The following is a 55064-nucleotide window of genomic DNA, read 5'->3' as shown; positions in this document are numbered from 1 at the left end:
CCCTGCAAGGCGCCGCTGGCTGATCGGTGCAGCCGGCATCCTCGCGCTTGGCGCGGAGTTCGCCCTCCCGCGCCAGGCCGCAGCGGCCACGCCCATCGCCTTGCCCGCTTTGCCCTATCCCGAGTCGGCGCTCGCACCCGTGATTTCCGCGCAGACCATCGGCTTTCATTACGGCAAGCACCACAAGGGCTATGTCGACAATCTGAACAAACTGATTGCGGGCACGCCCATGGCCGATCTATCACTCGAGGCGATCGTCAAGGCCAGTGCGGGCCAGCCCGACAAGGCCGCAGTGTTCAACAACGCCGCGCAGGTCTGGAACCACAGCTTTTACTGGAACAGTCTTCGGCCCGGCGGCGGGGGCGAACCACCTGCGGCCCTCCGCGAGCGCATGATCGCCTCCTTCGGCAGCGTAGAAACCTGCAAGAAGGAACTGGCCGCGGCCGCGATGGGCCAATTCGGCAGCGGCTGGGCTTGGCTGGTTGCGGATGGTGATCGGCTCAAGGTCACCCGCACTCCGAACGCGGAAACCCCACTGACCGACAGCCTCAAGCCGCTGCTGACCATCGACGTGTGGGAGCACGCCTACTACCTCGACTACCAGAACCGCCGCGCTGACTATGTCGGCGCGCTGCTCGACAAACTCGTGAACTGGGAATTTGCGCTGGCGAATCTGGGGTAGCGCGCGGGGGGGGCAGCCCTGCCTCACCGGTCGCTGGCGTGGCCACGATCGTGGCGTTGGCGCTGACGGTCCAGATACCAAGCCAGGAAGGGCAGCAGCAGCATCGAGCCCGGAATGAACCAGATGAGCACGTAAGGCCCAAGGGCGGACGCCGAGCGGAGGATGCCACGCAGCTGCCGCTTGTCCTCCGGCGTCCATTTGCCACCGCGGCGCTGCTTCATCAGCAGCGGCCAAGCACCTTTGATGTTGCGCAACTCGTCGCTCAGGCGCTGCTTTTCGCGCCGTCCGCTGTCTTTCACCGAATCCCAGCCGCGCGCCAGGGCCGATGGCGATTGCGCCCCAGCCGCACCCCGAAGCTTGCGCGCAGGCCAAGGCCGCCAACGATGCCATGCCGGCTTCGCTGGGCGCGCCGCGGAAGCGCTGGGGTCGGGTTTGGGTTCCATGAAGGGGATTGTGACCCAAACCGCGGCTTTCACCGCATTCATTCGCGGCCATTTGCTACAAAGTTTGAGGGAATTCAAGCTCCTGACCGCTAGGGCCCTAGCTCACAGCCGGGCGAGGCGCTTGAGCGCCGCATGCAGTGTTTCGTCTCGTTTCGCGTAGCAAAAGCGAATGACCCGCTGGTCGAAGCCGTTGCCGTAAAACGCCGACAGCGGAATCGCCGCCACCCCGACTTCGCGCGTGAGCCACAGGCAGAACTGATCCTCGGGTAAATCACGCTCGGGCACCGCAAGACCGGAAATATCCACGCATTGGAAATAGCTGCCTTCACTCGGCAGCAAACGAAAGCGGGTCTGTTCGAGCCCGGCACGGAGGAGGTCGCGCTTGGCCGCGTAGAACGCCGGCAGTTGCAAATACGGCTGTGGATCGGCCATGTAGCGCGCCAGGCCGTGTTGCATCGGTGTGTTCACGGTGAACACGTTGAACTGGTGGACTTTACGGAACTCGGTCATCAAGGGCGCAGGGGCGCAGACCGTGCCGACCTTCCAGCCGGTGACATGGTAGGTCTTGCCAAAGCTCGAGACGATGAAGGCCCGCGCCGCCAAACCGTCGAACGTGGCGGCGCTGCTGTGGCGGTTGGGCGCGTAGACCATGTGCTCGTACACCTCGTCGCTGATGAGCAGCACATCGGTCGGAGCCAGGATTTCCTGCAGCCGCAGCCAGTCGTCGGCCTGCCAGATCGTCGCGCTCGGGTTGTGCGGCGTGTTGACCAGGATGGCCCGCGTGCGCGGGGTGATCGCCGCGGCGATGCGGTCGAAGTCGGGTCGGAAGCTGCCGGGCATCAGCGGCACGGGCACGGCCACGCCGCCAGCGAGCTCGATGTTCGGCACGTAGCTGTCGTAGCAAGGCTCGAGCACGATGACCTCGTCGCCGGCGCGCACCACGGCCAGGATCGCGGTCAGAATTGCCTGCGTGGCGCCCGCCGTGATGGTGATTTCACCTGCCGGATCGTAGCGTCGGCCATAGAGCACCTGCACCTTGTCGGCGACCGCCTGCCGAAGCTCGGGCACGCCGGGCATCGGTGGATATTGGTTGTGGCCCGCGCGCATGGCCTCGGTCACCGCATCGACCAGCCGGGGGTCGCAATCGAAGTCGGGAAAGCCCTGGCCCAGATTGACCGCACCGGTCTCGGCCGCCAGCGCCGACATGACGGAAAAAATCGTGGTGCCGACTTTCGGAAGCTTGGTCTGCAGCGCGGGCGTGCGCGTTGGAGGGCTTGGGTTCATGGGGCTAGATTTCGTAATCGGCCACGTGGCCGGTCATGGCCCGCTCGATCAGCTTGCGGTCGAGACGCTCGGACAGGAACTCTGCAAATTTGTACACGAAGTGACGCAAATAGGCGCCCTTGCGGAAGGCGACACGGGCTACGTTGCGCCCAAACAAGTGGCCTGCCGGACGCGCCACGAGTTCACCGCCCGACAGCGTCGGAAGATCCCGCACAGCCATCTCGGCCACGATCCCAACGCCCAGTCCCAAACGCACATAGGTCGTGATGACGTCCGAGTCGATCGCCTCGAGCGCGATCCGGGGCACGAGGCGACGTGCTGCGAACGCCTGATCGATGCGGGTGCGGCCCGTGAACGAGGGGTGGTAGGTGATCAGCGGCTCATGCACGAGATCCTCCAGGCTCAGCCGCTCGACCGCCGCCAAGCGATGCGCCGCCGGCAGAACGATCATGTGCTCCCACTCGTAGCACGGCAAGGTGACGAGTTCGTCGAACTGCGCCAGGGACTCGGTCGCGATGCCCACCTCGGCGACATCGTCGAGCAGCATGCGCGCGACCTGCTCGGGCGTGCCCTGATGCAGCGCAATGTTCACCTTCGGGTAAGCAATGCGCAGCTTGGCCACCGGCTGCGGCAGGACATAACGGGCTTGGGTGTGGGTGGTCGCGATCGAGAGCGTGCCGCTGTCCTGCGCGCTGAATTGTTCGCCGATGCGCTTGAGATTGGCCACCTCGCGCATGATGATTTCAATGCTGCGCACCACATGTTCGCCAGGCTCCGTCACGCGCTTGAGCCGCTTGCCGTGGCGCGCAAAGATTTCGATGCCCAGTTCTTCCTCGAGCTCGATGATCGCTTTCGAAACACCGGGTTGGGAGGTATGCAGCGCGCGTGCCGCTTCGGTCAGGTTGAGCTTGTGCCGCAAGGCTTCCTGAACGAAGCGGAATTGGTGCAGATTCATGTCAGCGACTCCGGGGAGGGCTCTCGTTCTTCGGCTTCACCCAAACACCTGCGCACCGAAGCTTCAGCGCGCACCCAAGGCTTCGAGACCCAAGCGGGCGAGCAAATCGAGCACGGCGGGGTCTTCACCGGCAGAGGCGCGCAGATCGATCTCCAAGGAAGGATGCCGCGCGCGCAAGGCCGCAACCACAGCCGGCACATCTTCCCGCACATGCCGCCCCGAGCCCAAGAACAGTGGAACGATGACGACGCGGCACACCCCCTGGGCGGTGAGCGCATCGACCTCGTCCAGCAAACTGGGCGCCATGGACTCGAGGAAAGCCTTGCGGATGCAGGCTTCGGAATTCTGAGCCAAGGCTCGTTCGATGACCGCATCGAGAAACCCCGACCAAAGCGGGTCACGAGAACCGTGGGCGAGAAAGACCAGGGCCGCCCTCGGGGCTGGCTGAGCCCCGTGTTCGACCGCCGCGCGCGCGCAGGGCGGCTCTTTGGGTATGGCGTTTCGGGGTGGATTCATCGGCGTAAGACCAGCCATCCAAAGGCGCCGAGCGACAGCATCGAGTAGACCAGGCTGGGCGCAGCCGCTGCCAACCAGGGCGACCAGCTTTGCACGGTCCCGAGATAGCCAAACAGGTTGTTGAGCAGAAAGAAGCTGATGCCGGCCATGACGCCGCCGAAGACATAGCTGGTGATGCTGCCGGAGCGGAAGTGCAAGTAAGCGAAGGGCAGGGCGAGCACGACCATCACGAGGCAGCTCAAGGGGTAGAACACCTTGCGCCAAAAGGCGATTTCATATTTCAAGGCGCTTTGCCCATTGGCCCGCAGATGCTGCTGGTAGACGAACAGATCCCACGCCTTCATCCGCTCGGGATTGAGGAGCGCTGCCGAAACCATCTCGGCCGTCAAGCCCGTCTGCCAAGTCCATCTGGGGTCGGTCGCGCGCGCCACCCGCGGGCCACGGTCGTCGCGCGTAAAGTAGGTGCGCGTGACGTCTTCCATCACCCACCCCTCGGGCGCGAAACGGGCCCGCGGCGCCTGGATCTGCAACTGCAACCGGCCCGTCGCGTCGAAGGCGAACACCCGTATCCCCTGCATCGAACCGTCACCGTCCAGGGCCCGCACATTCACGGAGTAGGACAGGCCGTCCTGATGTTCCTTGAGCCAGGCCCCGGTTTGGCCCACGGTGATCAGGCCCAGGTAGCTCGCCTTGAGCAGCTGCGCAGCCCGATTCGCCTGCGGAACGACATAGTCACCAATCAAAAAGGTCGAGGCGGTCAGCAGCATACCGACCTGGAGCAGCGTCCAGAGCGCCCGCGCCGGGCTGAGCCCGCTGGTGCGCAGGATGGTGAACTCCGAACTCTGGGCGAGCCGCGCCATGACGAACACCGTCCCGATCAGGGTCGCAATCGGCAACACCTCGTACAGATGCGAGGGCACGAGCAGCAGCACATAGCCCAAGGCTTGCGCGATCCGGTAGCCCGAGCCGCTGCGGCCGACCTGCGGCAATTCGTCGACGAGGTCGAAAAACAGGAAGAGGGCCAGGAATCCAAGGGCAACGAAGCCCACGGCCTGCAACACCTCGGCGTGGATCAGTCGGCGGATCGTTTTCATGCCGCCCTCGATTCACGGTTTGCCCGCGGGATCCATCGACGCCAATGCCAGCCGCTGTGCCGGACGGCCAGCCATCCCGCACCCAAAACAAAGGCTGTCCCATGCAGGCCCAACAGCAGGCTCGCCAAACCCATCCGCCCCTGCGCGATCCAGGCCTGGCCGAGGTTGATGAGGTTGTAATACACCACGAAGGTCAGCAAGGCCAGCAGCAGGTTGCCGCTGCGGCTCGCTCTCGGGTGCACGTTCGTGACGACCAGCCCCAGCAGCACCAGATTCGCCGCTGCCAAAACGAGCCCGAAGCGCCAGGCCAGCTCGCCCCGGTTCGTCGGGGTCGGACTCTGCAGCAAGTTCCAGGTCGGGATCGCTTTCGCCGGCCGCGCCGGATCGAGGTTCACCGAGCGGTCTTTGATCCGTACGCCATAGCGATCGAACTCGCTGACCTCGATGGCCAGCGAGCCATCGGCGGGGGTCTCGATCCGTTGGCCATCCAACAGCACCAAAAAACGTTGCCCATCGATCGTTTCCAAGCGCCCCATCCGCGCCGAGATCACTGCGAGGCGTCCGTTTTCCGTCGAAGAAATGAAGACGTTCGTCCCTTGACGGCTGTCGGGGCTGTCACGATCGATGAAAAACACCCGACTGCCGTCGGCCGATTCCTGAAACTGCCCAGGCGTCACCCGCTCGATATCGCCTCGCTGCTCGTAGCGGCCCCGCAGCTCGTCGATTTGCCGATTGGCCCAAGGCCAGGCAAACACGGCGAGCAGTCCGACCGCCACCAGGATCGGCCAGGCAAACCGCAACAAGGGCCGCGTGAACGCGGCCAGCCCCACGCCACTCGAAAACCAGATCACCATCTCACTGTCCGCATACATCCGTGAGAAGGTCGCGACGATGGCGATGAAGAGGCTCAGCGCGAGGAGCGTCGGCAGGTGACCCAGGACCGTGAATCCCATGACCAGCAACACATCGGACGGGCTCACCGATCCCCGCGCGGCCAGCCCCAAAGTGCGTATGAGCATGATCGACATGACGATCGTCGCCAGCACGACCAGGCTGGCGGCGAAGTTTCGCCCGAGCTCACTGCGGATGGAGGAATGGAATAACATCGACCGATCGTTCTCAAACCGCCAATTATGGACTTCGAAATTCTTCCCCTCGACCTCGCCTCGGCCGCGCAAACGCCGTGCGATGGCCTCCTCGTCTTGGTGCCACATGCCTACAAAGGCGGCCGATCCGGCTTGCCCAAACTGGTCGCTGAAGCGCTCGAGTCGGGCGATCTGGAAACTGCAGCCGGCAAGACCCTGCAGCTTTGGCAGCCTGCGGGCGTGGCGGCACGGCGCGTCGTGCTGGCGGGTTGCGCCGATGCAACGCCGCAGGCGCTGCGCCAAGCGGTGTCGGCAGGCGTCAGCCTCTTGCGCACCCTATCGGTTCGCCATCTCGTCGTGGCCTTTGCCGGCGCGGTCGACGCGCGCGGTCTGCGCGCCGCGGTTCTTGCGGCTTCCGAATCCAGCTATGTCTATACCGCCACGAAGAGCAAGCCCGAGCCACGCAAGCTCGAGCGCGTGAGCTTGGGACTTGCCCAGCCCGACGCCGAACTCGGCGCGGCTTTGGCCGAGGCCCAAGCCATCGCCGAAGGCGTCGAGTTCGCCCGCGAATGGGCGAACCGCCCGGCCAACCATGCCACGCCCGACCGCCTGGCCAAAGCCGCGCAGGAAATCGCCAAAGGCAGCAAGCTCATCGATTGCGAAGTGCTGGGGCCCAAGGAAGTCGAAAAACTCGGCATGGGCGCGTTCCTGGCGGTCGCCCAGGGCAGCCATGAGCCGCTGCGCTTCATCATCCTGAACTACCGCGGCGGCGCGCGGCGCGAGGCCCCGGTTGCGTTGGTGGGGAAGGGCATCACCTTCGACAGCGGCGGTATCTCGATCAAGCCGGCTGCCGAGATGGATGAAATGAAGTTCGACATGAGTGGCGCGGCGAGCGTCCTCGGCGTTTTCCGGGCCTTGGCGCGCCTGCAGCCCAAGATCAATGTCGTCGGCTTGATCCCCGCTTGCGAAAACCTGCCCGATGGCAAGGCGGTCAAACCCGGCGATGTCGTCACCAGCATGAGCGGTCAGACGATCGAGATCCTCAATACCGATGCAGAGGGCCGCCTGGTGCTGTGTGACGCAATCACCTACGCCAAACGGTTCGAACCGCGCGCCGTCATCGACATCGCGACCCTGACCGGGGCCTGCATGATCGCTCTCGGTTCCGTTCGCAGCGGGCTCTTCTCCAACAGCGATGCGCTGGCCGCCGCCCTCGAGCGAGCGGGCGAGTCGGCCCAAGACCTGTGCTGGCGGATGCCACTCGACGATGAGTACGCCGAGGGCCTCAAAACCAACTTTGCCGACGTCGCCAACGTGGCGGGCCGCGCTGCGGGCGCGGTCACGGCCGCAAAGTTCTTGCAGCGCTTCGTGGAAGGGCTGGAATGGGCGCATCTGGACATTGCCGGTACCGCCTGGAAAGGTGGGCAGGCCAAGGGGGCGACCGGTCGTCCGGTGGGCTTGCTCCTCAGCTATTTGCTCTCGGTCGCCCATCACCTCACGGAAGCAGCACCGGCCGCTGCGGCCTCCCCTCAAGCAGATTCGCCACAGGCACGGGGCCGTCGCCCACGGCCTGCGAAGGGTTGATGAAGCCGGAGGTTTTTTTCTTGTTGAACGCGCACGACCCGACGGCCCAGGTCTGTCGGGTCGTGCGCCGGATGCTCACCCGTGGCTCCACGGTGGCCATCTGCGCGAACTCGGAGCGCTTGAGCCTGATCGACCGCGCCCTGTGGTCGGCAGATGCGCAGTCGTTCGTGCCGCACTGCCGCAGCAGCGTCCCCGAGCCGCTGCGGCGGTACACACCGGTCTTGCTGTACGAGGAGCGCGAGGCCGCGCCCCCGGCAGAGACGCTGATCCACCTTGGGGCCACTCTGGCTCCCGGATGGTCTGGCTTTGAAAGAGTGGTCGAAATCGTCGGCGACAATCCGTCCTCGGTGGCCGAGGCGCGCCAACTTTGGCGCGGCTACACCGCGCACGGCTGCAAGCCGCAGCACCATGATTTAAGCCTCAGGGCAGGGGGCGCCGATGCCTGAGCGACTGCAAGCGCCACCCGCTGCCGCCTTGCCCATCCTGACCGAAGTGCTGCGACCGATCGGTGACGGCCTTGCTTGCAGGGAGTCCGCGCCACACGTTCCCACCGAAGCATTTTCAGGCCCGTCGGCCGAGGCGGAGCCAAGCGCAGTCTCAGAGAAGTTCGACGAAGCGGAACGACTGGCGGAACTTGCGCCCGCAGTCGAACCCGATGCGCTCGATCCGGTGCATCTCCCGGAATCTTGCGACCCGGGGGCGGTTTTTGCGGCGCTCGAAGCCCGGATGGTCGAAGTGCTCGATCTCGAATTGGAACGTGTCCGCCGGCGTTTGCTGGATGAACTGCAGCGGATGCGGGCGCACGGCCTTGACCCTGCTCGGGACGCTCTGAGAGAGGCAGAGATCCCCCCTCAAGCTCCGGCCCGTCCGGATGCTTCCAAAGGCTAGCCGCTTGCTCGTCGATGCCCACACCCGGGAACACGCTAATGGATTCAAGGGCTTTTTTGCGCTATCGTTTCAACGTTGAATTCAATCAACGTTGACCTTCCTACTTTGGAGATTGTGAACATGCAAATGAAACTGAAACTGACGGTGTTGGCTTCGCTAGCGGCTGTTTCCGGCCTGGTCGTGGCGCAGGACGTGCAGGTCGTGAAAATCGGACACGTGGCTCCGATGTCCGGCCCGCAGGCGCACTATGGCAAGGACAATGAAAACGGCGTGCGCATGGCCATCGAAGACCTCAACGCGCAAAACATCGTGATCGGGGGCAAGAAGGTCAAGTTTGAGATCGTCCCCGAAGACGATGCGGCCGATCCGAAGCAGGGCACCGCCGTCGCTCAAAAGCTCTGCGATGCCAAGGTCAACGGCGTGGTGGGCCACCTGAACTCGGGCACGACGATCCCCGCTTCGAAGGTCTACCATGATTGCGGTATTCCGCACATCACGGGCGCGGCGACCAACCCCGATCTGACCAAGCCGGGCTACAAGACCACGTACCGCATCATTGCCAACGACAACTCGCTGGGTGCGGCGCTCGCGTACTACGCCGCCGATGCGCTCAAACTCAAGACCGTGGCCGTCATCGATGACCGCACGGCTTATGGTCAGGGCGTTGCCGAAGTGTTCAAGAAGACCGCCGAGTCCAAAGGCCTCAAGGTGGTCGACCAGCAATTCACCAACGACAAGGCCACCGACTTCATGGCCATTCTGACCGCGATCAAGGCCAAGAAGCCCGACGCCGTGTTCTACGGCGGTATGGACGCCCAAGCGGGCGCCATGCTCCGTCAAATGGACCAACTGGGCCTGACCAACGTCAAGTTCTTCGGTGGCGATGGCATCTGCACGAACGAAATCGTGAAGATCGCCGCGGGCGCCAAGAGCTTGAGCAACGTGGTTTGTGCCGAAGGCGGCTCTTCGATCGCCAAGATGCCGGGCGGTGTCGAGTGGAAGAAGCGTTACGACGCGAAGTTCCCGGGCCAGTTCCAGATCTACAGCCCGTATACCTACGACGCGACCTTCGTGCTGGTCGACGCGATGAAGCGTGCCAACTCGACCGACCCGAAGGTCTACACGCCCGAAATCATCAAGACGAACTACAAAGGTGTGACGGCCAACATCCAGTTCGAGCCGAACGGCGAGCTGAAGAACCCGGCCGTGACCTTGTCCGTCTACAAAGACGGCAAGAAGGTTGCGCTGAACTGATCTTCGGCCGATACACGAAGAAAAAGCCACCTTCGGGTGGCTTTTTTGTGGTGAGGTCGGAGCAGTGGCGGGAACACAGGCTTTGCATGGACGCCTGTGCAGACGTCATTTATGACTTTACATAATATACATCGTATAACCCAGCAAGGCGATCGCCGGGATCGCATCGGTCAGCCATCCCCGCCAGGACCGAATGGCCAATGCGGCTCACCATTCGCCCTTGGGCCGCCGGGCACGGATGAATGCGGCGATCAGTTCTGCGGACTCTGCGTTTTTTGCCATCTGCGCAAAGTCGATCGCGGTCAGCCCCAAATCGTTTTTCAAGCTCGGATCTGCGCCTTCTTCGAGCAACAACTTGACGGCCGCCGGCGTGCCGTACCGGGCGGCCATCATCAAGGGCGTCGTTCCATTGGGGGACGCGGCGTCGATGTACGCATGCTCATCGAGCAGGAGCTGCATGATTTCGACATGGCCTCGGCTGGCCGCATAGTGCAGCGGCGTCCAACCCGGCTTGTTGACGTCCGCGTCGCGGGCGATCAATCGCTGTACCCAAGCGCGTTCGCCTTTGATCGCGGCGAGCATCAATGGACTCTCGTCATGGTGGTTGCGCCGCTCGACGTCCACGGCCGGAACGTCCAATAGCAACTCGACCACTTGCCGCGAGCCTTCGCGAATCGCCATCAACAGCGCGGTTTCGCCTTCGGGGTTCGGCGTGTTCGGATCGAACCCGCGCTGCAACAGCCGCCGAACGGAATCGGCGTCGTCGCGCAACACGGCCGTGAAGAAATCCTCATAGGAGCCGGCTTCCGCGAGCCCGAAAACCGTCGCCGCCAGCGCGCCGAGCCACAGCGTGCGGCGGCGCGGCTGCCAATGCCGAAAGCGCTCAGCCATGTTCACGCACCCGCGAAAACAGCCGATCGAAATTGGCGCTGGTCAGCGCGCCGATCGCCTCGGGATCGCTGCCGCGCAGTTCCGCCAGCTTCGCCGCCACCAGTGGCACATAGGCCGGCGTGTTGAGCTTGCCTCGATGCGGCGTGGGTGCCAGATAAGGACTGTCGGTTTCGATCAGCAAGCGGTCATCTGGGACGAAGCGCGCCACTTCTTGCAGGGCGATCGCGTTTTTGAAGGTCACGATGCCTGAAAACGAAATGAAGTAGCCGAGATCGAGCACCTGGCGCGCGACCTCCATCGACTCGGTGAAGCAGTGAAACACGCCGCCGGCGCCACTGCCCTGCCCCTCCCCCTCTTCCCGAAGAATGCTCAAGGTGTCTTCGGCTGCCGAGCGGCTATGGATCACCAGCGGTACGCCGGCTCGTTGTGCGGCCCGGATATGTGTGCGAAAGCGATCGCGCTGCCATTCGAGGGCCTCGATACCACGACCGCCTTTGCGGCCTTCGAGGTCGTAGTAGTCGAGGCCGGTCTCGCCGATCGCGACCACCCGCGGCTTGGCCGCACGCTCCACGAGGTCGGCTATGGAAGGTTCGGTCACCCCCTCGTTGTCGGGATGGACGCCCACCGAGGCCCAGATACCCTCGTCGCGAAGCGCGAGCGCGTGGACGTCGTCAAATTCTTCGATGGTGGTGCAGATGCACAGGGCGCGCGTGACTCGGGCCTCGCGCATTTGCGCGCGTATGGACGCGAAATTCTCCGCGAGCTGAGGAAAAGTCAGATGACAGTGTGAGTCGGTAAACATGAAGGGCTGCAAAGGGGTTCGACCTAAATCCGGCGGTTGGGCGCGCCCGGGCGGGCTGACGCATGCGCTTCACCGCCAGCGCCCAGGACCGGCTGACGCGGGCCCCGTTCAGAGGGTTTGGGTTGGGCGCTCGGATGCCAAGTGCGCGCCCAGCATCTGCTCGATTTTGATTTTGAGTTGCCGCGACTTTTCGTCGCTGGGCAAACGGACCCCGACCCCCTGGGTGCGGGTGCCCGAAGCTCGAGGCGTGATCCAGGCCACGGTGCCGGCCACCGGGTAACGCTGCGGATCGTCGGGCAGCGTCAGCAGCATGTAGATGGTGTCGCCAAGCTGGTACTCCTTGGCGGTTGGAACGAAGATGCCCCCGTCCTTGAACAAGGGGATGTAGGCGGCATACAAAGCCGCCTTCTCCTTGATGGCGAGTTGGATGACGTTCGAGCGCGAAGCGGCTGAGGAAGCGGCGGGCGGCGTGGACATGTGCGAAGTTTAGGCCATGCGCAGGACTTTGTGGGCCTGTGCAGCGAGGGCTTCCAGAGCCAGAGCCGGCTGAAACGGGTGGTCTGCTGTTTCCGCAGCGCGCAAGAGCGCCTTGGCCCAGGCGCTCAAGGCAGCGAGCGCCGCAGCCGAGTCCACCTCCGCTCGGGCCACAGGGAGATCCTGGGGCTCAAAAAACCGCGGTGGGCCACCCAGACGACGAGTCATCAGGTCGACCGACAGTTTTTGCAGGAACGAGATCGATTGGGCGAGCGTCAAGCCGCTCAAGGCGGATGCGTCGCCACGGGCCAAAGCCGCGGGCATCGCCGCCCACTGCGCGGCGCTGCGATCTCCTTGCGCGAGGCGCAGCGCCTCGAAGGGCAGGCCACCGGCCAAGCGCAGAAAGGCGCGCGCGTCCTCGGCCGCGACGCCCTGCCGCTCCAGCCACGGAAGCACCTCTGCGCTGCTGGGCCAAGCGAGACTGACGCTTTGGCAACGGCTGCGGATCGTCGCGGGCAAGCGGTGCGCAGCCTGCGTGGCCAGCACGAAGCGCGTTTCTCCCGCGGGTTCCTCGAGCGTCTTGAGCAGAGCGTTGGCAGCGATTTCGTTCATCCGGTCGGCGGGGTCGATCAGCACCACTTTGCCTCGACCGCGGGCGCTGGTGCGTTGGGAAAACTCGATGGCGTCGCGCAGAACCTCGACGCGGATTTCGGCGCTGGGCTTGCGGCGCTTCTCATCGATGTCCGCCTGCGCCTTCTCGGGCAAGGGCCAGCCGAGTGCCAGCAGATCAGTCTCGGGCATCAGCACGGCCAGGTCCGCATGCGCGCGGACTTCGATTGCATGGCAGCTGGCACAGGCACCGCAAGCCCCGTCGGCCGTCGGTGCATCACACAGCCAGGCCTGAGCCAGCGCCAGGGCCAGCTCCCGCTGGCCGAGTCCACTCGGTCCGAGAATCAAAAACGCGTGACCGCGGCGCTCCAGAAGCTGCGCCAGAGCGGGCATCAACCAAGGCGGCAGGGTCGGCATGGGCAAGCAACATCCAGGAGAGGGTGGCCAAGTGTGTTCACTTGCAGCGGCCAGAGGGCAGCGGCCAGCGGCTGGCGACGGCTTCGGTGACCTGATGCCAGACGAGCTCCGGTGGCTGCGCGGCATCGACGCGCACGATCCGACCGGCCGCCGCTTGCGCGCGCCGGGCGTAGCCAAGCCGCACGCGCTCGAAAAATCCGAGGGTTTCGGCCTCGAAGCGGTCAGGTGTGCGGGCGCGGGCGAGCCGCTCGGCGGCCTGTTCTGGCGTGATGTCGAACCAAAGCGTCAGATCCGGCTCGATCCAGCGCTGAGCTTCCGACGCAGCCTTGGGTTCCGAGGCTGCGCCACCGGTTGCTCGGGCGGGGTCGCCGGGCGTATCCGGAACGCTCTGCACCCAATGCTCGAGCTGGGTGAGCATGTCGTCCGACAAGCCCCGGCCCGCGCCCTGGTAGGCGAAGCTGGCATCGGTGAACCGGTCGCACAAGACCACCGCGCCACGATCGAGCGCCGGAACGATGACCCGCAGCAGATGGTCGCGCCGCGCGGCAAAGACCAGCAGCGCCTCGGTCAAGGTGTCCATCGCGTCGTGAAGGACCATGGAACGAAGCGCCTCCGCAAGCGGCGTGCCGCCCGGCTCCCGGGTCACCACGACTGTCTGCCCGCGTTCGCGCAGCCATTGCGCCAAGGGCTCGATATGCGTCGACTTACCTGCGCCGTCGATGCCTTCAAAGCTGATGAAGCAGCCGCGCGGCGTCTCGATCATGGGGGTACGGATCGTCATGGGGGCTATTGTCCGCGCTGATACCGGTTGACCGCTCGGTTGTGTTCTTCGAGCGTGGCGCTGAAGTGACTGCTGCCATCGCCGCGCGCGACGAAGTAAATCGCGTCGGTGGTTGCGGGCTGCACGGCGGCAAGCAGCGAAGCGCGCCCAGGCATGGCGATCGGCGTGGGCGGCAGGCCGCTGCGGGTGTAGGTGTTCCAGGGCGTGTCGGTCTGCAGGTCGCGCTTGCGCAGGTTTCCGTCGAAGCGCTCGCCGAGCCCGTAGATCACCGTTGGATCGGTCTGCAGCGGCATACCGCGGCGCAACCGGTTGATGAACACGCCGGCAATCAAGCGGCGGTCTTGCTCGCGGGCGGTTTCTTTCTCGATGATGCTCGCGAGGATGAGCGCCTCTTCAGCGCTGGCGAGCGGCAGGTCGCTGGCACGCAGCGCCCAGGCCGCGGCGAGTTGGTGGTCCATGGCCCGCATCGCCCGCGCCAGGATGCTGAGGTCGCTGGCGCCTTTGGCATAGGTGTAGGTGTCGGGGAAGAAGCGGCCCTCGGGTGCCACGCCCGGCCGACCCAGCGCCTGCATGAGGGTGGCGTCGTCCAGTGCCCGGCTGTCGGCCCGCAGGTCGGAGGCTTGCGCCAGCGCGGCGCGCACCTGTCGCCAGTTCCAGCCTTCGACGATGGTGAGAGTGCGCAAGCTCTCCTCGCCGCGCACGAGCTTGCGCAGGAGCGAGCGCGGCGTGGTGCCCGGTTCGAGCGCGTAATTGCCCGCCCGGATCTGCCGTGCCTGGCCTGAGAGCCGAAACCAGGCATACAGCGCGAGCGGTGACACCGGCACGCCCGCATCGGCTACGGCTTGCGCGACCGCACGCGGGGGCGTGCCGGGCTCGATCGAGAGATCGACCGCCTCGCCCGAAATCGGCAGCGGCTGGTGGATCCACCACAGGCCCGCGCCGCCCAGCAGCAGCACCGTGACCCACAGTGCTTTCAAGACCCGACGCACGACGCTGCTACCTTCATGGGAAACTGGCTCGAAGACAATCGATCATCATAATTCAGGGCATGATGCAAGCGTCGATGAATGAACGGACTCCCCCCCTCTCCCTCCATGGCGTGGCTGCGTTGCCGCAACTGGGCGTGATTCGTGCCGAAGGCGAAGACGCCGCGCGCTTTCTGCACGGCCAGCTGACGCAGGATTTCCTGCTGCTCGGGCCCGATGAGGCGCGCTTGGCGGCGTTTTGCTCGCCCAAGGGCCGCATGCTGGCGAGCTTCATCGGCATCAAGCCCACGCCGCAAGAAATCCTGCTGGTCTGTCAGGCCGACGTGCTGCAGACCACGCTCAAGCGACTGTCGATGTTCGTGCTGCGCGCCAAGGTGCGCCTGAGCGATGCCAGCCCCGCCTACGAACTGCGCGGCCTGCTTGGGAATGCTCTTTCTTCGATAGCAGAAGAAGACCGAAAGACGCTGGCGTGCAAGGATTTTGGCTCGGGAAAACTGGTTTTTCTGCATCCAGCGCCCAGCCTATCCCGCGCGCTCTGGATCGCCCCGCGCGGCACGCCCGCGCCCGCCGGGGCGGAACTCGACCCCGTCCTCTGGCAATGGGCCGAGGTCCAAAGCGGTGTGGCCTGGGTCAGCGCAGCGATTTCCGACCAGTTCGTGCCGCAGATGCTCAATTACGAGTCGGTTGGCGGCGTGAACTTCAAGAAGGGCTGCTATCCGGGCCAAGAGGTGGTTGCGCGCAGCCAGTTCCGGGGCGTGCTCAAACGCCGGGGCTATCTCGTGCACGGGGAAGTCGAGCTTCGCGCGGGCCAGGAGGTGTTCCGCGCGGCCGACCCCGAGCAGCCCTGCGGGCTGGTGGCGCAAGCAGCCCCCTCGCCTTTCGGCGGCTTTGATGCCATCGCCTCGTTGCAGATCAGCGCGGCCGAGGCCGCCGACCTGCACCTGGGCGCCGCGGATGGACCGGCATTGTCGCTGCGTCCCCTGCCCTACGCGCTCTTGGCCGACGTCTGATCGCCACTGAGCCTAAATCCGGCAGTTGACCGCTTCTCGCGAAAATCAAGGTGTTGATTTTTCAACAATTTTCGGTGCGCAGGCCCTTCACCGCTTGGGTGAGCGCTGCGCGCCCGTTCGAGCCGCCTTCGGGCCCGGGGGCAGCGTTGCAAATCCTCGCCATGGCGCCCGCCATGGCTGTGGTTTGCGCCTTGCCCGCGCGCCCGATGACGGCCCGCACGGGCGCGCCCAACTGCCGGATTTAGGCTGAGCCGACGCGCGGAGGCGGCGCCGCGCTCACAGCCGGCTGCGATACGGCTCCGGAATGCGGTCGCGCACCGCGCCTTTTTGCTCAGGAAGCGCCGCCGCCAGCGCAGCACGGTACGCGGCCAGTGCCTTGGCCTCGTCATGCACGCTGTTGTCGGCGGCCCAGATGTCGCCGCTCTTGAGGAAGCCGTCGATCGCATATTGGGGCCAGCGCTGGGTGCGCAGTTCGAGCGCGCGCAGCGCCAGCGGCCAGTCCTTCGCGCGGCCGCCGAGCACATAGGCGCCGTTGAGCAAATCGAAGTCGTACCGGCCCTGCTCCACCAGGCGTTTGGCAAGGGAGTAGGCCTCGACTTCGCGGCCGCTGCGGCTGAGCAGAATCACTTCGAGTGAGTCGAGCGAGGGCGCCTCCGGCTGAATATCGCGCGCGCGCATGAGCAACACCACGGCCTTGTCGATCTGCCCCATCTGCGCATAGCCACGCGCCACGTTGGCCAGCAGCGCCACCACATAGGGCCGCGAGGCCAGAACCGACTCCCACACCCAGGTGGCGTTGGCCCAGTCGCCCCAGCGCGCCATTTCGTCGGCGGCCATGGGAGTGATTTTGCGGTAGTGCGGGTTGATGGCGATGCCTTCGCGCAGGCTTTGCAGCATTTCGCGCTTGAGGCCATCCCAGCGGGGGTCGTTGTACGCGCCGGATTGGCTGATGGTGAGCGCGATCTTGACCGCGTACACGATCTTGCGCTCGGCTTCGGCCGCCTGCTGGCTGATGTAGGCCGCCAGCGCCAACGCGAGCCCCAGCGCCGCGAGCGCCAAACGCGAGCGCACCGGACTCCACGGCAGCGCGCGGGCCCCGAGGCGCGCCAGCGAGCCCCCATCGCCCGCAGCGAACCCGCGTGCGTCCGTCGCCGCCAGCAGGCCCAGCGCCAGCGCGAACCAGGCGCCGGTGCTTGCCAGCCGCCACGGAAAGCCGGCGTTGCTGACGATCAGGAACATCCCGAGCCCGAGCAGCGTGAACGCACGCAAGACGCCGTCCCCCGTCGCGTCCTGCCCATGCGGGGCGTCGCTGGCCGCACGGTCCGGCAGCGCCCGGCTCCAGGTCCTCCATGCGGCCGTCGCGAGCCAGCCCAGCAGAGCGAGCAGGAACAACAGGCCGACCAGCCCATATTCCGCGAGCAGTTGCAGCAGCTCATTGTGGGCGTAGTAGTCGGTTTCGAGTTGTGAGCCGCGCGGCAGGTAGCGCGGAATCTCCACCTCCCAGGCACCCGCGCCCACGCCGGTGAGCGGGTGCGCGAGCGCCATGCGCGTCGTGGCCTTCCACATGCCCCAGCGCATCGAGAACGAGCGCTGCGTGTATTCCTCGGCCTCGGTCATCGAGCGCGAGCGTGCCAGCGCCCGCTCGATGGCGGTGACACCCCGATGCTCGACGCGGTTCTCCTCCAAGAGTTTGGGGTTGCCCGTAGGAATGAAGCCCAGCACCAGAACCACCCCGAGCACCACGCCCGCCGCTTGCCCCAGCTCGCGCCCACGCCAGCCCGAAGCCGCGAGCGCCGCCTGATACCGCCACAGCGCGAGCGGCAGCGCCACAGCAGCGAACACGAGTGCCAGCAAGGCCGAGCGTGTGCCGGTCATCAGCACGGCCACCAGCGTCAAGCCCGTACTCGCAGCCCACAGCCAGCGCCGTGCGCCCGCGGGTGTGCGCAGCATCAGCAGCGCCGAGAACGGCAGCGTGCAGACCGCAAACTCGGCGAAGAAATTTCGGTTCACGAAGGTGGACGCGGGGTTCGGCCCCTGCGGGAACCCACTGAAGTCGACCCAGAACTGCAGCGCCGCCCAGACCGAGGCCACCACCGCGCCCGCGTGCACGCCGAGCAGCAAGCGGTCCACCCGCGGCCCATCGGCCAGTTGCAGCGTCAGCCACAGGAGCAGTGCGAGGATGGCCCAACGGATCGCCTCGACCCCCGCCAAATACGTGTGCGACCAGGCCATGCTGCCCAGCGCCCAGCCCATCAGGGCGAGCGGCAGCCACACCGCGCCGTGCCAGCGCAGCGGCTCCGTGCGCGAGCGCTGCGCCCAAAAAAACAGGGTCGCGGCGATCAGCGTGCCCCAGGCCACGATCATGGATTTGAGCGTGTCTTGCAGCATTTCCTCGCTGGGCACCCCCAGCGCCGGCGCGAGCACCAGCGTGAGGGCCATCACCACGGTGGCGCCGCCGTCGTCGGGCAGCGGCGATCCGTGACGCGCTGCGCGAGCCGGGGCTGCGCTGGCACCAAGCGGCGCGGCCTGATTCGGCAGATCGACAGCGGCGGCGCTCGCGCGCTTCGGTGCAAGAGTCGCGTTGCTCGTTGGGGCCCCGTGGGCTTGCTTTCGGGCCATCGGTACGCTCGGGGAAGCCGCTCAGGCCTGGGCGGGGGGACGGGGCATGGCCATTTCGATGTGCTCGATGCCGACCTCTTCGAAGGCCGCACCGCGCGGCACGAAGCCCAACCGGCGGTAGAAAGCCTCAGCGCTGCGCTGCGCGTGCAGGATCACCTCCTGGTCGCCGCGGGCCCAGGCCGCGTCGAGCAGTGCGCGCAGCACGCGCGCGCCCAATCCGCTGCCCCGCATGGCGCGGATCACCGCCATGCGGCCGATGCGCCCGACCCCAGTGGCGTGCTGCAGCAAGCGGCCCGTGGCCAGCGGCTGCTCGAGCCGGTTGAACACCACCGCATGCACCGCGGTGGCGTCGTCCACATCCCACTCGTCTTCGGCGCGGATGCCTTGCTCCGCCACGAACACCTCGGTGCGCACCGCCGACGCTGCGGCGCCCAGCGTGCTCCACGCACCGGTGGCCACGCGCACGACGGGCTTGCCGGCTTCAAAGTCGGCCAGCAGGTTGCGCAAGGCATCGGGCACGCGCCGCGCGGTCTGCGTGGCAGGGTCGGCGAAGACATAGATCAGTTCGCCACCGACGAGGAACTGCTCGCCGCGGAACACCCCGCCCGTGAACACCAAAGACGAATGGCCGACGCGCGCGCAACGCAGTCCGATCTCGAGGGTGTCGTCGGCACGGGCGCTGGCGTGGTATTCGACGCTGGCCTTACGCACATACAGGTCACCGCCCAGGGCCTGCATCGCCGCCTCATACGGCAGGCCGAGCGCGCGCCAGTAGTCGGCGATGGCCGTGTCGAAATACATCAGGTAGTGCGCATTGAAGACGATTTTCTGCATGTCCACCTCGGCCCAGCGCACGCGCAGCCGGGTCAGGCAGCGAAAGTCGGAGCGCTTCATCGACGACCTCCCGCCCAAAGACGTGCGGACACCGGCGTTACACAGGTGACGCCCGTGACGCCTTGAACATGGCAGCATGGACGCATCAGAGCGAACCCCACAGGAGACACAGACATGGCCCTCATCCATTACGTGACGCAGATCCAATTCGAGGATGGCGCATTGGCCCTGCTGCCGCAGGAGTGCGCGCGCGTTGGCATCCGCCGCCCGCTGATTGTGACCGACGCCGGGGTGCGCGCCGCGGGCCTGCTCGATCGCGCGCTCGCCGCTCTGCCCGGCGTGGCGCATGCGGTCTATGACGGCACACCATCCAACCCCACCGAGGCAGCAGTGCGCCAGGCGGTGGCCGTCTATCGTGAGGCTGCTTGCGACGGCTTGATCGCGCTCGGCGGCGGCTCGGCCATCGACTGCGCCAAGGGGGTGGCGATTGCGGCGACGCATCCGGGGCCGCTCAAAACCTACGCCACCATCGAGGGCGGCTCGCCCAAGATCACCGAGCGGGTCGCGCCCGTGATCGCGGTGCCCACCACCGCCGGCACCGGCAGCGAAGTGGCGCGCGGCGCCATCGTCATCGTGGACGACGGGCGCAAGCTCGGGTTTCATTCCTGGCATCTGGTGCCCAAGGCCGCCATTCTCGACCCCGAGCTCACGCTGGGCCTGCCGCCGCGCCTGACCGCCGCGACCGGGATGGACGCCATTGCGCACTGCATGGAAACCTTCATGGCGCCTGCGTTCAATCCGCCGGCCGACGGCATCGCGCTCGATGGCTTGGCGCGCGGCTGGGCCCACATCGAGCGCGCCACGCGTGACGGCCAAGACCGCGAGGCCCGGCTGCAGATGATGAGCGCGTCCATGCAGGGGGCGCTCGCGTTTCAAAAGGGGCTCGGTTGCGTGCATAGCTTGAGCCACAGCCTCGGTGGCCTCGACCCACGGCTGCACCATGGCACGCTCAACGCAGTGTTCCTGCCCGCGGTGATCCGCTTCAACGCCGAGGCGGAATCGATCCGTCGCGAGCGCCGGCTCGAGCGGATGGCGCAGGCGATGGGCCTGCCCGCCCGCGCCGACCTGGCCGACGCGGTGCGGGCGCTCAACCAAGGCCTGGGCTTGCCCAGCGGCCTGGCCGAACTGGGGGTGCGCGAATCGCACTTCGACGCCATCATCGCCGGGGCCCTCGCCGACCACTGCCACAAAACCAACCCGCGCCTGGCGAGCGCCGAGGACTATCGACGGATGTTGCTGGAGAGTTTGTGAGTGCTGCGGGCGACGCCGCGCGCTGGGTTTGCTTGAACCTCAAAGCGCCTCGACCCGCCGCAGGTCCGGCCGCTCCAGCCAGGCGGCCCATTCGTCGGCGAGTTGGCGGGCAGCCGCAGAGGCGGCGCTCCAGGCCTGCACGCGGGCGGCCAGGTCGGGCCCGTAGCGGGTGAAGTCGGTACGGTCGGGTAGTTTCCCGTTGGGCAGACGGCGGACCCATTCGGGGTCGGGCGCGAGCACGACGGTGGTGTCGAGGAACGAACTCGATCCGTGCCGCCATTTCAGCGCTTTGTCGAGCCAGCCCGGCACGACCTGCTTTTGAAAATGCGGGTAGAGCACCAGGCCCGCGCCGGGCCCAGGCTGCGGGCACGAGGCGTAATCCAGGTGCAGGTGGTAGTCGGTGATGCCGCCGTCCCAATACGCCCCAGGCGGTGCGCCGGGGATGTCGTGCACCGCCTGCAACACGAAGGGAATCGAGCAACTGGCCTGCAGCGCGGGCATGAAATTCTGTTCGGTGAGCGGCAAGGCCCGGGTGCGGAAGTCCCGCGTGGCAAACGGCAGGGCGTGGGGCGTGGTGGAAAACACCACCCGTTCGAGCCAGGCCCCCAGCGCACGCCGCTGCGCCACGTTGCTCGCAAAAGCGCCCAGGTAACCCAGCGGCGTGAACAGCCCGTGCTCGCGCCGCAGCACATGGCGCCCGCGCGAGGTGAGGATGTGCAGCCGGTATCGCGGGTGACCGAGCACTTCGCCGACCCGGCCGCCATAAAACAGTTCGAGGTTACGGGCAAAGGTCTCGCTGACCTGCCGGGCGCTTGGGCGCTTCTGCCCCGGCGGCAGCTCGTAGTGCTGACGGATGTAGTCATGCTCGAGCCGTTCGAACGCGGCGACCGCGTCGTCCAGACAGGCGGTGGCCATGCGCCACGCGCCGATGGAGGCGCCCACGAGATGCACCGGCTGCGTGCTGCGCGTCAGCCACTCGCCAAACAAAAAGCGATCGAGCGGCCCAAGGATCAGCCCCTTGGGTCCGCCCGCAGCCGCCGGAATGACGCCCACGTCCTGCGGCGCGAGGCCGTTTTGCTCGAGATGCCGCCGGGCAACGGGTCCGGCATAAATGCGCAGTGCGGAGGTGGCCATGAGGGCAGTTTTGGACGATTTTGGCAGATTGCCGGCGTCTTTCGGTCGATTGGCGCTACGGTTTTTGGAGTGTCAGCGGTGGGCGCCGGTCTGGCGCAATCGCGCGAACGCACTGGCCATCGCGGTGCTCGTCGAGACCGGCTCGCCGCGTGCGGCGCGTGCACCGGCGCGGCCGGCAGGCTCGTAGCGGTTTTCGCGCGCGGCGTCGCGCCGGGCCGGTGCCGTGTCAAGCTTCATCGTCAGGCTGATGCGCCCCCGGGCAGTGTCGACCTCGAGTACCTTGACCTTGACGATGTCGCCGGTCTTGACCACCTCGCGCGCGTCGCTGACGAACCTGTGACTGAGCTGGCTCACATGCACCAACCCGTCCTGATGCACGCCCAGATCCACGAACGCACCGAAGGCCGCGACGTTGCTGACCGTCCCCTCCAGGATCATGCCGGGCTGGAGGTCTTGCAGCGCTTCAACCCCCTCGTTGAAGCGCGCCACCTTGAAGTCGGGGCGAGGGTCGCGGCCGGGCTTTTCGAGTTCACCCAGGATGTCACGGACCGTGATCGGGCCAAAGCGTTCGTCCGCAAAACGCTCGGGCTTGAGGCTTTTGAGGAGTTCGGCTCGCCCCATGAGCGCATCGACGGGCTGCCCGGTCGCGGCAATGATTTTTTCGACGACCGGGTAGGTTTCGGGGTGCACGCCGGTCATGTCGAGCGGGTTGTCGCCGCCTCGGATGCGCAAGAAGCCGGCGCTTTGCTCGAAGGTCTTGGGGCCGAGGCCGCTGACCTCGAGCAACTGCCGCCGGTTGCGAAACGCGCCATGCGCTTCGCGCCAGCGCACCACGGCGCGCGCCACGCCCGGCGTGAGGCCCGAGACCCGCGCCAGCAGCGGCACGCTGGCGGTGTTGAGGTCCACCCCGACATGATTCACGCAGTCTTCCACCACGGCGTCGAGCGTGCGGGCCAGCGCGCTTTGGTTCACGTCATGCTGGTATTGGCCCACGCCGATGCTCTTGGGGTCGATCTTCACCAGCTCGGCCAGCGGGTCCTGCAGCCGCCGCGCGATGCTCACCGCGCCACGCAGGCTCACATCGACGTCGGGCAACTCCTGGCTGGCGTATTCGCTGGCCGAATAGACCGACGCGCCTGCCTCGCTGACGACTATCTTTTTCAGAGCAGAAGGTGACCATTCTGCGCCGGCATCGGCGGTTTTTTGCAAGAATTTGAGCACGTCGGCGGCCAGCCGGTCGGTCTCGCGGCTGGCGGTGCCGTTGCCGATGGCGATCAGAGCCACCCGATGCTTTTCGCACAAACGGGCGAGCGTGTGGAGGGCGCCGTCCCAGTCCTTGCGAGGCTCGTGCGGATAGACCGTAGCGGTGTCGACGAGCTTGCCGGTGGCATCGACCACCGCCACTTTCACGCCCGTGCGGATGCCCGGATCGAGCCCCATGACCGGCTTCGGGCCGGCGGGCGCGGCCAGCAACAGATCCCGCAGGTTGTCGGCAAACACCTTGATCGCGACTTTCTCCGCCTCCTCGCGCAGGCGGGTGAGCAGGTCGCGCTCGATCGAAAGGCTGAGCTTGACCCGCCAGGTCCAGGCGATGCATTTGCGAATCAACGCGTCGCCGGGTCGCCCCTGGTGGCTCCAGCCCAAATGCTGGGCGATACGGCCCTCGGCGACGCTCGGCTGGCCGGGCTCGGGCTCTACGGGCAACGCGAGTTTGACCTGCAACACCTCCTGGCTGCGCCCGCGGAGCACCGCGAGCGCCCGGTGCGAAGGCACCCGGCCGATCGGCTCCGCGTAGTCGAAATAGTCGCGGAACTTCGCGACTTCGGGCGCGTGCTCGTCCTTGCCTTCGACGCGCTGGCTGCGCAGCACACCCTCGGCCCACAGCCACTCGCGCAGGTTTTGCACCAGGCGGGCGTCCTCGGCCCAGCTTTCGGAGAGCAAATCCCGCACGCCATCGAGCACGGCCGCGACCGTCGAAAAGTCGGCACCTTCGACGCTGCCGGCCGGGCGCAGATAGGCCTGAGCCTCCGTCGTTGGGTCGAGGCTTGGGTCCGCGAACAGTCGCTGCGCCAGCGGCTCGAGGCCCGCTTCACGGGCGATCATGCCCTTGGTGCGGCGCTTCGGTTTGTAGGGCAAATAGAGGTCTTCGAGCTCCTGCTTGGTCGGCGCGGCTTCGATCGCAGCGCGCAGCGCCGGTGTGAGCCTGCCCTGCTCGTCGATGCTCTTGAGCACCGCGGCGCGGCGCTCCTCCAACTCGCGCAAATAGCCCAGACGCGCCTCGAGCTCGCGCAGCTGCACATCGTCGAGCCCTCCAGTGGCCTCCTTGCGGTAACGGGCGATGAACGGCACGGTCGCGCCGCCGTCGAGCAGGTCCACCGCCGCTTGTACCTGGCGAGCGGCCACGCGCAATTCCTCCGCAATCTGCGCGGTGATGCGTTGTTCGGTCTGCGCGGGCAAGCCACGCGCGCCGCTGGCCGCGGTCGCGGCCCCGGCGTTCGAAAATTCAGTCGTCATACAAACACGAGGAAATTCAGGTTCGAGAAAGGCCACGCCGGCCGAGCGTCGCCCGGCCGGGAAGGCGGCTTCCGCGCGGCCTCAGCCGCCGATACGCACCACGATGCGGCCGCGCACTTGCCCTGCCATGAGTGCATGCGCGCGCTCAATGGCAGCGGACAGCGGCACTTCCTCCGTCATGGCTTCGAGCAAAGCCGGGTCGAGGTCGCGGGCCAGCCGCGCCCAGGCGCGTTCGCGGCGCGCGAGCGGCGCCATCACCGAATCGATGCCCACCAGCGTCACACCACGCAAGATGAACGGCAACACCGTCGTCGGCAGGTCATTGCCCTGGGCCAGCCCACACGCCGCCACGACACCGCCATAGCGGGTCTGCGCCAGCGCATTGGCCAGCGTGTGCGAGCCCACCGCATCGACCACACCGGCCCACCGCTCCTTCTGAAACGGCTTGCCCGGCGCGGCGAGTTCAGCCCGGTCGATGACCGTAGCCGCGCCGAGCCGGTGCAGGTACGCGGCTTGCTGCATCTTGCCGGTGGCGGCGACCACGCGGTACCCCAGCCGACCGAGCAACGCGACGGCCACACTGCCCACACCGCCCGTAGCCCCAGTGACGAGCACCTCGCCGTCGCCTGGCTGAACGCCATGATCTTCGAGTGCCAGCACGCACAGCATCGCCGTGTAGCCCGCCGTGCCGATGGCCATGGCCTGCCGCGCGCTCAAGCCCTGCGGCAGACGCACCAACCACCCACCAGGCAAGCGCGCCTTTTCGGCCAGACACCCCCAATGCGTCTCGCCGACGCCCCAGCCGTTGTGAATGAAAGCGTCACCCGTCTTCCAATCGGGATGAGACGACTCCACCACCTCCCCGGCGCCATCGATGCCTGCCACCATCGGCCACTGCCGCACGACCGGCGCCCGGTTCGTGATGGCCAAGCCATCCTTGTAATTGAGCGTCGACCAATCGACACGCACGAGCACATCGTCAGGAGGAAGCAGCGCTTCGTCGAGGCTACGGATGCCGGCGCGAAAGCCGGCCTCGTCTTTTTCTAGGAGCAGGGCTTGGAACATGGTCTACAAAGCTGGGGGGTCAATCGCTCTGAGGCGGCGCGCTGTAAGGCGGCCACTGCGGGAATACGGGATTGTGCCGCGAAGCTTTCGGCGTGTCGAAAATTCCGTTCATCGGGGAGTTCATGAAGTCCGAAATTTTGAAAAACAAGGCCTTATAGCTCGATCTTCATTTGACTTCTGATGAAGCAAGCCGTAAGCTCGACCCGATGCGAATTTTGATCCTCAGCCTGCTGCTTTGTGGCAGCGCGGTGGTGGCAGAGCCTGTGCCCACGCCTAGCGCCACCCCAGACGCGCCCAGTGCGTCCACTTCCGCGCCTGCGCCGGGCCTTGTCGGCCGGGTCGGTGAACGACTGGTCAGCAGCCTGACGCAAGTCCGAACCAGCCTGGGCGACACCGCCTCGGGCCTGGTTGAAAACGCCATGGGCTTTCTGGGTGTCCCCTACCGGCGCGGCGGGAACTCGGCCGAGACCGGCTTCGACTGCAGTGGATTCGTCCGCAAAGTCTACGAACAAACCGTGGGCTTAGTGTTGCCCCATCGCGCGAGCGAACAGGCGCAGGTGACGCAAGTCATCGACCGCGAAGAACTCCAACCCGGCGATCTGGTTTTCTTCAACACCATGCGCCGTGCTTTCAGTCACGTCGGGATCTACTTGGGTGAAGGCAAATTCATCCACGCCCCACGCTCCGGCGCCAAGGTGCGGGTCGAGGATATGCGTGAGGCGTATTGGCGCACGCGATTCAACGGCGCGCGACGCGTCATCAGCACCCTCCGAGACGGCGAGAGCAGCCAGTAAGCCCGTCCAACACCGACTGGTTCTTGGGCCCCCGGTGCCTGGCTGCGAGCGGGCGTCGCATCCGCGCGAAGACGGGACCGATGCAAGCAAAGAAAAAGCCCGCATGAGCGGGCTTTCTTGTCGGGAAAACAGAATGGGTTGGTGGGTGATGCAGGGTTCGAACCTGCGACCCCTGCCGTGTGAAGGCAGTGCTCTACCACTGAGCTAATCACCCCTGCCCTGCCCGACGGATCAGGCAGCGCTGCGAAGCGTTGGATTATGCCACAGGATTTTCAGCGCACCCAAAGAGTGCGGCCACCGCTGGCCTTGTCCAGTTCGGCCAGCACCGCCTGGTGCGCCAGCCGTTCGGCCTCGTTGGGCTCGATCACCGGCAATTCGAATTGCCGCAGGTCGATGCTCACACGGGCCCCATCGGCGGCAAGCTCCTCTTCACCCTCGATCGGCAAGGCATCCTGGCCGCGGGTCAAACCGATGTAGACCTCGGCCAACAGTTCGGCATCGAGCAAGGCGCCGTGTAGCGTGCGGTGCGAGTTGTCTACGCCCAGACGGTCACAAAGCGCATCGAGGCTGTTGCGTTTACCTGGAAACTGCTGCTTGGCCAGCCGCAAGGTGTCGATCACACCAGCAATGTGCTGCTCCAGGGGCTCGCGGCCGAGCAACTCGAGCTCCTTGTTCAGGAAGCCCAGGTCGAAGTCGGCGTTGTGGATGATCAGCTCTGCCCCCCGCAGATAGTCGAGCACCGTGTCGACCACCTCGGCAAAGCGCGGTTTGTCGCGCAGAAATTCGTTGCTGATTCCATGCACCTTGAGCGCATCTTCGTGGCTGTCGCGCTCCGGGTTCAGGTACAGGTGCAGGTTGTTGCCTGTGAGTTTGCGGTTGACCAACTCGACGCAGCCGATTTCGATGATGCGGTCTCCGGCCGCGGCCGACAGGCCAGTGGTCTCGGTGTCGAGCACGATCTGGCGACTCATGTCGGCGCACCCTCTTTGGCGTGGTTGATCGAATACCGCGGAATCTCGATCACCAGGTCTTGCTGCGCCAGGATGGCCTGACAGGACAAGCGCGACTGGGGCTCCAGCCCCCAAGCGCGGTCGAGCATGTCGTCCTCGCACTCCTCGGTGGGATTGAGGCTGTCGTACCCCTTGCGCACGATGACATGGCAGGTGGTACAGGCGCAGCTCATCTCACAGGCGTGTTCGATCGGAATGCCGTTGTCGAGCAGCGCCTCGCAGATCGACGTGCCCGCAGGGGCCGAGACGGTCGCCCCCTGGGGACAATATTCCGGGTGGGGAAGGATTTGGATCACAGGCATGGGTGCCCTTTCAAAGCGTGTCGAGACGCTGGCCAGCCAGCGCCCTCTGGATCCCGGCGTTCATGCGCCGGGCGGCGAAAGCCTCCGTCTCGGTCGCCAGCGCCTGGCTCGCGGCCTCGATCGATGGCGCATCGTTGGCCGCCTCGACGGTCCTTTGCAGCGCCTCCATGCGCTCCTCGATGCGCTCGCGCTCGCCTGGCAACAACAGCGCGCCGTCTTGCTCGATGGCGCTGCGCGTGGCCAGCAGCAGACGGTCGGCGTCGACCCGTGCCTCGACGAGCGCGCGCGCCTTCATATCGGCCTGCGCGGTCGAAAAGCTTTCCTGCAGCATCCGGGCGATCTGTTCGTCGGACAGGCCATAAGACGGTTTGACATCGATCGCGGCCTCGACACCGCTCGTCAGCTCTTGGGCATGCACATGCAGCAAGCCGTCGGCATCGACGGTGAAGGTCACGCGAATCCGCGCCGCACCCGCTGCCATAGCGGGAATGCCGCGCAGCTCGAAGCGCGCAAGGCTACGGCAGTCGGCAACCAGGTCGCGCTCGCCTTGCACCACATGCAGCGCCAGCGCGGTCTGACCATCCTTGTACGTGGTGAAGTCCTGCGCCATGGCCGTGGGGATGGGTGTGTTGCGCGGAATGATGCGCTCGACCAAGCCCCCCATGGTCTCGATGCCGAGCGAAAGCGGAATGACATCGAGCAACAACAAATCGCCACTCGGGTCGTTGCCTGCGAGCTGGTTGGCCTGAATCGCCGCGCCGAGCGCCACCACCTCGTCCGGGTTGAGGTTGTTGAGCGGCTCCCGCCCGAAGAAATCGGCCACCCCCCGCTGAACTTGCGGCATGCGGGTCGAGCCACCCACCATCACCACGCCCTGAATGTCGGCTGGCGCGAGCTGCGCATCACGCAAGGTGCGGCGCACCACGGCCATGCAGCGCTCGGTGAGCGGCTGGGTTGCCGCCTCGAACTCGGCGCGTGTCACGCTGAGGTCGCGCCCAGCCTCGGGCCAGACTTCGCGCAAAGCGACCGTATCGGCCGAACTCAAACGCTCTTTGACCCGGCGAGCCGCCAGCCGCAGGTGCGCCTGGCTTTCGGGGTCTGCGCTGCCCAGTTCGGGCGCACGCTCCAGCAGCCAGGCGGCCAAGGCGCGGTCGTAGTCGTCGCCGCCGAGCGCCGAATCACCACCGGTGGCGAGCACCTCGAAAACGCCTGAGCTCATGCGCAGGATCGAGACGTCGAAGGTTCCCCCTCCGAGGTCAAAGACCGCGTAGATGCCCTCACTCGCGTTGTCCAGCCCATAGGCCACGGCTGCTGCCGTCGGCTCATTGATGAGCCGCAGCACCTTCAAGCCCGCAAGCAGCGCCGCATCCTTCGTCGCCTGCCGTTGGGCATCGTCGAAATAAGCGGGTACGGTGATGACGGCGCCGTACAAATCCGAGTCGAAGCTGTCCTCGGCACGCTGCCGCAGCGTCGCGAGGATCTCCGCGCTCACCTCGACCGGCGTTTTCACGCCTTGGACCGTCTCGATGGCGACCATTTCGGGGCGGTCGACGAAGCGGTAGGGCAAACGCTCCCGTTCGGCAATGTCGGCCTGCCGCCTTCCCATGAAACGCTTGACCGAAACGATGGTGTTCTGCGGGTCGGTCGCCGCCGCGGCCAGCGCTTCGTCGCCCACCACGCGTCGCCCGTCGGGCAGATAACGCACCACGGACGGGAGCAAAACCCGTCCTTGGGCGTCCGGCAGGCACTCGGGCGTGCCGTGGCGGACGGCCGCGACGAGGGAGTGCGTCGTCCCCAGGTCGATGCCCACTGCGATGCGGCGGGCGTGGGGATCGGGTGTTTGCCCGGGTTCGGAAATTTGGAGGAGTGCCATGAATGAATGATGGAGTCGCCGCGGCTACGGTCGCGCAGAGCCGTTTGGATGGTCCTGCTGGCGCGTCAGCGGCGCCGCTCGCGGGCCTCCGCCAACTCATGCTGCTTTTGCAGCAGCGCCTGCCGTATCCGGTCGATGAACATGAGTTGTCGAACCGCCTCGGCCGCAGCCTTGGGGTCGTGATGGGTGTCGAGTGCCTGCTCAACCGCGGCGAGCGTTCGCGCGCGCGCCGCTTCGATCTCCGCACGCAAGGCTTCCAAGGCCTGCGCATCCTGCGCATCCTCGAGCGCTTCGCGCCAGGCCATTTGCTGCATCAGGAAGGCCGGCGGCATCGCCGTGTTGTCTTCGGCTCGAACCGGAAAGCCGTCGAGGCTACACAGATAGGCCGCCCGCCGCACCGGATCGAGCAAGCGCTGCCGCGCCTCGTTGATTCGAACCGCCCACTGCATCGCGAGTCGTTGCGCGGCTTCGCCCTGACTCGCAAAGCGGTCCGGATGGGCCTGCCGCTGCAAAGCCTTCCACCGGGCATCGATTTCCGCCGGGTCCTGGGCGAAGCGCCGCGGCAGTCCGAACAGCGCGAAGTCGTCCGAATGGAGCGTGGTTTCCGTCGCCTGCACCTGCGTCAAACCCTGAAGCTCTCGCCACACCCGCAGCGGTCACGCTCGTTCGGGTTGTTGAACCGGAAGCCTTCGTTGAGGCCCTCGCGCACGAAGTCGAGCTCGGTGCCGTCGATGTAGGCCAAGCTCTTGGGATCGATGATGACCTTGACGCCGTGTTGCTCGAACACCAAGTCCTCCGGCGCGATTTCGTCGACGTACTCGAGCTTGTAGGCCAGGCCGGAGCACCCGGTGGTCTTGACACCGAGACGAACCCCAACCCCTTTGCCGCGACGACTGAGGTATTTCTTGATGTGCGCCGCAGCGGCTTCGGTCAACGTGATGGCCATCGGGCCCCCTTTAGCTGGCGTGTTTTTTCTTGTAATCCTCGACCGCGGCCTTGATCGCATCTTCGGCCAGGATCGAGCAGTGGATTTTCACCGGAGGCAAGGCCAGTTCTTCGGCAATCTGGCTGTTTTTGAGCTGAGCCGCTTCGTCGAGCGTCTTGCCCTTGACCCATTCGGTCACGAGCGAGCTCGAGGCGATGGCCGAACCACAGCCATAGGTTTTGAAGCGCGCGTCTTCGATCACGCCGGTCTCGGGGTTGACCTTGATCTGCAGCTTCATCACGTCACCGCAGGCGGGGGCACCCACCATGCCGGTGCCGACGCTTTCATCGTTCTTGTCGAAAGAACCGACGTTGCGCGGGTTCTCGTAATGGTCGACGACCTTTTGGGAATAAGCCATGATGAATTCCTCCTGAATCAAGCGGTCAATGGGCGATCAATGGGCGGCCCATTGAATGGTGGATAGATCGACCCCTTCTTGGTACATCTCCCAAAGGGGACTGAGTTCGCGCAGACGCGCCACGTTTTCGCGGATGGTCTGGACGGCGTAATCGACTTCTTGCTCGGTGGTCCAGCGACCCATGGTGATCCGCAGGCTGCTGTGCGCGAGCTCATCGCTGCGGCCGAGCGCGCGCAGCACATAGCTGGGTTCGAGCGAGGCCGAGGTGCAGGCCGACCCGCTCGAGACGGCCAAACCCTTGACCCCCATGATGAGCGATTCGCCCTCGACGAAGTTGAAGCTCAGGTTGAGGTTGTGCGGCACGCGCCGGGTTGGATGCCCATTGAGAAATACCTGCTCGACATCCTTCAGTCCGGCAAGCATGCGCTCATGCAGCGCGCGAACCCGGGCATTGTCCTCAGCCATTTCGAGCTTCGCGATCCGGAACGCTTCGCCCATGCCCACACACTGATGCGTGGGCAAGGTGCCCGAACGCAGGCCGCGCTCATGACCGCCGCCGTGCATCTGCGCCTCGAGGCGGACCCGGGGCTTGCGCCGCACGTAGAGCGCGCCGATGCCCTTGGGGCCATAGGTTTTGTGCGACGCGAGGCTCATCAAATCCACAGGCAGCGTCGAGAGATCGATGTCAACCTTGCCGGTGGCCTGGGCCGCGTCGACATGCAGCAGGACACCCTTCTCGCGGCAGATGCGGCCGATTTCCGGGATGTCCTGGATCACGCCGATCTCATTGTTGACCAGCATGACACTGGCCAGGATGGTGTCGGGGCGGATCGCGTCCTTGAATCGATCGAGGTCGAGCAAACCGTCTTCCTGCACCGGCAGATAGGTCACTTCGAAGCCTTGGCGCTCGAGTTCACGCATGGTGTCGAGCACGGCCTTGTGCTCGGTCTTGACGGTGATGAGGTGCTTGCCCTTGCCTTGATAAAAGTGCGCCGCACCTTTGAGGGCCAGGTTGTTCGACTCGGTGGCGCCGCTGGTCCAGACGATCTCGCGCGGATCGGCGCCGATCAGGGCTGCGACCTGTGCACGGGCTTTTTCGACCGCTTCCTCCGCTTCCCAGCCCCAGGCATGGCTGCGCGAGGCCGGGTTGCCGAAGTGGGTGTGCAGCCAGGGCAGCATGGCTTCGACCACCCGCGGATCCACCGGCGTGGTGGCACCGTAGTCGAGGTAAATGGGCATCGAATCAGGACGGGACAGGGCGTGGGACATGGGCTCAGCCTTTCGGAAAAAAATATCGGGTCGGTGGGTTCGAACGTTCAGCCCTTGGCCAGAGCGGCACCCAGCGCGAACACCGAATTCGGGGCGTTGACCCGTACGGGCTTGACGCTGGAAGGCATCGGGGCAATGGCCCGCTTCGGCGCGCGGTGATTGTCGAGCGAGACACCTTGCGCTCTTTGCTGGTCGACCAAGCTCTGGAGGGTCACGGACTGGAGAAACTCCAGCATGCGATCATTGAGGGCCGACCAGAGGTCGTGCGTCATGCAACGACCGGCCTCGCCTTGGCAGTTTTCTTTGCCGCCACAATGGGTAGCGTCGATCGGCTCATCGACCGACAGAATGATGTCGGCCACCGTGATCTCTTCGGCGGGGCGGCCCAGCGTGTAGCCACCGCCCGGCCCACGCGTCGACTCGACCAACCCGTTGCGGCGCAGCTTCCCGAAAAGCTGCTCCAGATAGGAAAGCGAAATATGCTGCCGCTGGCTGATGGCGGCCAAAGTAACCGGCCCCGCGGCCTGGCGCAAGCCCAGATCGATCATGGCAGTAACGGCAAACCGTCCTTTGGTGGTGAGGCGCATGGCTGACTCCTTGAGCACGCCACGCGGGACCTGGAATGGAGGATGCCCCAGTCATTCCCGAGTGACGGCGTCAAGTATAACAGATATCCGACAAAACCACTCTGCTTTATAAACTTCTCGGTAACTCGGTGAACCATTGCGTTCATGGTGCCGCATCCTCGGGTGCCATGCTGGCGGTATCTTGCACGACGGCACCGAAGGTCCGCTCTTTGAGGCGTTGGAGCTGATCGCGCACAGCCGCCGCTTTCTCGAATTCCAGGTCTTTCGCAAAGGCGAGCATCTGCTTTTCGAGACGCTTGATCTCACGCGCGACTTCCTTCTCGCTGAGCGCCTCGATCTCTCCCCTCGCGCGCTGGTCCTGTTCGAGCCGCTCGAGCTCGCGGCCGGCTTTTTCACTGTAGACACCGTCGATGAGGTCACGGACCTCTTTGATGATGCCCCGCGGCGTGATGCCGTGTTCCAGGTTGTGTGCGACTTGCTTGCGCCGTCGGCGCTCGGTTTCCTCGATGGCACGCCGCATGGAGTCGGTCACCCGGTCTGCGTACAGGATCGCCCGGCCATGCACATTGCGTGCGGCACGGCCGATGGTTTGAATCAGGCTGCGCTCGGAGCGCAGGAAGCCCTCTTTGTCGGCGTCGAGGATCGCGACCAGGCTCACCTCGGGGATGTCGAGCCCCTCGCGCAAGAGGTTGATGCCGACGAGCACGTCGAAGCTGCCGAGCCGCAGGTCACGGATGATTTCGACCCGCTCGACCGTGTCCACGTCGGAATGCAGGTAGCGCACCTTGACGCCGTTTTCGTTCAGGTAGTCGGTCAGCTGCTCGGCCATGCGCTTGGTGAGCACGGTGATCAGCACCCGCTCGCGCCGCTCCACGCGCAGGCGGATTTCCTGCAACACATCGTCGACCTGGTGGGTGGCCGGGCGCACCTCGACTTCGGGGTCGACGAGCCCGGTCGGGCGCACCAGCTGCTCCACCACCTGTCCCGAGTGGGTGCGCTCGTACTCGGCCGGCGTGGCCGAGACGAAGATGCACTGCCGCATGCGGCGCTCGAACTCCTCGAACTTCAGCGGCCGGTTGTCGAGCGCCGAGGGGAGCCGAAAGCCGTATTCGACCAGCGTGGTCTTGCGCGCGCGGTCGCCGTTGTACATGCCACCGAGTTGGCCGATGAGCACATGGCTCTCGTCGAGGAACATCACGGCGTCGCTCGGCAGGTAGTCGGTCAAGGTGCTGGGGGGCTCGCCCGGCGCGGCGCCCGAGAGGTGCCGGCTGTAGTTTTCGATCCCTTTGCAGTGACCGACTTCGCTGAGCATTTCGAGGTCGAAGCGGGTGCGCTGCTCGAGCCGTTGCGCTTCGACGAGCTTGCCCATGCCCACCAACTCCTTCAGTCGTTGGTCGAGCTCGAGCTTGATGCTCTCGACCGCCGCGAGCACCTGGTCACGCGGGGTGACGTAGTGGCTGCTCGGGTAGACGGTGAAGCGCGGAATCCGCTGTTTGACGCGGCCGGTCAGCGGGTCGAATAGCTGCAGGCTTTCGACCTCGTCGTCGAAGAGTTCGATGCGGATCGCCAGCTCCGAGTGCTCCGCAGGAAAGACGTCGATGGTGTCGCCGCGTACCCGGAACTTGCCACGGGTAAAGTCTTGGTCGTTGCGCTGGTATTGCATGCGGATGAGCTGCGCAATGATGTCGCGCTGCCCCATGCGGTCGCCGGTGCGCAGCGTCATTACCATGCGGTGGTAGCTCTCCGGGTTACCAATGCCATAAATGGCGCTGACGGTGGCGACGATGACCACATCGCGCCGCTCCATCACGCTCTTGGTGCACGACAGCCGCATCTGCTCGATGTGCTCGTTGATGGCGCTGTCCTTTTCGATGAACAGATCGCGCTGCGGCACATAGGCTTCGGGCTGGTAGTAGTCGTAATAGCTGACGAAGTACTCCACCGCGTTTTTCGGGAAGAACTCGCGAAACTCCGAATAGAGCTGCGCCGCCAGGGTTTTGTTCGGCGCGAACACGATGGCCGGGCGCCCCAGGCGCGCGATCACGTTGGCCATGGTGTAGGTCTTGCCCGAGCCCGTCACGCCGAGCAAGGTTTGAAACACTTCGCCGTCACGCACCCCTTCGACGAGCCGCTCGATCGCCTCGGGCTGGTCGCCCGCCGGCGGATACGGCTGGTACAACTCGAAGGGCGAGCCCGGAAAGCGCACGAAGCGGCCAGGACGCTCGGTGGGAGGCGATTGCGTTTCGATCATGGCTCGAGAGTATCCCGCGAATGCCGACCGGAGGTCGGTAAAATCGCGGGTTTTCCCGGTGCCCCGCGGTGCCAATTCCGTCCCTCAACCCACGCCAGGCTCTACACCATGTCCTTGTTTTCCGCCGTCGAAATGGCCCCCCGCGATCCCATTCTGGGGCTCAACGAACAGTTCAACGCCGATCCGAACCCGAACAAGGTCAACCTCGGCGTGGGCGTCTATTTCGACGACAACGGCAAGTTGCCGCTGCTCGAGTGCGTGCGCCAGGCCGAACAAACCCTGATGGCTGCGCCCAAGCCGCGTGGCTACCTGCCGATCGATGGCATCGTGGCCTACAACCAGGGCGTCAAGGCGCTGGTGTTCGGTGCCGACAGCGAGCCCGTGCAGTCGGGGCGCGTCGTGACGGTGCAGGCGCTCGGCGGCACCGGCGGGCTGAAGATCGGCGCCGACTTCCTCAAGAAGCTCAACCCCACGGCCCAGGTGCTGATTTCCGACCCGAGCTGGGAAAACCACCGTGCGCTCTTTTCGGCCGCGGGCTTCGACGTGGGCACTTACGCGTATTACGACGCCGAGCGCCGTGGCCTGAATTTCGCGGGCATGCTCAAGAGCCTGCGCGCCGCCACGCCCGGCAGCATCGTCGTGCTGCACGCCTGCTGCCACAACCCCACGGGTTATGACCTCGACGCCGGCCAGTGGGATCAGGTCATCGAGGTGGTGCAGTCCCGTGGGCTGATTCCCTTCCTCGACATGGCATACCAGGGCTTTGGCTTTGGTTTGGCCGAGGACGGCGCGGTGATTCAAAAATTCGTCGCCACGGGCATGGAGTTTTTCGTCTCCACCTCGTTCTCCAAGAGTTTCAGCCTCTACGGCGAGCGTGTGGGCGCGCTCTCGGTGGTCAGCCGCAGCAAGGACGAGGCCGACCGCGTGCTCAGCCAGCTCAAGATCGTCATTCGCACCAACTACTCCAACCCGCCAACGCATGGCGGGTCGATCGTGGTCGGCGTGCTGGGCAACCCTGAGCTCCGCGCGCTCTGGGAGCGGGAATTGGGCGAGATGCGCGTGCGCATCAAGTCGATGCGGCAACGGCTCGTGGACGGGCTGAAGGCTGCCGGCGTGCAGCAAGACATGAGCTTCATCACGCGGCAAATCGGCATGTTCAGCTACAGCGGCCTCACCAAAGAGCAGATGGTGCGGCTGCGCAACGAGTTTGGGGTTTACGGCACCGACACCGGCCGCATGTGCGTGGCGGCGCTCAACAGCAAGAACATCGACTACGTGTGCAAGGCCATCGCCGCGGTGGTCTGACGCGCTCTGGAAGCCGGCCTGCACTGGCTGTGACACGCATGAAAGCCGCCTGCGGGCGGTTTTCTGCTTTTTTCGCGGGATCCCAGCGTGAACTGGTCAGAGGCTGAGAGGGAATTGGGCGTGCCCGAAGGGGTGCCCTAAGGCAACGCTGAATAAGTTCCCGCGATGGCGCGCGCCCGGCCGCGGGATGGTATGCGAGGCGCAAACCGCAGCCATAGCCGCAGCTATGGCGAGGATTTGCAACGAAGCAGACCGCCCGCAGCCGGGATGCGCGACGCGCGAGGGACTTGTTCAGCGTTGCCCTAAAACGCGTCCGAGTAGGCGCAAAGCACAGCCGTAGCTCGGGCTACGGCGCGCATTTGCAACGCCCTCGGGCGTGTTTTGAGACGTCAAAGCGGGCATGGTCAATTCCCTCTCAGCCTCTCAGCTCTTGCGATCAAAAATGGACCGTTCTGAGGGCGTTGCGCGCGGGATGATCCCGATGCAGCGTCTGGCCATATCGGTTATATTGCACTGCAACAATTCTTTTCGCAGGCCACGATGCTCTACCAGATCTACGAAACCCAACGGGCTTTCATCGAGCCCTTTGCCGACCTTGCACAGGCGAACGCCAAGCTGTTTTCCAACCCGCTGTCGCCCTTTGGCCAGATGCCCATGGCGCAACGCATCGCTGCGGGCTATGCCTTGCTGCACCGCCTGGGGAAGGACTATGAAAAGCCGCAGTTCGGCATCCATACGGTGCCCGTCGATGGGGTGGAGGTGGCGATCCATGAGCGCGTGGAGATCGACAAGCCGTTTTGCGAGCTGCGTCGTTTCAAGCGCTTCAGCGACGACCCCAAGACACTGGAAAAACTCAAGGGCCAGCCGCCGGTTCTGATCGTTGCGCCCTTGTCGGGGCACTACGCCACGCTGCTGCGCGACACCGTGCGCACCATGCTCCAGGACCACAAGGTCTACATCACCGACTGGAAAAACGCCCGCATGGTGCCGCTGTCGGAGGGGGAGTTCCACCTCGACGACTATGTCCACTATGTGCAGGAATTCATCCGCCATCTCCAGGCCCAATATGGCAACTGCCATGTGGTGAGCGTCTGCCAGCCGACGGTGCCGGTGCTCGCCGCCGTGTCGCTGATGGCCTCGCGCGGTGAACGCACGCCGCTGACGATGACCATGATGGGCGGCCCGATCGATGCGCGCCGCTCGCCCACGGCAGTGAACAATCTGGCGATGAAGCGCAGCTTCAGCTGGTTCGAAAACAACGTCATTTACCGCGTGCCGCCGAATTTTCCCGGCGCGGGCCGACGCGTCTACCCCGGTTTCTTGCAGTACACGGGCTTCGTCGCGATGAACCCGGATCGGCATGCGACCAGCTACTACGACTATTTCCGCAACCTCATCAAAGGCGACGATGCCAGCGCCGAGGCGCATCGCAAGTTCTATGACGAGTACAACGCCGTACTCGACATGGATGCGAACTATTACCTCGAAACCATCCGCACGGTGTTTCAGGAGTTCAAGCTCGTCCACGGAACCTGGGACGTCCGCGCGCCCGACGGCACGCTCGAGCGCGTGCGGCCGCAAGACATCAAGGACACGGCGCTGCTGACGATCGAGGGTGAACTCGACGATATTTCCGGCTCCGGCCAGACGGAGGCGGCGCACGACCTCTGCACGGGCATCGTCCGCAAGGAACAGCACCACCTCGTCGTCGAAGGGGCGGGCCACTACGGCATCTTCAGCGGCCGCCGCTGGCGCGAGCGGGTCTACCCGCACGTGCGGGATTTCATCGCCGAGCATCAACGCACGTTCGTGAACCCGCCGGCGGCGACTGAGGTCGCCCCGGTCGAAGCAGCCGTATCCGCGCCCGCCGAAGCGAGCGCCGAAGCCGCCCCGCCCGTGCGCAAAGGCCGGCGGACTTCTGCGGCCTGAGAGGCTGAGCTTGGCCCAGTCCCTGACCCCTTGAAGGAATCGGCTCGATGAGCGCGCTTGAACGGCTGGCCCGCCAACTCGACGACGCTCTGCCGCAAACCCAGTGTCAGCGCTGCGGCTATCCCGACTGCGCCCACTACGCCGACGCCATAGCGCGCGAGGGTGCGGCGATCAACCGCTGCCCGCCCGGGGGCGCTGAAGGCATCGCTCGGCTGGCGGCCTTGTGTGGGCGCGAGCCCGCGCCGCTCGACCCGGACTGCGGGGTGGAGCAGGCGCGCAGCGTCGCCTGGATCGACGAGGACTGGTGCATCGGTTGCACGCTGTGCATCAAAGCCTGCCCGGTCGATGCGATCGTCGGTACGCACAAACGGATGCACACCGTGCTCGAAGCCGAGTGCACCGGCTGCGAGCTGTGCATCCCCGTCTGCCCGGTCGACTGCATCCGCCTCGAAAACATCAGTGGCGCGGCGACGGGCTGGGCTGCGTGGTCATCTGAACAGGCCGAGCGCTCGCGTCGCCGCTATGCGGCCCACCGCGAGCGGCTGGCGCACGAGGAGCGCGCACGCGTCGAGCGGCATGTCGCCGAAGCCGAAGCCAAGCTTGCCGATTTGCCGGGGCATTCCCGGCTGACCGACCCTGCGGTGCTCGAGAAAAAGCGCGCGGTGGTCGAGGCGGCACTGGCCCGCGCGCGGGCCAGACTCGAAGGCGTGAAGAACGCCTGAGCCTGTGACGAATCGGGTGGGTCAGCCGGGCGCCTGAGCCAGCGCGGCAAACGCGCGCACCACCTCGGGTGGAGCCTGAACCAGCTCGATCAACACCCCTTCCCCACTGATGGGGAATTCCTCATTGCCCTTGGGGTGCAAAAAGCAAATGTCGAAACCCGCCGCCCCAGGGCGGATGCCGCCCGGCGCAAACCGCACGCCCTGGCTACTGAGCCAGGCCACGGCGGCGGGCAAATCGTCGATCCACAGGCCCACGTGGTTGAGCGGCGTCGTGTGAACCGCCGGCTTCTTTTCGGGGTCCAGCGGCTGCATCAGATCCACCTCGACCTTGTAGGGGCCGCTGCCGATCGCGCAAATGTCTTCGTCGACATTTTCCCGTTCGCTCGCAAAGTGACCGGTCAGCTCGAGTCCGAGCAGGTCCACCCAGAGGCGCCGCAGCTGCGCTTTGTCGGGCGCGCCGATGGCGATTTGCTGGATGCCGAGGACTTTGAACGGTCGCTCGGGCGCCTGCGGGGGTATTGCTGCGGCGTTCATGCGGCGAACTCCACGATCGGTTGATCGACGGCGAGCGATTCGCCCTTCGAGGCGAGCACCTTGGCCACGACCCCATCGGCACTGGCGAACAGAACGTTCTCCATCTTCATGGCTTCGATCACGGCGATGCGCTCGCCCGCCTGCACCTTCTGCCCCGGCGCGACCGACACCTCGACCAGCAAGCCCGGCATCGGGGAGAGCACGAAGCGGCTCATGTCCGGCGGCGCCTTGAACGGCATCAGGCGGAACAGCTCGGCCACCCGCGGGCTCAGCACCAGCGTGTCGATGCGTCGCCCGTTGTGCCCAATGCGGTAGGCCAGTGGGTGTTGGGCGTCCCCGCGCTCGACCTGAGCCGTGAACGGCTGGCCGTTGACGGTGCCGGTGAACACGATGTCGTTGAGCCTGGAGGTGCTTTCGATTTCATAGCACTGGGTGCCCAGTTTGACCCGGGCCCGGCCGGAAATGCCATCGAAATCGTCGATTTCGACCGGCGTGTGCACATGCTGGCCATCCTCAGCCAGCGTCACGACGACCATGTCCCGGTGCTCCGGCGCGGCATAGCCCGGCAGCCGCCCGGTGATGCCCGCGGCCCGCGAGCGCGATTTGCGCCGCACATAGGCCGCGAGCGCAAGCAAGAAGGACGGATCCTCGTGCGCAACGTCATGCGCGGTGAAACCGTGCGGATAGTGCTCGGCGATGAAGCCGGTGTTGAACGCGCCGGAGACGAACTTCGGATGCGCCAGCAGCGCCGCCTGGAACGGGATGTTGCTCTGTACGCCGCGGATCACGAAGCCGTTGAGCGCCTCGCGCATGCGCGCGATCGCGTCGGCGCGATCGGTGCCGTGGACGATGAGCTTGGCGATCATCGAGTCGTAGTACATCGGGATCTCGCCGCCCTCGAACACGCCGGTGTCGACGCGCACGCCATAGCGATGGGTGGTGTCGGCCTGCCACATCGATTCCTTCGGTGGTTTGAAACGCACGAGGCGCCCGGTCGACGGCAGGAAGTTTCGGAACGGATCTTCGGCGTTGATGCGGCACTCGATCGCCCAGCCCTCGCGCCGGACGTCGGCCTGCGTGATCGGCAGCTTTTCGCCAGCGGCAACGCGGATCATCAGCTCCACGAGGTCGAGGCCGGTGATGCACTCCGTCACTGGGTGCTCGACCTGAAGCCGGGTGTTCATCTCGAGGAAATAGAAATCCTGGTCTTTGCCGACCACGAACTCCACGGTGCCTGCGCTCTGGTAGTTGACCGCCTTGGCCAAGGCCACGGCCTGCTCGCCCATGGCGCGGCGGGTGGCGTCGCTGATGAAGGGGCTGGGCGCCTCCTCGATGACTTTTTGGTGGCGGCGCTGGATCGAGCATTCGCGCTCATGGAGGTAGACCACGTTGCCGTGCGCGTCGCCGAGCACCTGGATTTCGATGTGCCGGGGTTCGAGCACGTATTTCTCGATGAACACCCGGTCGTCACCGAAGCTGTTGCGCGCCTCGTTGCGGCAGGAGGTGAAGCCCTCGAGCGCTTCCTTGTCGTTGAAGGCCACGCGCAGGCCTTTGCCGCCCCCCCCCCGCGCTCGCCTTGATCATCACGGGGTAACCGATGCTGCGGGCGATTTCGACTGCCCGCTCGGGCGATTCGATCGCGTCGTTCCAACCGGGGATGGTGTTCACACCGGCTTCGGTGGCGAGCTTCTTGGAGGCGATCTTGTCGCCCATGGCCGCGATCGAGTAGTGCTTCGGGCCGATGAACACCAGGCCCTCTTCTTCGACGCGGCGCGCAAAGTCTTCGTTTTCCGACAGGAAGCCATAGCCTGGATGGATGGCCTGCGCGCCGGTCTGCTTGGCGGCGGCGAGGATTTTGTCGGCCACCAGATAGCTCTCGCGGCTGGGCGCCGGCCCGATGCACACCGCCTCGTCGGCGAGCAGCACATGCCGCGCATCGCGGTCGGCCTCGGAATACACGGCGACCGTCTGGATGCCCATCTTCTTCGCCGTGGTGATGACCCGGCAGGCGATCTCGCCGCGGTTGGCAATCAGGATCTTTTGGAACATGGGGTTCGACTCCTCGGGTCTTACAGCGGAATGTTCCCGTGCTTGCGCCACGGGTTTTCGAGCTTCTTGTCTTTGAGCATCACCAGGCTGCGGCAAATGCGCTTGCGGGTTTCGTGCGGCAGGATGACGTCGTCGATGTAGCCGCGCTCGGCGGCGACGAAGGGGTTGGCGAAGCGGCGCTTGTATTCGGCTTCACGCTCGGCGAGCTTGGCCGGGTCCTTCTTGTCCTCGCGGAAGATGATCTCCACCGCACCCTTGGCACCCATCACGGCAATCTCGGCATTCGGCCACGCCAGGTTCACGTCGCCACGCAGGTGCTTGGAAGCCATGACGTCATAGGCGCCGCCATAGGCTTTGCGGGTGATGACCGTAATTTTCGGCACGGTGCATTCGGCATACGCGTAGAGCAGCTTGGCGCCGTGCTTGATGATGCCGCCGTACTCTTGCGAAGTGCCGGGCATGAAGCCGGGCACGTCGACGAAGGTGACGACCGGGATGTTGAAGGCGTCGCAGAAGCGAACGAAGCGCGCGGCCTTGATGCTGCTCTTGATGTCCAGGCATCCCGCCAGCACCAGCGGCTGGTTGGCCACGATGCCCACCGTCTGCCCGTCCATGCGCGCGAAGCCGACGATGATGTTCTTGGCGTTTTCGGGCTGAATCTCGAAGAAGTCGCCGTCGTCGACGGTCTTCAAGATCAACTCCTTCATGTCATAGGGCTTGTTGGGGTTGTCGGGCACCAGGGTGTCGAGGCTGAGCTCGGCCCGATCCACGGGGTCGCCGCTCGGGCGCAGCGGTGGCTTCTCGCGGTTGTTGAGCGGCAGGTAGTTGAACAGCCGGCGCAGCATCAGCAAGGCTTCGACGTCGTTGTCGAACGCACCGTCGGCCACGCCGCTCTTGGTGGTGTGGGTCACCGCGCCGCCCAGCTCCTCGGCGGTCACCTCCTCATGCGTCACGGTCTTCACCACCTCGGGGCCGGTCACGAACATGTAGCTCGAATCCTTGACCATGAAGATGAAGTCCGTCATGGCCGGCGAATACACCGCGCCGCCTGCGCACGGCCCCATGATCATGCTGATTTGCGGAATCACGCCGCTGGCCATGACGTTGCGCTGGAATACTTCGGCATAGCCGCCCAGCGAAGCCACACCCTCCTGGATGCGCGCACCGCCCGAGTCGTTGAGGCCGATGACCGGCGCGCCGACCTTCATCGCCTGGTCCATGATCTTGCAGATCTTCTCGGCATGCGCCTCGGACAACGCGCCGCCAAACACCGTGAAGTCCTGGCTGAAGACGAACACCAGGCGGCCATTGATCATGCCGTAGCCGGTGACCACGCCATCGCCGGGGATCTTGTTGTCGGCCATGCCAAAGTCGGTGCAGCGGTGTTCGACGAACATGTCCCACTCTTCGAAGCTGCCCTCGTCCAGCAGCACCTCGATGCGCTCACGGGCGGTCAGCTTGCCCTTGGCGTGCTGTGCGTCGATGCGCTTCTTCCCACCGCCCTCGCGGGCGGCCGCGCGCTTCTTCTCGAGTTGTTCCAGGATGTCGTGCATGGAGAGGTCTCCTCGTTCGGTATGAAATCAAGAGCAGCCTAGCACCGGCTGGCGCTGGCTTCGAGCAGTTTTCTTGCCGCAGTCGACGCCGGCAGCGTGCCGGCGCTGACCTCGGCGCTGAGTCGGGGCAGCAGTTCGCGCACCCGGGGATGGGCGCGGAAGGCCTCGCGCAGACCGCTGTCGATGCGCTCCCACATCCAGGCCAGCGCCTGCTCGCGCCGGCGCGCGGCGATGTCGCGCGCGGCGCGATAGGCCGCCACCGCCGCCCAGAACTCAGGAATGCCCTGCCCTTTGAGCGCGCTCAGCCGCAGCACACGGGCCCGCCATTCGCTCGCGCGTCCATGCTGCGTGAACAGCCGCAGCGCGCTGGTGATCTGCGCCTCGGCGCGGGTCGCCGCATCGGGGTCGAGGTCGGCCTTGTTGATGACGATCAGATCGGCGACTTCCATCACACCCTTCTTGATCGCCTGCAGATCGTCACCGGCATTGGGCAGTTGCATCAGGACGAAGACGTCGGTCATGCCGGCCACCGCCGTCTCGCTCTGCCCCACGCCCACGGTTTCGACGATCACCACGTCGTAGCCGGCGGCCTCGCACAGCAGCATCGTCTCGCGGGTTTTCTCGGCCACGCCGCCGAGCGTGCCGCCCGAAGGGCTCGGCCGGATGAACGCGCGCTCGTGCACCGAGAGCCGCTCCATACGCGTCTTGTCGCCCAAAATGGAGCCCCCTGAAACGCTCGACGACGGGTCCACCGCGAGCACGGCGACGCGATGCCCTTGGTCGATCAGATACAGCCCCAGCGCCTCGATGAAGGTGCTTTTGCCCACCCCGGGCACACCGCTGAGCCCGAGCCGAAACGCGCCGCCCGTGCGCGGCAGCAAGGCGGTCAACAGCGCATCGGCCTCGGCGCGGTGCTCGGGCCGTGTCGATTCGATTAGGGTGATGGCCTTGGCCAGCGCCCGGCGTTGCGCCATGGGCGCGCCGTGCAGCAGATCGGCCTCGATGCGCTCGATGTTCAAGCCTGCGCCTTTTTGATCTGCTCGAGCACGTCTTTCGCGCTGGCTGGAATCGGCGTGCCGGGGCCGTAAATGCCCTTCACCCCGGCCTCATACAGAAACTCATAGTCCTGCCGCGGAATCACGCCGCCGACGAAGACGATGATGTCTTCCGCGCCTTGTTGTTTGAGGGCCTCGATGATCGCGGGCACCAGCGTCTTGTGCCCCGCGGCGAGCGTGGAGATGCCGATCGCGTGCACGTCGTTCTCGATCGCTTGGCGCGCGCACTCCTCGGGCGTCTGGAACAGCGGGCCGATGTCGACGTCGAAACCCAGGTCGGCAAAAGCCGTGGCCACCACCTTGGCGCCCCGGTCGTGCCCGTCCTGCCCGAGCTTGGCGATCATCACGCGCGGCCGACGGCCGTGTTCCTCGGCGAACTGCGCGATTTCCTTTTGCAGCTGTTCCCAGCCCTCGGCGGAATCGTATGCGGCGGCGTACACCCCGGTCACCTTCTGTGTGTCGGCGCGGTGGCGCCCGAAAACTTTCTCCAGCGCGTCGCTGACCTCGCCCACCGTGGCGCGCAACCGGATTGCCCGGATGCTCAGGTCGAGCAGATTGCCCTGGCCGGTGCGCGCGCACTCGGTCAGCCGGTCGAGCGCAGCCTGCACGGCGGCGGGGTCGCGGCTCGCCTTGATTTGGGCCAGGCGCGCGATTTGTTGCTCGCGCACCTTGACGTTGTCGACCTCGAGGATTTCGACCGGGTCTTCCTTTTCGAGGCGGTATTTGTTCACGCCCACGATCACGTCTTTGCCCGAGTCGATCCGCGCCTGCTTTTCGGCCGCGGCCGCCTCGATCTTGAGCTTGGCCCAGCCGGAGTCGACCGCGCGGGTCATGCCGCCCATGGCATCGACCTCCTCGATGATGGCCCAGGCTGCGTCCGCCATGTCCTGGGTGAGCTTCTCCATCAGGTAGCTGCCCGCCCAGGGGTCGATGACGTTGGTGATGTGCGTCTCTTCCTGGATGATGAGCTGCGTGTTGCGCGCGATGCGGGCGCTGAACTCGGTGGGCAGCGCAATCGCCTCGTCGAAGCTGTTGGTGTGCAGGCTTTGCGTGCCACCAAACACGGCGGCCATCGCTTCGATCGTGGTGCGCACGATGTTGTTGTACGGGTCCTGCTCGGTCAGGCTCCAGCCGCTGGTCTGGCAGTGTGTGCGCAGCATCAGGCTCTTCGGGTTCTTCGCGCCAAAGCCCTTCATGATGCGGCACCAGAGCAAGCGCGCGGCGCGCATCTTGGCGATCTCGAGATAGAAATTCATCCCGATCGCCCAGAAGAACGAAAGGCGCCCGGCAAACGCATCCACATCCAGCCCTTTGGCCAGCGCCGTCTTCACATACTCCTTGCCGTCGGCAAGCGTGAAGGCCAACTCCAGCGCCTGGTTCGCCCCGGCCTCCTGCATGTGATAACCCGAAATGCTGATCGAGTTGAACTTCGGCATGTGCTGGGCCGTGTACTCGATGATGTCGCCGATGATGCGCATCGACGGCTCGGGCGGATAGATGTAGGTGTTGCGGACCATGAACTCCTTGAGGATGTCGTTCTGGATGGTCCCGGCCAACTGGTCTTGCGCCACGCCCTGCTCTTCGGCAGCCACCACATAGCCCGCCAGCACCGGCAACACCGCGCCGTTCATGGTCATGCTGACGCTGACCTTGTCGAGCGGAATGCCGTCGAAGAGGATCTTCATGTCCTCGACGGAATCGATCGCCACCCCGGCCTTGCCCACGTCGCCCACCACCCGCGGGTGGTCGCTGTCGTAACCGCGGTGCGTAGCCAGATCGAACGCCACGCTCACGCCCTGCGCCCCGGCGGCGAGCGCCTTACGGTAGAAGGCGTTGGACTCTTCGGCGGTCGAGAAGCCCGCGTACTGGCGGATCGTCCAGGGGCGCACCGCATACATCGTCGCCTGTGGCCCGCGGATGAAGGGCTCGAAGCCGGGCAAGGTGTCGGTATAGGGCAGCCCCTGCAAATCGACCGCCGTATAGAGCGGCTTGACCCGTATGCCGTCGGGCGTGACCCAGGTCAAAGCCTCGACGTCTCCGCCGGGCGCGGATTTTGCGGCGGCCTTTTTCCAGTCGTCGAGGGTGGCGGGCTTGAATTCAGGGCTGGGCGTGGTCATGCGGCACTCGTGAGGAATTTTGGCGGCAAGTCTACATCATTCATAATTATTGATGCAGAATATTGCGCAACACTGACATCGCATCCCAGGCTCCATTCATGTCCGCCATCACGCTCGCCCCCCGTGCGCTCTACGAGGAAGTCGCCGAATTGCTGCGCCAGCGCATCTTTCGCCGCGAACTCCAGCCCGGCGCCTGGATCGACGAGCTGCGGCTCGCGCAGGAACTCGGCATCAGCCGCACGCCGCTGCGTGAAGCCTTGAAGGTGCTGGCCGCCGAGGGCCTGGTGACCATGAAGGTGCGCCGCGGCGCCTACGTCACCGAAGTGTCGGAGAAAGACCTGCGCGATGTCTACCACCTGCTCGCGCTGCTCGAGTCCGACGCTGCCGCCGTGGTTGCCGGCCGCGCGCGCGACGCCGACCTCGCGCAGTTGCAGGCTCTGCACGACGAGCTTGAAGCCGCGGTCGCCGACCGCGACCGCTTCTTTGCGGTGAACGAACGCTTCCACATGGCCCTGCTCGAACTGGCCGACAACCGCTGGCGCCTCCAGGTCGTGGCTGATCTGCGCAAGGTGATGAAGCTCAACCGTCACCACTCGCTGCTCAAGCAAGGGCGCATCGAAGAATCCCTCGCCGAACATCGCGCACTCATGGAGGCGCTGCGTGCGCGCGACCCGGAGGCCGCCCGCGCCGCAATGTGGCATCACTTCGAAAACGGGCTCGAGGCTGCGGGCTGAGGCCCACCCACCGAGACTCAAATTCGATAGCAACCGAACCGCATTTCACGCTGGCAAGCAGCCAGAAAACACCAAAATTCTGCGGTCACGGCAGGTCGCAGGCCTGCGCGAACGGCGTACGGGTGATCTGCAAGGTCACGTGGGTGATGTCGAAATGCTCGTGCAGCTCCTCGGCCGCATGCTGCAAAAAAGCATCGTCGCCCCCCTCCGGCATGACCAGGTGCGCCGTGAGCGCAACCTGACCCGTGCCCGGCGCCCAGATGTGCAGGTCGCGCACCTCCGTCACACCCGGCAGGCCCGCGAGCAGCGCCCGCACGGCTTGCGGGTCGACGCTGTCGGGCACGCCGTCAAACAGCAAGTGCAAGGACTGCCGAAACAGCCCCCAGGTGCCCACGCCGATCACCGCCGCAATCACCAGACTCACCACCGGATCGAGCCACACCCAGCCCATCCACAGCGTCAGCGCCCCGGCGATCACGACGCCGAGCGACACCAGGGCATCGGCCGCCATGTGCAAGAAGGCGCCGCGGATGTTGAGGTCCGCCTCGCCGCCGCGCATGAACAGCAAGGCGGTGGCGGTGTTGATCACGATGCCCACGCCCGCCACGGCCATGATGGTCACGCCCTGCTCCTGCACCAGGCCTACCCCCAGCCGCAAGCGCCCGATCGCCTCCCAGGCGAGCCCGCCAATCGCCATGAGCAAGAGCACGGCGTTGGCAAAAGCCGCCAGCACGGAGGCGCGCTTCCAGCCCCAGGTGTGCCGCGCATTGGGCCGCAACCGAGCGGCCATCGCCCCGCCCCAGGCCAGCAGCAGACCGGCGACATCGCTGAGGTTGTGCCCGGCGTCGGCCAGCAACGCGAGCGAATCGACCTTCCAGCCATAAAACCCCTCGATGACGACGAAGGCGATGTTGAGCGCGATGCCGATGGCAAACGCCCGGTCGAAGTTGGCGGGCGCGTGGCTGTGGCCGTGCGCGTGGGTGTGAGCGTGGGGATCGGACATCTGTGACGAAGAAAGAAGCAGCAAGGCACCGAGCGCGGGGCCATCAGCGACGGCGCAGCACACCTTGCAGATCGGTGCCGGGCGCGACGGTGTTGAAGACCGTGCCGTATTTGCGCACGTTTTCATGCAGCAAACGCAAGCGCTGGTCGGACTCATCGGTGTCGACCACGATTTCGTACCGAATCGACTCCATCTTCGGCGGCACATCCTGCCGAACGCCGTCGACGATCACCTCGACACCGCGCAACTGAAACTTGAGGATCGGCACCACCCGCTCGATCCCCTTGATCATGCAGGCCGACAACGCCGCCAGCAGCAGTTCGGCGGGGTTGAACGCCTGCGGGTTGCCCGCCAGGTCAGTGTCGAGCGCAATCTGCGCCTCTTTGCACACGGCCAGGCTGCCGTGGGCATCGACGCGCCGCGCCTGCACATGAAAGCGCATACGGGTCGGGGTCGAATCACTCATGGTGAGTCTCCGGTGATGGCTTCGGAAGCGGGCCTTCGGCCGCGGGTTCATGGCGGCGCCCGAGCACAGGATAGCCTTTTTGCATCCACAGCAACACGCCGCCACGCATCGGTCGCGCGTGGGGGTAGCCGCGCTCGCGCAGGAAAGCCGCCGCAGCCTCGCTCTCACGCCCATCGCGACACACGAGCACCAGTTCGCGCTCGCGCGGCAGCTCGCCGTAACGCGCAGCGAGTTCCGCCATCGGCAGGTTCACCACCTCCGGCGCGACCAGCGCGAGCGCCTGCGCTTCCCCCGGCCGCCGCAGATCGACGAACAAAGCACCCTGTTGCGCGCGTTCCCGCGCCAGGGTCGTACAGATTTGAACTTCGGGATGGGCGGTCATGCACAGAAGACGCAGCGCCCGCCAAAAAGACGCAGGGCCAGCCCGAGTGCCTGCCCCCCCGCCACCACCGGCTTGCCCGAGCCCTGCGTCTTTTGAGCATTGCATGCGTCTTCTGCAAGCATCGATCGGGTGCCTTGAAAGGCCGAAACTGACATTCAATCAAGCCAAAAACGCATCCGTGAACTCAAACTCTAAAATTGCGGTCAAGCGGGACTGGCCTACAGCGGGCTTCGCCCGCTGTAAGTCGGTCCCTTACCTTAAACATTAGATCCTAGTCATTACAGCCATGGAACACTTCGTCGCATATCACAGCGCCAAATTAATGGGCCACGAACTCAAGCCATCCGGCGAACTACGCTTCTTGAGCCGAAAGCCCGGCCTTCTCAAGAAGGCTGTAGGAAACACCGTATGGGTCGTCCAAGGTGTCCCCGACGGAAAGAAAACTTCATTCTTCCTTTGTGGCGCTTACGTTGCTGATCGAGTTGACGTCGAAGACCCTTCATCCAATCTCTACGTCATTTCTGGTCAAAGCCTGAAAGAGTTTGTCCCGCCTGTGCCACTGGATAGTCTTGATTGGTTCCGCTTGCTTTATAACTCTCAAAGGAACTTCAGCTTGGGTTTCAATCGCATTAACGACGAGAAAGTTGTTCAGGCACTTGAGGCGCTTCAGGCCCAAGGTAACCCATCATCCACTTTCGTACCTCCTGACGTTGATCTTCCCTCAACCGGGACCGAAGGCGTTTCGCGCCTGGTATCTCATCTTCGCCGCGAACGAAATCGGGCAATCGTCGAAGCAAAGAAAGTTGCAACCCTTAACGCCAAAGGTCGCCTGTGTTGCGAAGTGTGCGGGTTCGATTTTGCAGCTACCTACGGTGCTCTCGGAGAAGGCTTCTGTGAGGTGCACCATCTGGTGCCACTCTCAGCAGCGTCTGATTCAGTCACCACTACGCTCAATGACTTGGCAATTCTCTGTTCCAACTGCCATCGAATCATTCATCGCTCTGACCCAATGCTATCGGTATCTCAGTTGGCTGAGGTGGTACGCAATGGTCGCCGCTAACGATCATGGTGGTTGCCGCCACCCCCGAAGATGAAAGAGACTTTGGGGTGGAAGGTTGCGGGTAGAGGTCGCAAAAGTTTTTGGCGGCTTGTCCCCGTTCCTAAAGACCCAAGCCCAAAGCGGCGGCCCCGCTGACGAGCACTGCAACCAGCGGCGTACGTTGCCACCAAGCGGGCTTGGGCACGGCCGGCTGCACGCGAATCGGCGCAGATTTCACGCCCATCGGCGGCGATGTCTGGGTCAACCGCTCAGGCGGCCGACAGCCACTGCTCGATTTTGTCGCGGCTCGGGACACCGCCCGCGTGGACCACTTTGCCGTTGATGACGACGCCTGGCGTGGACATGACACCGTAGCTCATGATGTCTTTGAGGTCCTCGACCTTCTCCAGCGTGACAGGCACACCCTTGGCCTTGGCCACCTGGTCGATCAGGGCGATGGTGTTTTTGCAGTTGGCACAGCCGGTGCCGAGCACTTTGATTTCCATGAAAACTCCTTGAGGGGTGAAGAAACGATCAGCAGCACTTGCCGGAGCTGTTCGTGCCGCAGGCGCTGGTGGCTTCCTTCATCCCCAAGGCCTTCATGATCTTGGCCGCGGGGCAAAAGCCCGTGAAACCCATCTGGAACAGATTGGCCCCGACGAAGAAAGTCAGCCAAAGCCAGCTCATCTGGCCCAGGTTGATTTGGCCGCTGAAATGAGCCAGCGCAAGGCTGGCCATGATCATGAAGCCCGCAAAGATGCTGATGGCGCGGTTGACGGTCATGGGTGATCTCCTCTGGTGGTTGAAAGTTGAAGAATCAAGCCTGCACGCCGAGCAGGCGGCCGGTCAGTTTGCGCACCACTGGCGCGAGGAAAAAGATGACGGGCACGCCGACCACGTAGGCAATGGCAAACGCCCGCATCCAGATCGAAAGAAAGCCATCGCGGGGGCCGACGTTGACGAACGTGATCACTAAAGTCATGAGGGAAATCATCATGGCCCCCATCACCAGCGAGAAAACGAGATGGAATTTTTTCTGTGGGTTCATCGCAAGCGGAACAACGAATTACAAAACGGCGTTAAACACGTAACCGACGATGAGGATGCCGGTGGCCACCACGCCCGCGAAGGTGGCGATCAGGCGCACTTTCAGCACCTTGCGCAGGATGATCATCTCGGGCAGCGACAGCGCGATCACGCTCATCATGAAGGCGAGCACGGTGCCCAGAGCCGCGCCCTTGGCCAGCAGCGCCTGCACGATGGGAATGACGCCGGCGGCATTGGTGTACATGGGCACCCCGATGACGACCGCAAGCGGCACCGCCCACCAGGCGTCCTTGCCCATGATGGAGGCCATGAAGTCCTCCGGCACATAGCCGTGAATCAGCGCGCCTAGCGCAATGCCGCCGAGGATATAGGGCCAGACTTTGCCCACGATCTCGCGGACCGATTTGAAACCAGCCTCGATCCGGTCGGCGAGGGTCAAGCCGCCCTCTTCCAAGCTCACCGTCACCTTCGGGATTTCGCGCACCCAGTCCTCCAGGTAACGCTCCATCTTCAAGCGGCCGATGACCCAGCCCGAAACGATGGCCACCGTCAGGCCCAGGCCCAGGTATAGCGCGGCGATCTTCCAGCCAAACATGCCAAACAGCAGTGTGAGCGCCACCTCATTGACCATGGGCGCTGAAATCAGGAATGAGAACGTGACGCCCAGCGGCACACCCGCCTGGACGAAACCAATGAAGAGCGGCACCGCTGAGCAAGAGCAAAACGGCGTGACGATGCCCAGCATGGCCGCCATCACGTTGGCCACACCCTCGGTGCGCCCGGCGAGCAGCGCCCGGGTGCGCTCGGGCGTGAAATAGCTGTTGATCATGCCCATGACGAAGACGACGCCGGTCAGCAGCATCAGCACCTTGGGCGTGTCGTAGAAAAAGAACTGCAGCGCGCCACCCAGGTGGCTGTTGCGGTCCACCGGCAAGGCGGCCACGATGGCTTCAGAGATCGGGTCGAGCACCCGGTACAGCGCCAGCCACGCCAGCGCAGCCAACACCAGAAACACCACAGGCTGGCGCATCGGCCAGGGTTTGGAGGAAGCGGTCAGGGTATTCATGCTGCAGAAGACGGAAGAACTTCGAAAAAGACGCAGGGGTCCGCCGAAAACTCGGATTTTGAAGAAAAACGGCGGAATGCCGGCGTCAAATGGACTTATTCTGCTCTTTAAGATGTGGCAATACCCGCGCCGCTGCGCCTCACTCGCGCTCCATTTCGAGGTAGGTCTGGTTGGTCAGTTGCGGCAACCAAACCTCGGCATGCTTCAGATACAGAAAGGGTTTGCCATCGAAGCTCTTGACCGCCGCGCTGATGTCGACGCCCTCATCGACCGCTTTTTTCATGTGCGCGCGCAGCGCCAACAGCAGGTCGCGGGTGTCTTTCTGGGCAGTCGCGAGGTCGGTCACGCGCCCGTGGCCTGGCACGATGACGGCGGGTTTGAGTTCCTCGATCACGGCAAAACTCTGCAGCCAGGTCTTGGTGCGACTCACCGGATGCAGCCCGAGTATGCGGTCCACATACACCACATCCCCGCTGAACAACACGCGGGTCTGCGGCAGCCACACCAAAGTGTCCCCAGGCGTGTGGCCGCCACCGCGGTGCTTGAGCTCGATCACAGTGCCGCCGAGGTCCAGCCGCGTGTCCGGCTCGGTCAGCCAGCGCGTGGGCAAAACCGGCACCGTGCCCTCAAAGCGCTCCTTCAGCACCCGACTCAAGCCCTCGACATGCTCGCCCGCACGGGCCTTCATATCGGCTTCGGCGTTTTGGTGGGCGATGATTTCCGCGCCTTTTTCCTTGAAATAGCCATTGCCCAGCCAGCGGTGATCCTGCCCGCCGGTGTTGATCACCCAGCGGATCGGCTGGCTCGTCACGGCGCGCACCGCCGCCTCGATCTTCTGCGCCACCTGGCGCGTCGGCCCGCTGTCGATCAGCACGGCGCCGGCGGGCGTCACGACCAAGCCCAGATTGGCATTGAGGCCTTCGTTCTCATAGGTTCGACCCTCGGTGTCGCCAACGTAGGCGTAGACGTTGTCAGCCACGCGGGTAAAGCGCACCTCAACGGCTGCGGCCACAAAGCTGAGCGTGCCCAGCAGCAAGCCCATCAGGCCGGCGCGAAAGATGGAGGCAAAAGATGTGTTCATCGGTTTCATGCGGTAGTGAGGAGACGGGTGAGATAAAAAGGTTCCAGCGGACCGATCTCCACCCCAGCGCCCACCGGGCCGGCCGCCCGGTTGAATCTGGGGTCGAGGTGTGAATTTTCGTGATCCCAAACCGAATCCCAGACGCCGTGCATCAGATAGGCGCGCAAGCCTCCGTCGGGGGTGGCGTTACGCAGGATTTCGGTGCTGAGGGCTTTGCGGTAATAGCGGTTGTCAGGGGCGCCCGGCAAGCCGATGCCCTGTGGCTCGTCGGTCGGCTGGTAGGTTTCCTGGGCAACTTTGAGCAGCGCGGCCACCTGGCTTTCCCAGGCCTCATGCGTGGCGTCGGCCACCATCACATGGTTGCCCACGGTCACCGTGTTGCGCTCAGGCGCCTCCACCGGTTGCCGCAGAAACTTGAGGATCTCCGCGGGCGTGTGGTAGACCCCCTCCCGATTCCCAGCGGCGATGGTTTGGAACACGCCGCGGTACACCGCCATGGGCTTGGGCGAGCGCACCATCCCGTTCGGGCCCGGCATGACGGCGTGCAGATGCGGCATCACCGTCGCGGTAAAGGCCTCATCGACACCCGAGGCCCTCAGTGCCCCGTCATCGGAGAAACGCACGAAGAGCGCGTAGAAAAATGGCTGCGTCCGCGCTTTCACGCCATCCAGATAGGCTTCGGCCAGTGCCCCTTTGTATTGAGGCGGGTAGTTTTTCGTCATGGTGGATTCGCCGCTCATCTGCTTGAGTGCGAGGCTGAGGAATCCGGGCTTCGCCCGCATCTCTGTGCTCAAAGCGCGGAGCGCGGCCATCGCCGCCTCGTGTTCGGGCCCGGCCACGCGAAACTCCACGTAGTAGGTCAGCGGGCCGTCCACGCGCGTGGTGGGTAACACCGCAGCACCGGCGGCCGGAGCAAAACCGGTCGCCGCCAGGGTGGCCCCTGCGGCCGCGTGGGTCATAAAGCTGCGTCGTTTCATCGTCGTCATCGAAGTCTCCTCGTTCTTGGTCCATGGATGCCGCGCAATTGCCGGGCACGGCCTTCCTTCGCCCACGCTTCGCCCCGCACCGCAAGGGAAACCGCGTGAACGCAGAGAAGACGAATGCCGCTCAGGAAAGACGCAGCTCGCGGGTCAAACCTCGGGTAAACACTAGGGCAACGCTAAACAAGTCCCCGTGATGGCGCGTGCCCGGCCGCGGGATGGGATGCGAGGCGCAAACCGCAGCCATAGCCGTAGCTATGGCGAGGATTTGCAACGACACAGACCGCCCGCAGCCGGGATGCGCGGCGCGCGAGGGACTTGTTCAGCGTTGCGCTAAACGACGAAACAAGCCGCGACCATGCTGGTTAGCCCTAGGGCAACTCTGGAGCGGCCCGTTCCGCGCCGGGCCGGGCGCCATCCCGCGAACCGATTCAACGCCGCGATCGGCTGCCGCTGCCGCTCAGCCGAAGACGTCCTTCAGCCAGTCATCGATCGGCTGCGGGCGGTGGAGAAGAAAGCCCTGGAACGAGCCGCAGCCGGCCGCCCGCAGGAATTGCTGCTGCTCAGGCGTTTCCACGCCTTCGGCTACGACGTCGAGGTGCAACAAATGCGCCACGGCAATGATGCCCTCGACGAGTGCGGCGTCCTCGGGGTCTGCGGGCACGTCGCGAACGAAGCTGCGGTCGATCTTGAGTTCAGACAGCGGCAAACGTTTGAGATACGCGAGGGACGAATAACCGGTTCCGAAGTCATCGAGGGAAAAGCGGATGCCCAGCGCGTGCAGTTCCCGCATGCGACCGGCCACCACATCGAACGAGTCGATCAGCACGCTCTCGGTCAGCTCGAGGGTCAGCCGGGACGGGTCTGCGCCCGACTGCTCGAGGATCTCGCGCACCTGTGCGATGAAGTCGTGCTCGAGGAATTGCCGTGCGCTGACGTTGACCGAAATCCGCAAGCTCCGGCCTGCACCCTGTAACGCCCGGATCGCCTCACAAGCCGAACGCAAAACCCATGCACCAAGGGGCACGATGAGGCCGGTTTCTTCGGCGATCGGGATGAATTCGGCGGGCGACACCAGGCCACGGACCGGATGCCGCCAGCGCACGAGCGCTTCGGCGCCGTTCATCTTCGCCCCGCCTTCAAATTGTGCTTGCACCCAGAGCTCGAATTGTCCAAGCCGCAAGGCTGCGCGCAGGTCTTGTTCCAGCTCGTAGCGATGCAGCAAGCTCGCCTGCATCGCCGCCTCGAAGAAAGCCACGCGGTTGCGTCCCTCGGCCTTGGCACGGTACATCGCCATGTCTGCGGTGCGCATCACGTCGTCGATGTCCTCGACGTCTCGGC

Annotated in this window: 56 protein-coding genes and 1 tRNA gene (2 of these 57 cut by a window edge); 13 read left to right on the top strand and 44 right to left on the bottom strand. The window is 65.0% G+C overall.

The window, feature by feature from the left end:
* Nucleotides 1–682, top strand: partial view of a superoxide dismutase gene (locus tag EDC62_RS06520; protein WP_245968780.1) — the 3' portion only. It extends 47 nt beyond the left edge of the window; only the last 682 of its 729 coding nucleotides appear in the window; the start codon falls outside the window, past its left edge; its stop codon occupies nt 680–682.
* A 23-nt stretch (nt 683–705) separates the two neighbouring features.
* Here the strand turns inward: EDC62_RS06520 and EDC62_RS06515 are convergent, their stop codons facing one another.
* The 6 genes from EDC62_RS06515 to lptF form a co-directional block, all read right to left on the bottom strand.
* The gene (locus EDC62_RS06515) at nt 706–1125 is read right to left on the bottom strand and encodes a hypothetical protein (RefSeq protein ID WP_124221789.1); all 420 of its coding nucleotides are present in this window, start codon (nt 1123–1125) and stop codon (nt 706–708) included.
* Nucleotides 1126–1227: 102 nt separating this feature from the next.
* Nucleotides 1228–2409, bottom strand: coding sequence for a pyridoxal phosphate-dependent aminotransferase (locus EDC62_RS06510; RefSeq protein WP_124221786.1), 1182 nt, complete (start codon nt 2407–2409; stop codon nt 1228–1230).
* 4 nt (nt 2410–2413) lie between these two features.
* A complete protein-coding gene (locus tag EDC62_RS06505; protein WP_124221784.1) occupies nt 2414–3364 on the bottom strand; it encodes a CysB family HTH-type transcriptional regulator in 951 nt (316 codons plus the stop codon).
* Between the two features lie 63 nt (nt 3365–3427).
* Nucleotides 3428–3880: a sirohydrochlorin chelatase gene (locus tag EDC62_RS13230; protein ID WP_124221782.1), complete on the bottom strand. Its 453-nt coding sequence runs from the start codon at nt 3878–3880 to the stop codon at nt 3428–3430.
* Nucleotides 3877–4974 carry an LPS export ABC transporter permease LptG gene (lptG, locus tag EDC62_RS06495; protein ID WP_124221779.1) on the bottom strand — a complete coding sequence of 366 codons (1098 nt, stop codon included), beginning with the start codon at nt 4972–4974 and terminating at the stop codon, nt 3877–3879. The genes EDC62_RS13230 and lptG overlap by 4 nt, the downstream gene beginning before the upstream one ends.
* Complete coding sequence (gene lptF, locus EDC62_RS06490) at nt 4971–6080, bottom strand: LPS export ABC transporter permease LptF (protein WP_124221777.1); 1110 nt, start codon at nt 6078–6080, stop codon at nt 4971–4973. Before lptF ends, lptG begins: the two co-directional genes overlap by 4 nt.
* 27 nt (nt 6081–6107) lie before the next feature.
* Between lptF and EDC62_RS06485 the strand changes: the two genes are divergently transcribed.
* On the top strand, nt 6108–7643 hold the full coding sequence (locus EDC62_RS06485) for a leucyl aminopeptidase (protein WP_124221775.1): 1536 nt from the start codon (nt 6108–6110) through the stop codon (nt 7641–7643).
* Nucleotides 7643–8089, top strand: coding sequence for a DNA polymerase III subunit chi (locus EDC62_RS06480; protein ID WP_124221773.1), 447 nt, complete (start codon nt 7643–7645; stop codon nt 8087–8089). The genes EDC62_RS06485 and EDC62_RS06480 overlap by 1 nt, the downstream gene beginning before the upstream one ends.
* 151 nt (nt 8090–8240) lie before the next feature.
* Here the strand turns inward: EDC62_RS06480 and EDC62_RS06475 are convergent, their stop codons facing one another.
* Nucleotides 8241–8447: a hypothetical protein gene (locus tag EDC62_RS06475; RefSeq protein WP_124221770.1), complete on the bottom strand. Its 207-nt coding sequence runs from the start codon at nt 8445–8447 to the stop codon at nt 8241–8243.
* A gap of 204 nt (nt 8448–8651) precedes the next feature.
* Between EDC62_RS06475 and EDC62_RS06470 the strand changes: the two genes are divergently transcribed.
* Entirely contained in the window at nt 8652–9785 is a 1134-nt protein-coding gene (locus tag EDC62_RS06470; RefSeq protein WP_124221767.1) for a branched-chain amino acid ABC transporter substrate-binding protein, read from the top strand.
* Nucleotides 9786–9992: 207 nt separating this feature from the next.
* Here the strand turns inward: EDC62_RS06470 and EDC62_RS06465 are convergent, their stop codons facing one another.
* From EDC62_RS06465 to mltG, 6 genes are all read right to left on the bottom strand, one after another.
* The gene (locus tag EDC62_RS06465; RefSeq protein WP_124221765.1) at nt 9993–10676 is read right to left on the bottom strand and encodes an ankyrin repeat domain-containing protein; all 684 of its coding nucleotides are present in this window, start codon (nt 10674–10676) and stop codon (nt 9993–9995) included.
* Complete coding sequence (locus EDC62_RS06460; RefSeq protein WP_124221762.1) at nt 10669–11478, bottom strand: TatD family hydrolase; 810 nt, start codon at nt 11476–11478, stop codon at nt 10669–10671. The genes EDC62_RS06465 and EDC62_RS06460 overlap by 8 nt, the downstream gene beginning before the upstream one ends.
* A gap of 108 nt (nt 11479–11586) precedes the next feature.
* Entirely contained in the window at nt 11587–11955 is a 369-nt protein-coding gene (locus EDC62_RS06455; RefSeq protein ID WP_124221760.1) for a PilZ domain-containing protein, read from the bottom strand.
* A 9-nt stretch (nt 11956–11964) separates the two neighbouring features.
* Nucleotides 11965–12978 carry a DNA polymerase III subunit delta' gene (locus EDC62_RS06450; protein ID WP_124221757.1) on the bottom strand — a complete coding sequence of 338 codons (1014 nt, stop codon included), beginning with the start codon at nt 12976–12978 and terminating at the stop codon, nt 11965–11967.
* Nucleotides 12979–13015: 37 nt separating this feature from the next.
* On the bottom strand, nt 13016–13759 hold the full coding sequence (gene tmk, locus EDC62_RS06445) for a dTMP kinase (protein WP_245968778.1): 744 nt from the start codon (nt 13757–13759) through the stop codon (nt 13016–13018).
* A gap of 5 nt (nt 13760–13764) precedes the next feature.
* Complete coding sequence (mltG, locus tag EDC62_RS06440) at nt 13765–14736, bottom strand: endolytic transglycosylase MltG (RefSeq protein WP_342767067.1); 972 nt, start codon at nt 14734–14736, stop codon at nt 13765–13767.
* A gap of 86 nt (nt 14737–14822) precedes the next feature.
* On the opposite strand from mltG, the gene ygfZ reads away from it, so the two are divergent.
* Both ygfZ and EDC62_RS06430 read left to right on the top strand, forming a co-directional pair.
* Nucleotides 14823–15755 carry a CAF17-like 4Fe-4S cluster assembly/insertion protein YgfZ gene (gene ygfZ / locus EDC62_RS06435; RefSeq protein ID WP_124221754.1) on the top strand — a complete coding sequence of 311 codons (933 nt, stop codon included), beginning with the start codon at nt 14823–14825 and terminating at the stop codon, nt 15753–15755.
* 50 nt (nt 15756–15805) lie between these two features.
* Nucleotides 15806–16000 (top strand): hypothetical protein, encoded by a 195-nt coding sequence (locus tag EDC62_RS06430; protein ID WP_124221751.1) that lies wholly within the window; start codon nt 15806–15808, stop codon nt 15998–16000.
* 31 nt (nt 16001–16031) lie between these two features.
* Here EDC62_RS06430 and EDC62_RS06425 read toward each other — a convergent pair whose 3' ends face one another.
* Together EDC62_RS06425 and EDC62_RS06420 are read right to left on the bottom strand one after the other, a co-directional pair.
* A complete protein-coding gene (locus EDC62_RS06425) occupies nt 16032–18374 on the bottom strand; it encodes an O-antigen ligase family protein (protein WP_124221749.1) in 2343 nt (780 codons plus the stop codon).
* A 21-nt stretch (nt 18375–18395) separates the two neighbouring features.
* A complete protein-coding gene (locus EDC62_RS06420) occupies nt 18396–19268 on the bottom strand; it encodes a YbgC/FadM family acyl-CoA thioesterase (protein ID WP_124221747.1) in 873 nt (290 codons plus the stop codon).
* Between the two features lie 114 nt (nt 19269–19382).
* On the opposite strand from EDC62_RS06420, the gene EDC62_RS06415 reads away from it, so the two are divergent.
* On the top strand, nt 19383–20519 hold the full coding sequence (locus tag EDC62_RS06415) for an iron-containing alcohol dehydrogenase (RefSeq protein ID WP_124221745.1): 1137 nt from the start codon (nt 19383–19385) through the stop codon (nt 20517–20519).
* A 39-nt stretch (nt 20520–20558) separates the two neighbouring features.
* Here EDC62_RS06415 and EDC62_RS06410 read toward each other — a convergent pair whose 3' ends face one another.
* The 3 genes from EDC62_RS06410 to acuI form a co-directional block, all read right to left on the bottom strand.
* Nucleotides 20559–21653, bottom strand: coding sequence for a patatin-like phospholipase family protein (locus EDC62_RS06410; RefSeq protein ID WP_124221743.1), 1095 nt, complete (start codon nt 21651–21653; stop codon nt 20559–20561).
* Between the two features lie 72 nt (nt 21654–21725).
* Complete coding sequence (locus EDC62_RS06405; protein WP_124221741.1) at nt 21726–24167, bottom strand: Tex family protein; 2442 nt, start codon at nt 24165–24167, stop codon at nt 21726–21728.
* 81 nt (nt 24168–24248) lie between these two features.
* Nucleotides 24249–25232 carry an acrylyl-CoA reductase (NADPH) gene (gene acuI, locus EDC62_RS06400; RefSeq protein WP_124221738.1) on the bottom strand — a complete coding sequence of 328 codons (984 nt, stop codon included), beginning with the start codon at nt 25230–25232 and terminating at the stop codon, nt 24249–24251.
* Nucleotides 25233–25438: 206 nt separating this feature from the next.
* On the opposite strand from acuI, the gene EDC62_RS06395 reads away from it, so the two are divergent.
* The gene (locus tag EDC62_RS06395; protein ID WP_124221735.1) at nt 25439–26026 is read left to right on the top strand and encodes a C40 family peptidase; all 588 of its coding nucleotides are present in this window, start codon (nt 25439–25441) and stop codon (nt 26024–26026) included.
* Between the two features lie 139 nt (nt 26027–26165).
* On the opposite strand, the gene EDC62_RS06390 is transcribed toward EDC62_RS06395, so the two are convergent.
* The 10 genes from EDC62_RS06390 to uvrB form a co-directional block, all read right to left on the bottom strand.
* A tRNA-Val gene (locus EDC62_RS06390) sits at nt 26166–26240 on the bottom strand.
* Between the two features lie 58 nt (nt 26241–26298).
* Nucleotides 26299–26997, bottom strand: coding sequence for a DNA polymerase III subunit epsilon (dnaQ, locus tag EDC62_RS06385; protein ID WP_124221733.1), 699 nt, complete (start codon nt 26995–26997; stop codon nt 26299–26301).
* Nucleotides 26994–27338: an ISC system 2Fe-2S type ferredoxin gene (fdx, locus tag EDC62_RS06380; RefSeq protein ID WP_124221730.1), complete on the bottom strand. Its 345-nt coding sequence runs from the start codon at nt 27336–27338 to the stop codon at nt 26994–26996. Before fdx ends, dnaQ begins: the two co-directional genes overlap by 4 nt.
* A 10-nt stretch (nt 27339–27348) precedes the next feature.
* A complete protein-coding gene (gene hscA / locus EDC62_RS06375) occupies nt 27349–29211 on the bottom strand; it encodes a Fe-S protein assembly chaperone HscA (protein ID WP_124221728.1) in 1863 nt (620 codons plus the stop codon).
* A 65-nt stretch (nt 29212–29276) separates the two neighbouring features.
* Entirely contained in the window at nt 29277–29837 is a 561-nt protein-coding gene (gene hscB / locus EDC62_RS06370) for a Fe-S protein assembly co-chaperone HscB (protein WP_245968777.1), read from the bottom strand.
* Nucleotides 29834–30157 carry an iron-sulfur cluster assembly protein IscA gene (gene iscA, locus EDC62_RS06365; protein ID WP_124221726.1) on the bottom strand — a complete coding sequence of 108 codons (324 nt, stop codon included), beginning with the start codon at nt 30155–30157 and terminating at the stop codon, nt 29834–29836. Before iscA ends, hscB begins: the two co-directional genes overlap by 4 nt.
* A 10-nt stretch (nt 30158–30167) precedes the next feature.
* Nucleotides 30168–30554, bottom strand: coding sequence for a Fe-S cluster assembly scaffold IscU (gene iscU, locus EDC62_RS06360; protein WP_124221723.1), 387 nt, complete (start codon nt 30552–30554; stop codon nt 30168–30170).
* A 36-nt stretch (nt 30555–30590) separates the two neighbouring features.
* The gene (locus tag EDC62_RS06355; RefSeq protein ID WP_281273833.1) at nt 30591–31823 is read right to left on the bottom strand and encodes an IscS subfamily cysteine desulfurase; all 1233 of its coding nucleotides are present in this window, start codon (nt 31821–31823) and stop codon (nt 30591–30593) included.
* Between the two features lie 47 nt (nt 31824–31870).
* Nucleotides 31871–32410 (bottom strand): Fe-S cluster assembly transcription factor, encoded by a 540-nt coding sequence (locus tag EDC62_RS06350; protein ID WP_124221721.1) that lies wholly within the window; start codon nt 32408–32410, stop codon nt 31871–31873.
* Nucleotides 32411–32552: 142 nt separating this feature from the next.
* Nucleotides 32553–34661 (bottom strand): excinuclease ABC subunit UvrB, encoded by a 2109-nt coding sequence (gene uvrB, locus EDC62_RS06345; protein WP_124221718.1) that lies wholly within the window; start codon nt 34659–34661, stop codon nt 32553–32555.
* 108 nt (nt 34662–34769) lie between these two features.
* On the opposite strand from uvrB, the gene EDC62_RS06340 reads away from it, so the two are divergent.
* From EDC62_RS06340 to EDC62_RS06330, 3 genes are all read left to right on the top strand, one after another.
* Nucleotides 34770–35966, top strand: a complete 1197-nt coding sequence (locus EDC62_RS06340; RefSeq protein ID WP_124221716.1) for an amino acid aminotransferase — start codon at nt 34770–34772, stop codon at nt 35964–35966.
* 540 nt (nt 35967–36506) lie between these two features.
* Nucleotides 36507–37895 (top strand): polyhydroxyalkanoate depolymerase, encoded by a 1389-nt coding sequence (locus tag EDC62_RS06335; RefSeq protein WP_124221713.1) that lies wholly within the window; start codon nt 36507–36509, stop codon nt 37893–37895.
* 47 nt (nt 37896–37942) lie between these two features.
* Nucleotides 37943–38617: an RnfABCDGE type electron transport complex subunit B gene (locus tag EDC62_RS06330; RefSeq protein WP_124221711.1), complete on the top strand. Its 675-nt coding sequence runs from the start codon at nt 37943–37945 to the stop codon at nt 38615–38617.
* Nucleotides 38618–38638: 21 nt separating this feature from the next.
* Here the strand turns inward: EDC62_RS06330 and EDC62_RS06325 are convergent, their stop codons facing one another.
* From EDC62_RS06325 to scpA, 6 genes are read right to left on the bottom strand one after another with little or no spacing between them, the layout of a single operon-like run.
* Nucleotides 38639–39151: a VOC family protein gene (locus EDC62_RS06325; RefSeq protein ID WP_124221709.1), complete on the bottom strand. Its 513-nt coding sequence runs from the start codon at nt 39149–39151 to the stop codon at nt 38639–38641.
* Nucleotides 39148–40692, bottom strand: coding sequence for an ATP-binding protein (locus tag EDC62_RS06320; RefSeq protein ID WP_425469953.1), 1545 nt, complete (start codon nt 40690–40692; stop codon nt 39148–39150). The genes EDC62_RS06325 and EDC62_RS06320 overlap by 4 nt, the downstream gene beginning before the upstream one ends.
* Nucleotides 40619–41200, bottom strand: coding sequence for a biotin carboxylase N-terminal domain-containing protein (locus EDC62_RS13290; protein WP_425469952.1), 582 nt, complete (start codon nt 41198–41200; stop codon nt 40619–40621). The genes EDC62_RS06320 and EDC62_RS13290 overlap by 74 nt, the downstream gene beginning before the upstream one ends.
* 20 nt (nt 41201–41220) lie before the next feature.
* Nucleotides 41221–42753 carry an acyl-CoA carboxylase subunit beta gene (locus EDC62_RS06315; protein WP_124221707.1) on the bottom strand — a complete coding sequence of 511 codons (1533 nt, stop codon included), beginning with the start codon at nt 42751–42753 and terminating at the stop codon, nt 41221–41223.
* Between the two features lie 38 nt (nt 42754–42791).
* Entirely contained in the window at nt 42792–43772 is a 981-nt protein-coding gene (gene meaB / locus EDC62_RS06310) for a methylmalonyl Co-A mutase-associated GTPase MeaB (RefSeq protein WP_170159028.1), read from the bottom strand.
* A complete protein-coding gene (scpA, locus tag EDC62_RS06305) occupies nt 43769–45925 on the bottom strand; it encodes a methylmalonyl-CoA mutase (protein WP_124221704.1) in 2157 nt (718 codons plus the stop codon). Before scpA ends, meaB begins: the two co-directional genes overlap by 4 nt.
* Before the next feature lie 98 nt (nt 45926–46023).
* Between scpA and EDC62_RS06300 the strand changes: the two genes are divergently transcribed.
* Nucleotides 46024–46659: a GntR family transcriptional regulator gene (locus EDC62_RS06300; RefSeq protein ID WP_124221702.1), complete on the top strand. Its 636-nt coding sequence runs from the start codon at nt 46024–46026 to the stop codon at nt 46657–46659.
* A gap of 85 nt (nt 46660–46744) precedes the next feature.
* Here the strand turns inward: EDC62_RS06300 and EDC62_RS06295 are convergent, their stop codons facing one another.
* Genes EDC62_RS06295 through EDC62_RS06285 form a run of 3 tightly spaced genes read right to left on the bottom strand, consistent with a single transcriptional unit; the run spans nt 46745 to nt 48510 of the window.
* Nucleotides 46745–47662, bottom strand: coding sequence for a cation diffusion facilitator family transporter (locus EDC62_RS06295; protein ID WP_124221699.1), 918 nt, complete (start codon nt 47660–47662; stop codon nt 46745–46747).
* A gap of 43 nt (nt 47663–47705) precedes the next feature.
* On the bottom strand, nt 47706–48128 hold the full coding sequence (locus tag EDC62_RS06290; protein ID WP_124221696.1) for an OsmC family protein: 423 nt from the start codon (nt 48126–48128) through the stop codon (nt 47706–47708).
* A complete protein-coding gene (locus EDC62_RS06285; protein WP_170159027.1) occupies nt 48121–48510 on the bottom strand; it encodes a rhodanese-like domain-containing protein in 390 nt (129 codons plus the stop codon). The genes EDC62_RS06290 and EDC62_RS06285 overlap by 8 nt, the downstream gene beginning before the upstream one ends.
* 286 nt (nt 48511–48796) lie before the next feature.
* Here EDC62_RS06285 and EDC62_RS06280 point away from each other — a divergent pair, with 286 nt between their 5' ends.
* Nucleotides 48797–49570 carry an HNH endonuclease gene (locus EDC62_RS06280; RefSeq protein ID WP_124221692.1) on the top strand — a complete coding sequence of 258 codons (774 nt, stop codon included), beginning with the start codon at nt 48797–48799 and terminating at the stop codon, nt 49568–49570.
* Between the two features lie 248 nt (nt 49571–49818).
* Here the strand turns inward: EDC62_RS06280 and EDC62_RS06275 are convergent, their stop codons facing one another.
* The 7 genes from EDC62_RS06275 to EDC62_RS06245 form a co-directional block, all read right to left on the bottom strand.
* Nucleotides 49819–50055, bottom strand: coding sequence for a thioredoxin family protein (locus EDC62_RS06275; RefSeq protein WP_124221689.1), 237 nt, complete (start codon nt 50053–50055; stop codon nt 49819–49821).
* 28 nt (nt 50056–50083) lie between these two features.
* Nucleotides 50084–50332, bottom strand: coding sequence for a YgaP family membrane protein (locus tag EDC62_RS06270; protein ID WP_124221687.1), 249 nt, complete (start codon nt 50330–50332; stop codon nt 50084–50086).
* Nucleotides 50333–50366: 34 nt separating this feature from the next.
* Nucleotides 50367–50597, bottom strand: coding sequence for a DUF2798 domain-containing protein (locus tag EDC62_RS06265; RefSeq protein ID WP_124221685.1), 231 nt, complete (start codon nt 50595–50597; stop codon nt 50367–50369).
* A gap of 18 nt (nt 50598–50615) precedes the next feature.
* Nucleotides 50616–51662 (bottom strand): permease, encoded by a 1047-nt coding sequence (locus EDC62_RS06260; RefSeq protein ID WP_124221683.1) that lies wholly within the window; start codon nt 51660–51662, stop codon nt 50616–50618.
* Nucleotides 51663–51801: 139 nt separating this feature from the next.
* Nucleotides 51802–52743 carry an MBL fold metallo-hydrolase gene (locus EDC62_RS06255; RefSeq protein WP_245968776.1) on the bottom strand — a complete coding sequence of 314 codons (942 nt, stop codon included), beginning with the start codon at nt 52741–52743 and terminating at the stop codon, nt 51802–51804.
* Between the two features lie 5 nt (nt 52744–52748).
* The gene (locus tag EDC62_RS06250; protein WP_211330937.1) at nt 52749–53729 is read right to left on the bottom strand and encodes a hypothetical protein; all 981 of its coding nucleotides are present in this window, start codon (nt 53727–53729) and stop codon (nt 52749–52751) included.
* 454 nt (nt 53730–54183) lie between these two features.
* Nucleotides 54184–55064, bottom strand: the 3' portion of a protein-coding gene (locus EDC62_RS06245; protein WP_211330936.1) for a putative bifunctional diguanylate cyclase/phosphodiesterase. The gene runs 970 nt beyond the window's last position; 881 of the gene's 1851 nt are visible here — the last part of the coding sequence; the start codon falls outside the window, past its right edge; it ends in the stop codon at nt 54184–54186.

Source organism: Tibeticola sediminis (genome assembly GCF_003843835.1).
GTDB classification, from domain to species: domain Bacteria; phylum Pseudomonadota; class Gammaproteobacteria; order Burkholderiales; family Burkholderiaceae_C; genus Tibeticola; species Tibeticola sediminis.
The sequence above is the reverse complement of the archived record's forward strand: the minus strand, read 5'-3'. Positions and strand labels throughout refer to the sequence as shown.

Bases quoted from the DNA above. Each gene is read 5' to 3' on its own strand.
- EDC62_RS06515 (WP_124221789.1), bottom strand. From the start codon at position 1,125: ATGGAACCCAAACCCGACCCCAGCGCTTCCGCGGCGCGCCCAGCGAAG.
- EDC62_RS06510 (WP_124221786.1), bottom strand. From the start codon at position 2,409: ATGAACCCAAGCCCTCCAACGCGCACGCCCGCGCTGCAGACCAAGCTT.
- EDC62_RS06505 (WP_124221784.1), bottom strand. From the start codon at position 3,364: ATGAATCTGCACCAATTCCGCTTCGTTCAGGAAGCCTTGCGGCACAAG.
- EDC62_RS13230 (WP_124221782.1), bottom strand. From the start codon at position 3,880: ATGAATCCACCCCGAAACGCCATACCCAAAGAGCCGCCCTGCGCGCGC.
- lptG (WP_124221779.1), bottom strand. From the start codon at position 4,974: ATGAAAACGATCCGCCGACTGATCCACGCCGAGGTGTTGCAGGCCGTG.
- lptF (WP_124221777.1), bottom strand. From the start codon at position 6,080: ATGTTATTCCATTCCTCCATCCGCAGTGAGCTCGGGCGAAACTTCGCC.
- EDC62_RS06485 (WP_124221775.1), top strand. From the start codon at position 6,108: ATGGACTTCGAAATTCTTCCCCTCGACCTCGCCTCGGCCGCGCAAACG.
- EDC62_RS06480 (WP_124221773.1), top strand. From the start codon at position 7,643: ATGAAGCCGGAGGTTTTTTTCTTGTTGAACGCGCACGACCCGACGGCC.
- EDC62_RS06470 (WP_124221767.1), top strand. From the start codon at position 8,652: ATGCAAATGAAACTGAAACTGACGGTGTTGGCTTCGCTAGCGGCTGTT.
- EDC62_RS06465 (WP_124221765.1), bottom strand. From the start codon at position 10,676: ATGGCTGAGCGCTTTCGGCATTGGCAGCCGCGCCGCCGCACGCTGTGG.
- EDC62_RS06460 (WP_124221762.1), bottom strand. From the start codon at position 11,478: ATGTTTACCGACTCACACTGTCATCTGACTTTTCCTCAGCTCGCGGAG.
- EDC62_RS06455 (WP_124221760.1), bottom strand. From the start codon at position 11,955: ATGTCCACGCCGCCCGCCGCTTCCTCAGCCGCTTCGCGCTCGAACGTC.
- EDC62_RS06450 (WP_124221757.1), bottom strand. From the start codon at position 12,978: ATGCCGACCCTGCCGCCTTGGTTGATGCCCGCTCTGGCGCAGCTTCTG.
- tmk (WP_245968778.1), bottom strand. From the start codon at position 13,759: ATGACGATCCGTACCCCCATGATCGAGACGCCGCGCGGCTGCTTCATC.
- ygfZ (WP_124221754.1), top strand. From the start codon at position 14,823: ATGAATGAACGGACTCCCCCCCTCTCCCTCCATGGCGTGGCTGCGTTG.
- EDC62_RS06425 (WP_124221749.1), bottom strand. From the start codon at position 18,374: ATGGCCCGAAAGCAAGCCCACGGGGCCCCAACGAGCAACGCGACTCTT.
- EDC62_RS06420 (WP_124221747.1), bottom strand. From the start codon at position 19,268: ATGAAGCGCTCCGACTTTCGCTGCCTGACCCGGCTGCGCGTGCGCTGG.
- EDC62_RS06415 (WP_124221745.1), top strand. From the start codon at position 19,383: ATGGCCCTCATCCATTACGTGACGCAGATCCAATTCGAGGATGGCGCA.
- EDC62_RS06410 (WP_124221743.1), bottom strand. From the start codon at position 21,653: ATGGCCACCTCCGCACTGCGCATTTATGCCGGACCCGTTGCCCGGCGG.
- EDC62_RS06405 (WP_124221741.1), bottom strand. From the start codon at position 24,167: ATGACGACTGAATTTTCGAACGCCGGGGCCGCGACCGCGGCCAGCGGC.
- acuI (WP_124221738.1), bottom strand. From the start codon at position 25,232: ATGTTCCAAGCCCTGCTCCTAGAAAAAGACGAGGCCGGCTTTCGCGCC.
- EDC62_RS06395 (WP_124221735.1), top strand. From the start codon at position 25,439: ATGCGAATTTTGATCCTCAGCCTGCTGCTTTGTGGCAGCGCGGTGGTG.
- dnaQ (WP_124221733.1), bottom strand. From the start codon at position 26,997: ATGAGTCGCCAGATCGTGCTCGACACCGAGACCACTGGCCTGTCGGCC.
- fdx (WP_124221730.1), bottom strand. From the start codon at position 27,338: ATGCCTGTGATCCAAATCCTTCCCCACCCGGAATATTGTCCCCAGGGG.
- hscA (WP_124221728.1), bottom strand. From the start codon at position 29,211: ATGGCACTCCTCCAAATTTCCGAACCCGGGCAAACACCCGATCCCCAC.
- iscA (WP_124221726.1), bottom strand. From the start codon at position 30,157: ATGGCCATCACGTTGACCGAAGCCGCTGCGGCGCACATCAAGAAATAC.
- iscU (WP_124221723.1), bottom strand. From the start codon at position 30,554: ATGGCTTATTCCCAAAAGGTCGTCGACCATTACGAGAACCCGCGCAAC.
- EDC62_RS06355 (WP_281273833.1), bottom strand. From the start codon at position 31,823: ATGTCCCACGCCCTGTCCCGTCCTGATTCGATGCCCATTTACCTCGAC.
- EDC62_RS06350 (WP_124221721.1), bottom strand. From the start codon at position 32,410: ATGCGCCTCACCACCAAAGGACGGTTTGCCGTTACTGCCATGATCGAT.
- uvrB (WP_124221718.1), bottom strand. From the start codon at position 34,661: ATGATCGAAACGCAATCGCCTCCCACCGAGCGTCCTGGCCGCTTCGTG.
- EDC62_RS06340 (WP_124221716.1), top strand. From the start codon at position 34,770: ATGTCCTTGTTTTCCGCCGTCGAAATGGCCCCCCGCGATCCCATTCTG.
- EDC62_RS06335 (WP_124221713.1), top strand. From the start codon at position 36,507: ATGCTCTACCAGATCTACGAAACCCAACGGGCTTTCATCGAGCCCTTT.
- EDC62_RS06330 (WP_124221711.1), top strand. From the start codon at position 37,943: ATGAGCGCGCTTGAACGGCTGGCCCGCCAACTCGACGACGCTCTGCCG.
- EDC62_RS06325 (WP_124221709.1), bottom strand. From the start codon at position 39,151: ATGAACGCCGCAGCAATACCCCCGCAGGCGCCCGAGCGACCGTTCAAA.
- EDC62_RS13290 (WP_425469952.1), bottom strand. From the start codon at position 41,200: ATGTTCCAAAAGATCCTGATTGCCAACCGCGGCGAGATCGCCTGCCGG.
- EDC62_RS06315 (WP_124221707.1), bottom strand. From the start codon at position 42,753: ATGCACGACATCCTGGAACAACTCGAGAAGAAGCGCGCGGCCGCCCGC.
- scpA (WP_124221704.1), bottom strand. From the start codon at position 45,925: ATGACCACGCCCAGCCCTGAATTCAAGCCCGCCACCCTCGACGACTGG.
- EDC62_RS06300 (WP_124221702.1), top strand. From the start codon at position 46,024: ATGTCCGCCATCACGCTCGCCCCCCGTGCGCTCTACGAGGAAGTCGCC.
- EDC62_RS06295 (WP_124221699.1), bottom strand. From the start codon at position 47,662: ATGTCCGATCCCCACGCTCACACCCACGCGCACGGCCACAGCCACGCG.
- EDC62_RS06290 (WP_124221696.1), bottom strand. From the start codon at position 48,128: ATGAGTGATTCGACCCCGACCCGTATGCGCTTTCATGTGCAGGCGCGG.
- EDC62_RS06285 (WP_170159027.1), bottom strand. From the start codon at position 48,510: ATGACCGCCCATCCCGAAGTTCAAATCTGTACGACCCTGGCGCGGGAA.
- EDC62_RS06280 (WP_124221692.1), top strand. From the start codon at position 48,797: ATGGAACACTTCGTCGCATATCACAGCGCCAAATTAATGGGCCACGAA.
- EDC62_RS06275 (WP_124221689.1), bottom strand. From the start codon at position 50,055: ATGGAAATCAAAGTGCTCGGCACCGGCTGTGCCAACTGCAAAAACACC.
- EDC62_RS06270 (WP_124221687.1), bottom strand. From the start codon at position 50,332: ATGACCGTCAACCGCGCCATCAGCATCTTTGCGGGCTTCATGATCATG.
- EDC62_RS06265 (WP_124221685.1), bottom strand. From the start codon at position 50,597: ATGAACCCACAGAAAAAATTCCATCTCGTTTTCTCGCTGGTGATGGGG.
- EDC62_RS06260 (WP_124221683.1), bottom strand. From the start codon at position 51,662: ATGAATACCCTGACCGCTTCCTCCAAACCCTGGCCGATGCGCCAGCCT.
- EDC62_RS06255 (WP_245968776.1), bottom strand. From the start codon at position 52,743: ATGAACACATCTTTTGCCTCCATCTTTCGCGCCGGCCTGATGGGCTTG.
- EDC62_RS06250 (WP_211330937.1), bottom strand. From the start codon at position 53,729: ATGACGACGATGAAACGACGCAGCTTTATGACCCACGCGGCCGCAGGG.